55 protein-coding genes are annotated in these 57,671 nt (G+C 40.0%); 35 read left to right on the forward strand and 20 right to left on the reverse strand.

Going from position 1 to position 57,671, the window contains the following annotated elements; translation table 11 throughout:
- The first annotated feature begins 201 nt into the window (after positions 1-201).
- Positions 202-864 (forward strand): hypothetical protein, encoded by a 663-nt coding sequence (locus tag ACDX78_RS03210; protein WP_486025314.1) that lies wholly within the window; start codon positions 202-204, stop codon positions 862-864.
- 171 nt (positions 865-1,035) lie between these two features.
- On the forward strand, positions 1,036-2,388 hold the full coding sequence (locus tag ACDX78_RS03215; protein WP_486025315.1) for a DNA cytosine methyltransferase: 1,353 nt from the start codon (positions 1,036-1,038) through the stop codon (positions 2,386-2,388).
- A gap of 33 nt (positions 2,389-2,421) precedes the next feature.
- Here ACDX78_RS03215 and ACDX78_RS03220 read toward each other — a convergent pair whose 3' ends face one another.
- Positions 2,422-3,180 carry a PmeII family type II restriction endonuclease gene (locus ACDX78_RS03220; protein WP_486025317.1) on the reverse strand — a complete coding sequence of 253 codons (759 nt, stop codon included), beginning with the start codon at positions 3,178-3,180 and terminating at the stop codon, positions 2,422-2,424.
- Positions 3,181-3,495: 315 nt separating this feature from the next.
- Here ACDX78_RS03220 and ACDX78_RS03225 point away from each other — a divergent pair, with 315 nt between their 5' ends.
- Positions 3,496-3,831 carry a TetR/AcrR family transcriptional regulator gene (locus ACDX78_RS03225; RefSeq protein WP_486025319.1) on the forward strand — a complete coding sequence of 112 codons (336 nt, stop codon included), beginning with the start codon at positions 3,496-3,498 and terminating at the stop codon, positions 3,829-3,831.
- 130 nt (positions 3,832-3,961) lie between these two features.
- Positions 3,962-4,315: a DUF3784 domain-containing protein gene (locus ACDX78_RS03230; RefSeq protein WP_486025320.1), complete on the forward strand. Its 354-nt coding sequence runs from the start codon at positions 3,962-3,964 to the stop codon at positions 4,313-4,315.
- A gap of 171 nt (positions 4,316-4,486) precedes the next feature.
- Here the strand turns inward: ACDX78_RS03230 and ACDX78_RS03235 are convergent, their stop codons facing one another.
- On the reverse strand, positions 4,487-6,718 hold the full coding sequence (locus tag ACDX78_RS03235; RefSeq protein WP_486025322.1) for a M6 family metalloprotease domain-containing protein: 2,232 nt from the start codon (positions 6,716-6,718) through the stop codon (positions 4,487-4,489).
- Positions 6,719-7,530: 812 nt separating this feature from the next.
- Between ACDX78_RS03235 and ACDX78_RS03240 the strand changes: the two genes are divergently transcribed.
- The 8 genes from ACDX78_RS03240 to ACDX78_RS03275 all read left to right on the forward strand — a co-directional run bounded on the left by ACDX78_RS03240 (position 7,531) and on the right by ACDX78_RS03275 (position 15,494).
- The gene (locus tag ACDX78_RS03240; RefSeq protein ID WP_486025324.1) at positions 7,531-8,424 is read left to right on the forward strand and encodes a hypothetical protein; all 894 of its coding nucleotides are present in this window, start codon (positions 7,531-7,533) and stop codon (positions 8,422-8,424) included.
- 14 nt (positions 8,425-8,438) lie between these two features.
- Positions 8,439-9,086 (forward strand): DUF4129 domain-containing protein, encoded by a 648-nt coding sequence (locus ACDX78_RS03245; RefSeq protein ID WP_486025325.1) that lies wholly within the window; start codon positions 8,439-8,441, stop codon positions 9,084-9,086.
- Positions 9,087-9,104: 18 nt separating this feature from the next.
- Complete coding sequence (locus ACDX78_RS03250; protein ID WP_486025327.1) at positions 9,105-10,232, forward strand: DUF4350 domain-containing protein; 1,128 nt, start codon at positions 9,105-9,107, stop codon at positions 10,230-10,232.
- Positions 10,229-11,158 carry an AAA family ATPase gene (locus ACDX78_RS03255; RefSeq protein WP_486025328.1) on the forward strand — a complete coding sequence of 310 codons (930 nt, stop codon included), beginning with the start codon at positions 10,229-10,231 and terminating at the stop codon, positions 11,156-11,158. The genes ACDX78_RS03250 and ACDX78_RS03255 overlap by 4 nt, the downstream gene beginning before the upstream one ends.
- An 88-nt stretch (positions 11,159-11,246) precedes the next feature.
- Positions 11,247-12,467, forward strand: coding sequence for a DUF58 domain-containing protein (locus ACDX78_RS03260; RefSeq protein WP_486025330.1), 1,221 nt, complete (start codon positions 11,247-11,249; stop codon positions 12,465-12,467).
- A 148-nt stretch (positions 12,468-12,615) separates the two neighbouring features.
- Complete coding sequence (locus tag ACDX78_RS03265; RefSeq protein WP_486025616.1) at positions 12,616-13,587, forward strand: stage II sporulation protein M; 972 nt, start codon at positions 12,616-12,618, stop codon at positions 13,585-13,587.
- A 10-nt stretch (positions 13,588-13,597) separates the two neighbouring features.
- The gene (locus tag ACDX78_RS03270) at positions 13,598-14,389 is read left to right on the forward strand and encodes an RDD family protein (protein WP_486025332.1); all 792 of its coding nucleotides are present in this window, start codon (positions 13,598-13,600) and stop codon (positions 14,387-14,389) included.
- Between the two features lie 172 nt (positions 14,390-14,561).
- On the forward strand, positions 14,562-15,494 hold the full coding sequence (locus tag ACDX78_RS03275) for an aldo/keto reductase (RefSeq protein ID WP_486025334.1): 933 nt from the start codon (positions 14,562-14,564) through the stop codon (positions 15,492-15,494).
- Positions 15,495-15,552: 58 nt separating this feature from the next.
- Here the strand turns inward: ACDX78_RS03275 and ACDX78_RS03280 are convergent, their stop codons facing one another.
- Positions 15,553-16,437, reverse strand: a complete 885-nt coding sequence (locus ACDX78_RS03280) for a fructose bisphosphate aldolase (RefSeq protein ID WP_486025336.1) — start codon at positions 16,435-16,437, stop codon at positions 15,553-15,555.
- Between the two features lie 373 nt (positions 16,438-16,810).
- Here ACDX78_RS03280 and ACDX78_RS03285 point away from each other — a divergent pair, with 373 nt between their 5' ends.
- Together ACDX78_RS03285 and ACDX78_RS03290 are read left to right on the forward strand one after the other, a co-directional pair.
- Entirely contained in the window at positions 16,811-17,527 is a 717-nt protein-coding gene (locus tag ACDX78_RS03285) for a dihydropteridine reductase (protein WP_486025337.1), read from the forward strand.
- 270 nt (positions 17,528-17,797) lie between these two features.
- Positions 17,798-18,811, forward strand: a complete 1,014-nt coding sequence (locus tag ACDX78_RS03290) for a DUF3231 family protein (protein ID WP_486025338.1) — start codon at positions 17,798-17,800, stop codon at positions 18,809-18,811.
- Between the two features lie 84 nt (positions 18,812-18,895).
- Here ACDX78_RS03290 and ACDX78_RS03295 read toward each other — a convergent pair whose 3' ends face one another.
- Positions 18,896-19,315: a hypothetical protein gene (locus ACDX78_RS03295; protein ID WP_486025339.1), complete on the reverse strand. Its 420-nt coding sequence runs from the start codon at positions 19,313-19,315 to the stop codon at positions 18,896-18,898.
- Positions 19,316-19,537: 222 nt separating this feature from the next.
- The gene (locus tag ACDX78_RS03300; RefSeq protein WP_486025341.1) at positions 19,538-20,302 is read right to left on the reverse strand and encodes an SDR family NAD(P)-dependent oxidoreductase; all 765 of its coding nucleotides are present in this window, start codon (positions 20,300-20,302) and stop codon (positions 19,538-19,540) included.
- Positions 20,303-20,756: 454 nt separating this feature from the next.
- Between ACDX78_RS03300 and ACDX78_RS03305 the strand changes: the two genes are divergently transcribed.
- The 4 genes from ACDX78_RS03305 (at position 20,757) to ACDX78_RS03320 (ending at position 25,965) form a co-directional block, all read left to right on the forward strand.
- The gene (locus tag ACDX78_RS03305) at positions 20,757-21,416 is read left to right on the forward strand and encodes a hypothetical protein (protein WP_486025343.1); all 660 of its coding nucleotides are present in this window, start codon (positions 20,757-20,759) and stop codon (positions 21,414-21,416) included.
- Between the two features lie 212 nt (positions 21,417-21,628).
- Complete coding sequence (locus ACDX78_RS03310) at positions 21,629-23,254, forward strand: glutathione ABC transporter substrate-binding protein (RefSeq protein WP_486025345.1); 1,626 nt, start codon at positions 21,629-21,631, stop codon at positions 23,252-23,254.
- 193 nt (positions 23,255-23,447) lie between these two features.
- The gene (locus ACDX78_RS03315; protein ID WP_486025346.1) at positions 23,448-25,280 is read left to right on the forward strand and encodes a MotA/TolQ/ExbB proton channel family protein; all 1,833 of its coding nucleotides are present in this window, start codon (positions 23,448-23,450) and stop codon (positions 25,278-25,280) included.
- Complete coding sequence (locus ACDX78_RS03320) at positions 25,270-25,965, forward strand: OmpA family protein (RefSeq protein WP_486025347.1); 696 nt, start codon at positions 25,270-25,272, stop codon at positions 25,963-25,965. The genes ACDX78_RS03315 and ACDX78_RS03320 overlap by 11 nt, the downstream gene beginning before the upstream one ends.
- Positions 25,966-26,198: 233 nt before the next feature.
- Here the strand turns inward: ACDX78_RS03320 and ACDX78_RS03325 are convergent, their stop codons facing one another.
- The gene (locus ACDX78_RS03325; protein WP_486025348.1) at positions 26,199-26,339 is read right to left on the reverse strand and encodes a hypothetical protein; all 141 of its coding nucleotides are present in this window, start codon (positions 26,337-26,339) and stop codon (positions 26,199-26,201) included.
- A 250-nt stretch (positions 26,340-26,589) separates the two neighbouring features.
- Here ACDX78_RS03325 and ACDX78_RS03330 point away from each other — a divergent pair, with 250 nt between their 5' ends.
- Positions 26,590-26,982, forward strand: coding sequence for a hypothetical protein (locus tag ACDX78_RS03330; protein WP_486025349.1), 393 nt, complete (start codon positions 26,590-26,592; stop codon positions 26,980-26,982).
- Positions 26,983-27,337: 355 nt separating this feature from the next.
- Here the strand turns inward: ACDX78_RS03330 and ACDX78_RS03335 are convergent, their stop codons facing one another.
- Positions 27,338-28,114 (reverse strand): 2-keto-4-pentenoate hydratase, encoded by a 777-nt coding sequence (locus ACDX78_RS03335; protein ID WP_486025350.1) that lies wholly within the window; start codon positions 28,112-28,114, stop codon positions 27,338-27,340.
- 594 nt (positions 28,115-28,708) lie between these two features.
- Between ACDX78_RS03335 and hprK the strand changes: the two genes are divergently transcribed.
- Together hprK and ACDX78_RS03345 are read left to right on the forward strand one after the other, a co-directional pair.
- Positions 28,709-29,623 carry an HPr(Ser) kinase/phosphatase gene (gene hprK / locus ACDX78_RS03340; protein ID WP_486025618.1) on the forward strand — a complete coding sequence of 305 codons (915 nt, stop codon included), beginning with the start codon at positions 28,709-28,711 and terminating at the stop codon, positions 29,621-29,623.
- A 46-nt stretch (positions 29,624-29,669) separates the two neighbouring features.
- Positions 29,670-29,978: a TIGR04104 family putative zinc finger protein gene (locus ACDX78_RS03345; protein WP_486025351.1), complete on the forward strand. Its 309-nt coding sequence runs from the start codon at positions 29,670-29,672 to the stop codon at positions 29,976-29,978.
- A 237-nt stretch (positions 29,979-30,215) separates the two neighbouring features.
- Here ACDX78_RS03345 and putP read toward each other — a convergent pair whose 3' ends face one another.
- The 3 genes from putP to pruA form a co-directional block, all read right to left on the reverse strand.
- The gene (putP, locus tag ACDX78_RS03350; RefSeq protein WP_486025353.1) at positions 30,216-31,697 is read right to left on the reverse strand and encodes a sodium/proline symporter PutP; all 1,482 of its coding nucleotides are present in this window, start codon (positions 31,695-31,697) and stop codon (positions 30,216-30,218) included.
- Positions 31,698-31,870: 173 nt separating this feature from the next.
- Positions 31,871-32,872, reverse strand: a complete 1,002-nt coding sequence (locus ACDX78_RS03355) for a proline dehydrogenase family protein (RefSeq protein WP_486025355.1) — start codon at positions 32,870-32,872, stop codon at positions 31,871-31,873.
- Positions 32,873-32,930: 58 nt separating this feature from the next.
- A complete protein-coding gene (pruA, locus tag ACDX78_RS03360; RefSeq protein ID WP_486025356.1) occupies positions 32,931-34,478 on the reverse strand; it encodes an L-glutamate gamma-semialdehyde dehydrogenase in 1,548 nt (515 codons plus the stop codon).
- 242 nt (positions 34,479-34,720) lie between these two features.
- Between pruA and ACDX78_RS03365 the strand changes: the two genes are divergently transcribed.
- A complete protein-coding gene (locus ACDX78_RS03365; protein ID WP_486025358.1) occupies positions 34,721-36,100 on the forward strand; it encodes a sigma-54 interaction domain-containing protein in 1,380 nt (459 codons plus the stop codon).
- A 383-nt stretch (positions 36,101-36,483) separates the two neighbouring features.
- Here the strand turns inward: ACDX78_RS03365 and ACDX78_RS03370 are convergent, their stop codons facing one another.
- Positions 36,484-37,035 (reverse strand): DUF3231 family protein, encoded by a 552-nt coding sequence (locus ACDX78_RS03370; RefSeq protein WP_486025360.1) that lies wholly within the window; start codon positions 37,033-37,035, stop codon positions 36,484-36,486.
- A 195-nt stretch (positions 37,036-37,230) separates the two neighbouring features.
- On the opposite strand from ACDX78_RS03370, the gene ACDX78_RS03375 reads away from it, so the two are divergent.
- The gene (locus ACDX78_RS03375; protein WP_486025362.1) at positions 37,231-38,397 is read left to right on the forward strand and encodes a TraB/GumN family protein; all 1,167 of its coding nucleotides are present in this window, start codon (positions 37,231-37,233) and stop codon (positions 38,395-38,397) included.
- Positions 38,398-38,794: 397 nt separating this feature from the next.
- Positions 38,795-40,690 carry a PrkA family serine protein kinase gene (locus tag ACDX78_RS03380; protein ID WP_486025364.1) on the forward strand — a complete coding sequence of 632 codons (1,896 nt, stop codon included), beginning with the start codon at positions 38,795-38,797 and terminating at the stop codon, positions 40,688-40,690.
- A gap of 436 nt (positions 40,691-41,126) precedes the next feature.
- Here the strand turns inward: ACDX78_RS03380 and ACDX78_RS03385 are convergent, their stop codons facing one another.
- The 3 genes from ACDX78_RS03385 to ACDX78_RS03395 form a co-directional block, all read right to left on the reverse strand.
- The gene (locus ACDX78_RS03385; protein ID WP_486025366.1) at positions 41,127-42,740 is read right to left on the reverse strand and encodes an ABC transporter permease; all 1,614 of its coding nucleotides are present in this window, start codon (positions 42,738-42,740) and stop codon (positions 41,127-41,129) included.
- 23 nt (positions 42,741-42,763) lie between these two features.
- Positions 42,764-43,645, reverse strand: coding sequence for an ABC transporter ATP-binding protein (locus ACDX78_RS03390; RefSeq protein ID WP_486025368.1), 882 nt, complete (start codon positions 43,643-43,645; stop codon positions 42,764-42,766).
- A gap of 129 nt (positions 43,646-43,774) precedes the next feature.
- Positions 43,775-44,404: a TetR/AcrR family transcriptional regulator gene (locus ACDX78_RS03395; RefSeq protein WP_486025370.1), complete on the reverse strand. Its 630-nt coding sequence runs from the start codon at positions 44,402-44,404 to the stop codon at positions 43,775-43,777.
- A gap of 406 nt (positions 44,405-44,810) precedes the next feature.
- Between ACDX78_RS03395 and yhbH the strand changes: the two genes are divergently transcribed.
- Complete coding sequence (gene yhbH / locus ACDX78_RS03400; protein ID WP_486025372.1) at positions 44,811-45,971, forward strand: sporulation protein YhbH; 1,161 nt, start codon at positions 44,811-44,813, stop codon at positions 45,969-45,971.
- Between the two features lie 29 nt (positions 45,972-46,000).
- Positions 46,001-46,306, forward strand: a complete 306-nt coding sequence (locus ACDX78_RS03405) for a GNAT family N-acetyltransferase (protein ID WP_486025374.1) — start codon at positions 46,001-46,003, stop codon at positions 46,304-46,306.
- Between the two features lie 19 nt (positions 46,307-46,325).
- Here ACDX78_RS03405 and ymzB read toward each other — a convergent pair whose 3' ends face one another.
- Both ymzB and ACDX78_RS03415 read right to left on the reverse strand, forming a co-directional pair.
- Positions 46,326-46,676 carry a protein YmzB gene (gene ymzB / locus ACDX78_RS03410; protein WP_486025375.1) on the reverse strand — a complete coding sequence of 117 codons (351 nt, stop codon included), beginning with the start codon at positions 46,674-46,676 and terminating at the stop codon, positions 46,326-46,328.
- Positions 46,677-46,850: 174 nt separating this feature from the next.
- Complete coding sequence (locus ACDX78_RS03415; RefSeq protein WP_486025377.1) at positions 46,851-47,285, reverse strand: GNAT family N-acetyltransferase; 435 nt, start codon at positions 47,283-47,285, stop codon at positions 46,851-46,853.
- Positions 47,286-47,397: 112 nt separating this feature from the next.
- On the opposite strand from ACDX78_RS03415, the gene pdxR reads away from it, so the two are divergent.
- The 5 genes from pdxR to ACDX78_RS03440 all read left to right on the forward strand — a co-directional run bounded on the left by pdxR (position 47,398) and on the right by ACDX78_RS03440 (position 52,567).
- Positions 47,398-48,804: a MocR-like pyridoxine biosynthesis transcription factor PdxR gene (gene pdxR, locus ACDX78_RS03420; RefSeq protein ID WP_486025378.1), complete on the forward strand. Its 1,407-nt coding sequence runs from the start codon at positions 47,398-47,400 to the stop codon at positions 48,802-48,804.
- 171 nt (positions 48,805-48,975) lie between these two features.
- Positions 48,976-50,379 (forward strand): SpoVR family protein, encoded by a 1,404-nt coding sequence (locus tag ACDX78_RS03425; RefSeq protein WP_486025380.1) that lies wholly within the window; start codon positions 48,976-48,978, stop codon positions 50,377-50,379.
- Between the two features lie 275 nt (positions 50,380-50,654).
- Positions 50,655-51,122, forward strand: a complete 468-nt coding sequence (locus tag ACDX78_RS03430) for a nucleoside deaminase (RefSeq protein WP_486025382.1) — start codon at positions 50,655-50,657, stop codon at positions 51,120-51,122.
- Positions 51,123-51,304: 182 nt separating this feature from the next.
- Positions 51,305-51,853: a DUF6944 family repetitive protein gene (locus ACDX78_RS03435; RefSeq protein WP_486025383.1), complete on the forward strand. Its 549-nt coding sequence runs from the start codon at positions 51,305-51,307 to the stop codon at positions 51,851-51,853.
- 123 nt (positions 51,854-51,976) lie between these two features.
- Positions 51,977-52,567, forward strand: a complete 591-nt coding sequence (locus ACDX78_RS03440) for a YpjP family protein (protein WP_486025385.1) — start codon at positions 51,977-51,979, stop codon at positions 52,565-52,567.
- Positions 52,568-52,662: 95 nt separating this feature from the next.
- Here ACDX78_RS03440 and ACDX78_RS03445 read toward each other — a convergent pair whose 3' ends face one another.
- Positions 52,663-53,379, reverse strand: a complete 717-nt coding sequence (locus ACDX78_RS03445; protein ID WP_486025386.1) for an NAD-dependent protein deacylase — start codon at positions 53,377-53,379, stop codon at positions 52,663-52,665.
- 97 nt (positions 53,380-53,476) lie between these two features.
- Here ACDX78_RS03445 and ACDX78_RS03450 point away from each other — a divergent pair, with 97 nt between their 5' ends.
- The gene (locus ACDX78_RS03450; RefSeq protein WP_486025388.1) at positions 53,477-54,187 is read left to right on the forward strand and encodes a hypothetical protein; all 711 of its coding nucleotides are present in this window, start codon (positions 53,477-53,479) and stop codon (positions 54,185-54,187) included.
- Positions 54,188-54,265: 78 nt separating this feature from the next.
- Here the strand turns inward: ACDX78_RS03450 and ACDX78_RS03455 are convergent, their stop codons facing one another.
- Genes ACDX78_RS03455 through ACDX78_RS03465 form a run of 3 tightly spaced genes read right to left on the reverse strand, consistent with a single transcriptional unit; the run spans position 54,266 to position 54,784 of the window.
- Complete coding sequence (locus ACDX78_RS03455; protein WP_486025389.1) at positions 54,266-54,451, reverse strand: H-type small acid-soluble spore protein; 186 nt, start codon at positions 54,449-54,451, stop codon at positions 54,266-54,268.
- 2 nt (positions 54,452-54,453) lie between these two features.
- Positions 54,454-54,645 carry an H-type small acid-soluble spore protein gene (locus ACDX78_RS03460; RefSeq protein ID WP_486025390.1) on the reverse strand — a complete coding sequence of 64 codons (192 nt, stop codon included), beginning with the start codon at positions 54,643-54,645 and terminating at the stop codon, positions 54,454-54,456.
- A gap of 19 nt (positions 54,646-54,664) precedes the next feature.
- The gene (locus tag ACDX78_RS03465; protein ID WP_486025391.1) at positions 54,665-54,784 is read right to left on the reverse strand and encodes a DUF4023 family protein; all 120 of its coding nucleotides are present in this window, start codon (positions 54,782-54,784) and stop codon (positions 54,665-54,667) included.
- A gap of 585 nt (positions 54,785-55,369) precedes the next feature.
- Between ACDX78_RS03465 and ACDX78_RS03470 the strand changes: the two genes are divergently transcribed.
- The 3 genes from ACDX78_RS03470 to ACDX78_RS03480 all read left to right on the forward strand — a co-directional run bounded on the left by ACDX78_RS03470 (position 55,370) and on the right by ACDX78_RS03480 (position 57,664).
- The gene (locus ACDX78_RS03470; RefSeq protein WP_486025393.1) at positions 55,370-56,629 is read left to right on the forward strand and encodes a hemolysin family protein; all 1,260 of its coding nucleotides are present in this window, start codon (positions 55,370-55,372) and stop codon (positions 56,627-56,629) included.
- Between the two features lie 12 nt (positions 56,630-56,641).
- Positions 56,642-56,941: a hypothetical protein gene (locus ACDX78_RS03475; protein ID WP_486025395.1), complete on the forward strand. Its 300-nt coding sequence runs from the start codon at positions 56,642-56,644 to the stop codon at positions 56,939-56,941.
- Positions 56,942-57,040: 99 nt separating this feature from the next.
- A complete protein-coding gene (locus ACDX78_RS03480) occupies positions 57,041-57,664 on the forward strand; it encodes a TetR/AcrR family transcriptional regulator (RefSeq protein ID WP_486025396.1) in 624 nt (207 codons plus the stop codon).
- Positions 57,665-57,671: the final 7 nt, after the last annotated feature.

Consider the following 57,671-nt stretch of genomic DNA (forward strand, 5'->3'; position numbering starts at 1 on the left):
ACGATTTTTGAATATCTTTTTTGCCTGGTCTGAACATGGGATAACCTCCAACAAGTTATTCTATACCTATTATAACGAATTGTTCAGTCTAGTTGGTGGGATTTTTGACCTTTTTGGGTGAGAACCTCTTTAAAAGGTGGGAGGAAATATTCTGACGGCAGAATTGACATTTTAGTCCAATATGGACAAGATACTTTTGGTGTGGTTGAACTAAAAATAGGCATATTAACTCCATTACATTTAGAACAATTGGAAGATTATATGAAAGAGAAGAAACAGCTTTTTGATACATACGTACAAACTAATCCTAATATTGAAGTGGATTATAAGGATGTTAAGTGGGTTGGAGTAATAGTTGGTTCCTCAATATCGGCAGAGCTTGAGGAAAAATTATCAAGCGGTTACCAAGTAGAAAACAATATTCCAGTAGCAGCGTTAACTATTTCCAGGTACAGAGGGGAGGACAACCAAGTATATGTAATAACCGATACAATTTTTAATAATAAGAGCAGAAATTTTGATAGAAGCAAATTTATTTATGAAGGTAAAAAATACAACAAGGGAAGATTAGTATTAGAAGTAATGAAAGATTATGTGGCAACTCATAAAACAAAAAGCTATGCTGAACTAAAACAAGATTTTCCTGATGATATACAGGGTCCGACTGGTGTGTTTGCAACAAATGAAAAAGCATTTGAAATATATGATCGAACAGGTTATAAAAGATACTACATCAAAGAAGACGAATTGATCAAGTTAGGAGACGAAAGTGTAATTGCTGTTACAACCCAGTGGGGGAAAGGAAATATATATAAGTTCATTGATCGGGCAAGGGAATTAGGTTATGAGATTAAAAATGAATAAATATTAGTTAGGTATAGAGAGTTTCGTTGTTAGGTAAAAAGGATCCAATAGAATAGAATTAATAGGGAAAATTTTATCGACATGTAGGTATATGTGTTGACTTGTCATCACAAAAGAATTATAATGCCCTTATAAAAGTTAAAATAATATTTAACTATGCGAGGGGTATATATGTATACTATAGATAAGGAAAAAGTAAGATCACATATGAAAGAACTTGGTATATCAACTCAAAAAGAATTAGCTGAGCAAATAGGTTTAAGTAAAAATCAACTATCTATGCTACTCTCACCTAGGTATAATCCTATCAAATCTAATGCTTTAAAGCTATGTGAAACTCTTGATGTAAAGTTGGATGACATAGTGGGTAACAACGGACAATTAAAATTTGATTTTGAAGTAGAGGAGAAAGAAAAAAAAGTTATTTATCCCCAAAATAACAAAAATCAAAAAAAACAAGAAGATAGTAATGATTTTGTTGAGGTAAGAAATATTAAAGCAAGTAGGGATTTTAAGGTATTAGAACTATTTGCAGGAGCGGGGGGCTTAGCACTAGGATTGGAGCAGGCAGGCTTTGATACTATTGGCAACGTTGAAGTAGACAAACATGCCTGTAATACCCTAAGAAAAAATAGACCTGATTGGAATGTAATTCAGGAAGATATTGAAGAGGTTACTGAATATGGAATTGAAAATTATATTGATTCTCCTACTGTTGGAGAATTAGATCTATTGTCGGGTGGTTATCCTTGTCAAGCATTTAGTTACGCAGGTAAAAAGGGTGGTTTACAGGATGCTAGAGGCACAATGTTTTACCATTATGCAAAAGTACTTAAAGAATTAAAGCCAAAAATGTTTTTAGCTGAAAATGTAAAAGGACTTGTTAATCATGATGGAAGGAACACCTTGAAAACCATGCTTGATGTATTTTCTGAAATTGGCTATACAGTAAAATGGAAAGTACTCAAGGCATTAGATTATGATGTAGCTCAGAAAAGAGAAAGAATAGTTATTGTAGGAATCAGAAATGATTTAGCAGAACATGAAAATTTAGAATATCTATTCCCTAAACCTTATGGCTATGAACTAACACTAAAGGATATTCTTAAAGATGTGCCTGAATCAGAAGGTGCAAGATACCCCGAGTCTAAAAGAAAAGTTCTTGAACTAGTCCCAGCTGGTGGCTATTGGAGAGACCTCCCTGATGAGACAGCTAAAGGTTATATGGGTAAAAGCTATTACTCAGGAGGAGGTAGGACAGGAATGGCTAGAAGAATATCATGGGATGAACCATCTTTAACATTAACCTGTTCACCTTCGCAAAAACAAACAGAAAGGTGCCATCCTGATGAAACAAGACCTTTTACAGTCAGAGAGTATGCAAGAATACAGAGTTTTCCCGATAGTTGGGAATTTGCCTGCTCCGTGGGTAATGCTTATAAACAAATCGGTAATGCAGTACCAGTAAATATGGCGAAGGCTATTGGCTTATCTATTATTAATGTTCTTAACAAGCTTAACTAAAAAGGGGCGGGTGTAGTTAATCTTCACTCGCTCTTAATTCTTATTATACTTTTCCTTGTTCTCAGCAACTTCTCTTATCTCTAAATTCTTAGGTTCTAAACTTTGCTCTATTTCTGTTGCTAGTGATTTGATTACTTTTTCAATCAGTTCAGAACTATCATATTCTGAAGCAACTTCTCCTATAGCATCAGTAATTCTTTGATAAAAGTCTGTTTCACCTGTGAGCCTATACCAAAATTCAGCACCAATTATTACAGGATATTCATCATTTATGTTTTTATAATGCCCACTTAAATCTTCAGGAGTACCATACAATACTCCTACTACCAGATCATTTAACCCAATATTTAGGTTGTTAGTTCTTGCAAGATGTATAACTCCTGCAAAATGTCCTTTTATTGTATCGACATCGTCTTTATTAATAGTATTTGGCCCTGCTTTAATTTGGCAATATTTCCTTTTGCCATCTAACTTATCAATATATTCAATATCAATACCGGATGTTGTTGATGCAAACCCCTCTAAGACTTCACTACAAAACTTTTGAAGCTTGTTCCCGAAAGTAGTATTAATAGAAGTGCCTAAAACTCTAGGATAAATTAAAGCTTTAGCTATGCTCTCGGGATCATCATTGCCAGTAAGAAAACTAGCTTTATATTTATCTAAAAAAGGATTTAGGGTAAATTCTTTTAGCTTTGTTAGTTTTTCAGTATTAGAGATATGACTTGGAGCAATTTCTTTTCTAAAAAAATCTTTTGCCTTATCAATAATTAAATCGTATTTATTACCCATGTTCTTCCTCCTCATAATAGGTAATTATATCCTCTCCACTTATCATATCATTTCTTCTTCATATTTTTTAGCTTTAATTTAAAATTATTAGATTTACTGTTGATTCATTTGCCATTCCATCCAAATAAAAAGAAGGCTTTTGTTATAATAGTAAATAAATTACACAAGACTAACTACCTTAATACCAATTACTATAATTGTGAGTATGGTTCAAGTGTCAAAGCTTCCATTTTTCTGTTCTCACCTATCAAACATCACCATACAATTATGCTATACTAAAACCAACAATTTAACTCTAACAATAAGGTGAAAACAATGGACAATAAAAAAACCCTTGCTGAATTAAAAAAAGAAGAGAAACAAGCGAGAAGAAACATTATTTTAGACGCGGCAATTACTTTATTCAGTACCCATAAAATTTCATATGTAGGGATAAGAGATATTGCTAAAGAAGCCGGTATTTCCCCAGCTTTCATTTACAGGTATTTTGACGACCGTGATTCATTGTTTGTGGCAGTTTTTCATAAAAAGAGGGAGGAAATGATTTTAACAATTACTGAGTCATTGGAGGAAAGTTCCTATACAAGCCCGGAAACGGTAGGCAGAAAGTTTGTTACGTATTTGCTGGATAATGATCTCTTTTTCAAATGATGACTTATTTTATGTTGGACAGAGATTATAATGATAATGTGGCTGTTACAATAAAGTTGTTTCTTAAGCAATATTGCCTTATTCAGGCCATATTGCTTAATTATCATCGATTTTGAGGGGAGAAAGTATGATGGAAGATAAAATTGCTGCAATGATAATAGCTTTTTGTATTTTATTTTTTGTTATTTTGGGAATTGTTTTAATCAATGGCAATGGTTCTTCTCTAATAGCAGGATATAATACTATGTCACCAGAAAAAAAGAAAAAATATGACTCAGTGGCTCTCTCCAAGTTTATGGGGAAAATGATGTTTGCCTTATCATTTAGTATGTTTTTTTGGATACCCAGTGTAGCATATGAAATTAATTGGCTATTCGTCTTAGGACTTGTCTTATTCATTGGCATAGTCGTATTTACACTCATTTATGTTAATACAGGAAACAGATTCAAAAAACAGGATTATCCTAATTTATCTAACGAATAATTGTTACTATTACAAAGCAAAACATTGAAAATCTAATTGGTGCCTTAACAAATCCTAATTTTAATAGACCGAATTTGCGTGACTTTCCTTGCGACACAAACTAATTAAAAATAGAACCCCTATGACAAGTTGATAACCTATCATAGGGGTTTTAAAATTTAAATAAACTTACTAACTACCCAACTGCCCACTTATAAATTCCACATAGTCCAAGAGAATACCAGCAGCAATCTCAGAAATATCTCCTTCTTGCTCATAATGATCAACCAACACGGTTAGCGAATTCAAATGGTTAGCAACCTTTTCACTATCACCTTGCTGTTCAAAAGTGACGAGCGCTGTCAAATGTAACTCCAATTGATGTAGTGCAGTACCACCTGTAATCTCCCCTTCTTCATTCAGCTGATCAACAAGTATTTGAAGACTTTCCATTGTACTATCCAAAGCTACTACTCCACGAACACTTGAAGAAGATTGTTCAGCGTCAGTTTCTGATGTTGCTGTAAAAGTAAGCTCAGTTGATTTCATGTCAGACTCAGGAATTTCAACATAAACCGGGACATCCACTGTTTCCCCAGGTTCTACTTCAACAAAGTTATTTAATATATTTACTTCTGCCTCTGCTTCAGTGGATGCATTAACACGGAAAATATCTGTTTCTTCTCCAGTATTTGTCACGCTAAAGTTATATGTTCCTACATTCCCTGGTACAGCATGTTCTAATGAACCAGTGTCAACAGACAGACCACGTTCATATGGGCCAGCTCCATCCAGGTGGCGGACAGCTACACGATAAGAAAGTGCCCCGTCCTCGGCTACAATTTTATCCAGAATATAGAAGTGAAGTCGGTTATGCTCGTCCACATATTCATTGACAACGCCTTCATCTGTACCTGCCTTGAATGTTGCATCGACTAATTGTTCCAACGATCCTTTGGAAAAATTAGCTTCTGACCCGTCAGGACGGGTGAAGTCGACAATATCTATATCTTCCGGTTGAGCATCAATAACCCAGATGTTTGGTGCTGCCTCATTATTTCTCGTTTTAGCCATCAGTACCCCGTTATCGTGCGTGAAGGAGTCATAGCCAACTTGATCAACAACTTCTATCGTATAGTTGTTATACCATTCTGCACCACGGAACATATCTGCACGCCAGTCATCTTCAATAGAGTTAGGCGGTGTATGGTCGACCATTTCAATGTTGATTCCGTATAGTCCTTCACGTCCGAATTCTTCGCCTGTTGGAACAGAGCGGCTTAATACGTCAGCAAAAATTGGTCCGGTTTCTTCAAGGTCATCACGATTCACATTTATATATTGATCCTCATCCAAGAAACCTTGCTTGATTTTATTTCGCAGCATATGGTGAGGTGGCACAGATCCTCCTTGTGTTGCCGGAATCATCCAACGAGTGTGTCCCCCGCCCGGTCCGTTAAAACTGCCGCTGCTCATTAATTCCCAAGAGCCAGCGTAAGTCCGAATCGGCGGGTCAGCTTGCGGGTTATTATAGTTGTCCCCTAGCCCCATAAGATGACCGAATTCATGTGCATACGTAGCCATTCCGTTACTTGATCCCTGGATGGAAGTGTTGCCTCTGGCACTGGACCAGATAGATTTTGCTGCATACCAGGAAGTCCATGGCACATAGCGGGTAGTCACCCAATTTTCTTCTAATCCATATTCTGCCGGTGGGCCAAATTCGTCTGTGATATCTTCAGGACCCATAAACATCATTTCGCCAAACTCCTGCCATACACCTGTTTCAGCATACCCGGAATGCAGGATGAAAATGAAGTCATAATCTACGCCAGAAGCATCCAAATCCGGTTGTGCTTTAGCAACCGCTTCAGGACGTAGACTTTTTGGATCGTATCCCTCAGGTAAGAATGACTGCTGGCCAAATTCATTCATGCCATACTGGAATTCATTATGATCCATACGGTAAACGCCGTACCCATCAAGTTCTACTTCCCATTTACCATAAGAATTTTCTCTCCAAAAATCGCTAATCGTACGATAATTATTTAGTTCTTGTGGTGTATTCAGGTAGTCCAGCCAAAAATCGACGAGATCTTCTTCAGGAACATTGCCTATTTGCGGGTTTCCTGCTGGATCTGTCCCAGGCTCATTTAGTACCTGAAACTGCAGGTCAGGAAAATCAACAAGAACTAATGCCCCCTTAAGTTCTCTCTCTGGCTCTACCTCTACATCATTCCAGTTTATCCCTGGAAGTTCATTAAAGTCATCCCAAGTCTGATCACGCGGAAGCATCCAAGACTCCTCGTCTATCGCTTCAGGAAAATCAGATAATCCAGGTCCATCGGCAGCAAATACTGCTACAGGTGAGAAAAGGATAAGCGAACTAAGTAATATAATTATTATTCTTTTTCCAAGTTTCATAGATTTAGCCTCCAATTAAATTGATTAATTTGCAAGTCTAAAACTTCTATGGTGTTAAATAAACGGTATTATTGGTAACTTTCGTTTGTATCACTTACTTATGGAATACAGCCGGGTTTGTTGGGGTAGTAATAGATAAGAAATGAGTTACATACATAAAACAATCCCAATGCTATTTCTCTCTTAAGCTACAGCATGACATTAAGTTGATCGGCCCCCTTGAATTACCATTAGATAAATAAAACAACCTTATAACCGCCACCTCCCAGTTGATTTTTTTGTAGTAATTTACACATAAACAGTAGCATAAAAGGATCTAAAAATGTTCAAAAAAATGGAAATTGAATATATAGTAATACTTTTTGGCGAATTATTAATGGAAAGTAGAATTTATAAAGATAACTAGTGCCTTAGCACTTAAACCAGGGTGATTTATAGAGCATATGTCACAAAAAATATAGATAAATCTCATGTATCCAGCAAAAATTAACAACACTTGTCATTTGATTTGGTGTGCTAACTATAAAAAATAAGGTAAAAGTCCCGAGGCGACATTATGCAATTCATTATCACCCGTCATGTATGAAAAGAGCATCTTCAATTTAATGGAATACATGTCCATGGTCTAGAGGGTTAAAGCTTTCTACTTCTTATCCTGGTATTTCTAGTAATTAATTTATGATAGTTTTAAGTAGCATAAAAATGAAAAGATAAATCACTTTCCACCTCCAAGAAAGCCCGCACTAAAAAAACACTCCATCTAATGTTACAATAACAATTAGATTGTTTTTACATATGAGGGGGATGGAAAGATGAAGGATCAGTTTAGCAGGCAGAAGCGGTTCAGTGAAATATTGGACCATACCTTCCAGCTGCTGAAGAGCAATTTTTCAACGTTTTTTCTTGTGTTTCTAATTTTGCTTGGACCAATTTATTTGATTGAGGCACTCTTATTATTAAATTCAGGTTCCAGTTTTTTTAGAGAGGCAGGGGCGGGCGGTAGTTGGTTTGATGAGGTGATGTCAGGCTTTGATGAAGGCATTGGGATGAGTGTCGGCATGAGTAATGTGCTGAGTTTACTGATCGCTATTTTTGGCCCGCTTGCTGCTGCTTCGATTATATTTGGGGTAGATCGTATTCGGAAGCAGGAATCATTTACGGCGGGAAGCTTAATAAAGCAGGCTTTTTCCAGGTTTTTACCCTTGGTAGGAAGCACTTTTCTGATGGGGATCATCTTTGGTGTCATTGCGCTTATCGCTTTTATTGTTATTGTACTACCAGCTAGTTCCTTTGTGTTTTTTGAGCCAATCATGGCTATTATCATGATACTCGCTATGTTGTTTGGGATTTTTCTTGGGCTTCTTTTGCTGTTTACCCGCTGGGGTTTCTTTTTGGCGGCTGTTGCATTTAAAGAAGGTTTTCCGGGTATCCCGCAAAGCTGGAGTTTAACGAGGAAAAATACGTGGAGAGTATTTGGATTATTTCTCGTCATATTTCTGATTACCATGATCCTTGCTGCAGCGATAGATGGGATCTTTGCCCTTATACTTGGGAATAGTGTCCTGTATATGATCATTGTTAACTTGGTAGTCATCCTGGTTTCAATGATTAATGCGGTTGCTTATTCTGTAATTTATTTTGATTTGAAGCTGAGACAGGATGGGGACGATTTGAAAGAAATGATTGATGAGTACCAAAATGACTGATCGGGTGATAGGCTATGGAAAATCCGGATAGAGCCACGGAAAGGTTTGAGGAGATTTTAAGTCAGAGAGAATACCAGATTTATTACGAGGAAAATAGAAATTTTCTCCAAATCCTGTGGGATAATATCACAGAATGGTTCTGGGAATTGTTGAACGAATTGTTTTCAGGGCTTGATCCGTCGAATGCTTTTGCAGATACTTTGCTTGTTATTCTGATCGGTGTCGTTATTTTACTGGCGATCGTTGTGGCGTTTTTCATTGTGCGTTCCACAAGAAGAAAGCGGGCACTGAGAGAACAGCAGCCATTTCAGTCTGTGAACGAGCTGGAATGGTCGGTGGAGCGGCATTTGAAGGAAGCGGAAAAAAAGGCGGGTAACGAAGATTATTCGCTCGCTGTAAGGCATCAGTTTTTGGCATTGCTGCTTTATTTTCATGACCGTGAATTGCTTCAAGCGCATGTTTGGAAAACGAACTGGGATTATTTTGCGGAGCTTGAGCAAAAGGATAGGCGGCGGGCGACAGCCTTCTTTGAGCTTGCCCGTACATTTGATGAAGCTGTTTATGGTGAACATGAAATAAAACAAGCAGTATATGCGCGTTACAGGGAAAGTGTGCGTAGGTGGATGGACGATTCGAGTGAAAAAGAAGCTCAAGGCGTGTAGAAGGAGGCTTGGGAGCGAGTGCAATCATCAAATAAAAAAACTTGGATTTGGCTGGGCGTTTTGGTGGTGCTGTTTGTAGTTGCCGGTTATTTTTTATCATCAGAACAGCCCAAGGAATATCCGGGGTATGTTTCCGAGTCTCCTTCCCCAACAGGGACGAAGGCATTTTATACATATTTAGAGGAAAATGCTGAGGTGGAAAGGTGGGAACATGAACCGGAGCTTTTGCCGGCAGAAGACAATGGTGATTTACTGTTTATGATTGAGCCGTATTTCGTACCTGATCAGGCAGAGATGGCTGAATATATTCGTTATATGGAAGCCGGAAATACGATTTTGCTTTTTAAAAATAATCCGGAAGCAATGTTTGACCTGGCTGTAAGACCTGGGTTGGAAATGTCAGATGAAGCGATAACGGTAAGAGGACAGCAGGATGAGGAATACGGCGCATTGGTTCATTCACAAATGCGGATAGAGGATGAAAATACAGATGAAGTACTGCTGCAAGATGATGCTGGCGTTATTGCGCTAGAGCGTTCCTATGGAGATGGCAGTTTAATTGCGGTGAATTCACCGGTGTGGCTGGCAAATGAATACATAACCGAGGAAGAACATGTAGAGATTATTTCTCTCCTTATGCAGCAGGAGGAATATAGCAGTATCTTCATTGATGAATATGTTCACGGTGGAGGAAGTGGTCCAACTGCAGTGAGCATGTATCCGCAATGGATGCTTGTCCTCGTGTTGCAGCTTGGTGTATTGACATTGCTATGGCTCCTGTCTAAAGGGAAGCGCTTTGGACCGGTACGAACGCCGAGGGAAGAGATGGTACGCTTTAGCAATGAACAAACGACAGCGCTTGCTGCATGGTACCAGCGAGGCAGGCGATATCAGGATTCACTGCGGCTGCAGGCTGATTATGTAAAGCTTTTGCTGCAGGAAGAGTGGGGCATCCCTTACCGGAGAAGCTGGCAGGAATCGACGGAGCTGCTGAAACATAAGGTTGAGGAAATACCGGCTGAAGAGGTAGGTATGTTTACACTGGAGCTTACGAAACTATTAAACAAGGAATCTGTCAACAAACAGGAATATTTAGCCTGGTCTAAAAAACTCGACCGGCTAGTGCGAGAGGTGGAAGAGGAATGAACAGTCAGCTAAGGACCCTAATTAATGCATATGAAGAACGAATTCTTGGTCAGAAAACGAATCTAAGATTGTTACTCACTGCTATATTATCAGGCGGGCACGTGTTAATCGAAGGTGTCCCTGGGACGGGAAAAACGCAGATGGTACGAACGTTATCCAATTTAATCGGCGGAGATTTTAACCGGATTCAGTTTACCCCGGATTTGCTGCCGTCCGATATTACAGGCAGCACGATATTTAACATGAAGGAAAATACGTTTCAGACGGTGAAGGGGCCGATTTTTGCCAATATTATTTTGGCGGATGAAATTAACCGGACACCTGCCAAAACACAGGCTGCACTCTTGGAGGCAATGGAAGAAAAACAGGTAACGATTCAGGGAGAGACGTATCCATTGCCGAAAGTGTTTTTCGTAGTGGCAACACAGAATCCAATTGAATTTGAAGGAACATATCCGCTTCCAGAGGCACAGCAGGATCGGTTTTTATTTAAACTGACGATTGATTTTCCGGAGTTGGAGGAAGAAACGAATGTGCTGAGGCAAGTGCTCGGCCGCCGGAATACGGATGAATCGACGGAACCGGTGCTTGATTTGGCGGCATTTCGGACGATTCAGGAAGAGATGGAGGCTGTCACGATTAGTGATGATATTTTAAGCTATATTATGCAGATGGTGAGGAGAACCCGAGAAAGTGAGTCAATCCGGTTCGGGGCAAGTACGCGGGCGGCGATTTCCATTGCAAAAGCGGCTAAGGCTTGGGCTTATTTGCTGGAAAGGGATTACGTTACACCGGATGATGTAAAAGTTGTCGCTAAGCCGGCATTAAGGCATCGGATTCAAATTTCTCCGCAAATGGAACTGGAGGGTGTGAGCCTTGACCAAATCATCGAGGAGCTTGTGGGCCAAGTTACTGTTCCTAGATAAGGGGATTTTGCCTTCCAGAAGGCTATTAATTGTTTATTTGCTGTTGTCTTTAGCATTGTTGCTCTTGTCTATAACAGGGGTTTCCTGGGTGTTTCTTATTTCGGTGAATGTGCTGTTTATCCTGGCATCTTTTCTTGATTTGTTTTTTGTGCCGAGGCGAAAGGATATACAGACGGTCCGACATGTTCCAGGTGAACTGGAGCGTGGGCTTGGCTACCAGGTGGAAGTAGAGTTTAAAAACAAGTCCGAGTATCCATGCAGATTTCGTTTCATTGATGACTTGCCGCAATCTTTTGAGCAGCATTTCCCTGTGCTGGGAGTGGCAGATGCTGGTACAGTTAACCGGGTTATCTATGAAACACTTGCAACGGTGAGGGGGAAATACGAGCTTAAAAAACTGTATATCCGCTATGCCAGCAGGTTTGGTCTTTGGGAAAAGCAGACGGCTGTGCCGCAGCGTGATACGGTAAAAGTGATCCCGGATTTAACGGAGACGAGAAAATTTCTGGAAAATGCCCAACAGTTTTTGCTGCACGAAGGCATGAAAATCCGCAGGCATAAGAGTGGTGCGGGAGAATTTTCCCGAGTGAGAAATTATGTCGTTGGTGATGATCCAAGGATGATTAACTGGCGGCAGACGGCAAAATTGCAGGAAGTTATGACGAATGAGTATGAGCCTGAGCACGGGAAATATATAACCATTTTAATTGACTGTGGGCGCATGATGGGTGCGGAGCTGAAAAAGGGAAACCGGCTGGAAAAGGCGCTGGAAGCTTCCATCACGGTGGCTGCGGCTGGACTTAAAAATGGTGATTATGTTGGGGTGCTGGCATTTTCCAATGACATCAAAGTATATGTGCCTCCGGAAAAAGGCATGGATCAGTTGCAGAAAATCCTGCAGTCTATATATCATATCCAGGCGGATGCAAAGGAATCCAACTATGCCGGGGTGCTGGGTTATTTGCAGACTGTGCAGAAAAAACGCAGCTTAATTTTATTGTTTAGCGATATTCATACATTTTTACATGAAGAAAGTACGTTGCATTATGTATGGCGATTACGGCAAAAGCATTTGTTTCTTATGATCGGGGTTGAAGATGCAGAACTGGAAAAAGAGACAAAACAGTCTCCTGAAAATGTGCGGCTTGCAATGCGGAAGTCGATTGCCCAGCAGCAGGTGCAGCTGAAGAAACGGGAAAAAGTAAAATGGGAAGCGCAAGGACTTGTGATGATCGAAGCAAAGGAAGAAAGGCTGGCAACAGAAGCAGTATCCCAGTATATTCACTGGATGAATCAGGGATTGCTGTGATGGGAAGTGCTTGTCACCACCCGAATTTTGTAACGGTGATGGGTACTGAGCTAAATGCTCGTCCCACCGTAAAGATATGTCATTTCCCGGGAAATGTTGAGTTTTGTCGAGGGGTTGTAGGGTGTCTGAAGAGGAAGTGGGTGATGAAATGAACATGAGGCAGTTTGTGAAACGGCACCGAGAGGATTGGAAACGACTCGAGGAGTATGCCGAACTTTTGCGGAAAAAAGGAAGAAAGGTGACAGGGGAGGATATTTCTGCATTTCAGCGGCTTTATCAAAAGGCCGCGCAGCACTTATCTTATAGTCAGACTTATTTTCCCGATGAAGCGGTTACGAGATATTTAAACGGGCTTGTTTCCAAATCGCATAATCTGTTGTATAAAGATCAGGTGACCAGCTTTCAGCAAATACGGTATTTTTTCAGTACAAAGTTTGTTGGACTGTTGCTGGAACAATGGAAATTTATTGTGGTTGCCATGCTGTTGTTTATGTTTGGTTTGATGGCGGCTTTTCTTGCGGTCGTGGAGGATCCGCTCCACTTTTATGCTGTGATGCCGGATGAGATGGCTGGTGGGGTTGACCCTGAGCAAATTGGTGAGGGGTTTGATGCGATTGATTCTTCATTAATGTCCGCTCAAATTATGACGAATAATATTCAGGTTGCGATTTTGGCATTTGCTAGTGGAATTACTTTAGGACTTGGTACCATTTATATTCTTGTTTATAATGGATTAATTGTTGGCGGTCTGGCCGCTGTATACTGGCATGCAGGCATGACCTATGATTTCTGGGCCTTCATTGTACCGCATGGCATGGTGGAACTGGCAGCGATTTTCATTGCCGGTGGAGCAGGACTTTTAATGGGCTACAAGCTGTTCGTGCCAGGCGAGTATACCAGGGGCTATCAATTGAAGGAAAATGCCAAGCGGTCGGTGCAACTTTTCCTCGGTACGATTCCTTTGTTCATTATAGCCGGTATGATTGAAGGATTTATTACCCCGGCTGACCTTTCACTGGAAATAAAATATATTGTAGCATTAGTGACTGTCATCGGGTTATTACTCTATATTATTTGGGGTAAGCTGTTATTGGATAAGAGAAGATGGAAGGAAAGTTGAGGAGAAGTGCATGAAACAAGAACAGATAGATATTAACACACCGGAATTTGTTTCCCTTCAATTCAGCCTAGCCGGCCTGGGATCGAGAGCAGCGGCAATGATTATTGACCAAGTAATCGTAACACTTGCTAATATAGCACTTGTTTTAATGCTTGTGTTTTCAACGAGTAATAATATATGGGTTATGATGGATTCGGGCTGGTTGATAGCTACTTTTATCATAGCCATATTCGTCATAAATTGGGGTTATTTTTTTGCGGCTGAATATTTCTTTAATGGGAAAACGGTTGGAAAGCATATGGTCGGGATTCGTGTTATTCAGGAAAATGGGCACAGTATTACATGGATATCAGCACTGATCCGAAATCTGCTGCGTATCATTGACATGCTGCCGACGAGTTATTTCTTGGGAATTATTCTTGTGTTTTTTCATTCGAAACACAAGCGGCTGGGTGATATGGCTGCAGGAACGGTTGTCGTGCTTGAGGATAGTAGGAAACGGAAGAAAAAATCAGCGATGGATAAGGAAATGGAACATCGCGGCCTTAATAAGGATAGTATTTATATAGATAACCTAGCCTATAATACACTTGGATCAAAGGAATATAATTTGCTGCGGACATACAGTTCCAAACTTATCGAGCTGCGTGATGTCCAGCGGAGCCAGCTCACGATAGAGATGGCGGAAATTTTGCTGCCGAAAATCGGTTTAGAAACAAAAGGAAAATCAGTTTACGAGTTGGAAAACGTGCTGCTTGTGTTATATTTAAAAATGAAAGAAGACTGGGAGTTTGAGTTGTAGAGGGATGGCTGGGACTGCACTAAAAGCCCTACCGCAAAGCAATTGTCACACCTGGAAAATCGTCAATTTTTTTGTCGAATGGTCTGGTAGTCTTCTTCATTTACGCCCATTAAGGCCATCATCATAAAGTGACAATGTAAATAGAATAACTTCTATAAGGAGCGGAACACCAATGGTAACTCAAATTAATTTAGGGAAATCTGATGTCTCTGTAACCCCTGTAGGTCTTGGCACAAATGCTGTCGGAGGCCATAATATTTATCCGAATATCCTGGATGAAGAGGAAGGAAAAAATACGGTTCGAGCTGCACTCGATCATGGGATCAATCACCTTGATACTGCATCCATGTATGGTTTGGGTCGTTCAGAAGAGCTCATCGGTGAGGTAGCAAAGGAATATCAGCGAGAGTATATCGTGATTGCTACAAAAGGCGGTATTAAATTTGAGGGAGACAACAGCGTAACGGACAACACTCCTTCTTTTCTAAAGCAGGACGTAGAGAAAAGCCTGCGACGCCTGAAAACTGATTACATCGATTTATATTATATTCATTATCCAGATGAGGATACGCCGAAAGATGAAGCAGTTGGTGCGTTAAAAGCATTACAGGACGAGGGGAAAATCCGTTCCATCGGTGTCTCCAATTTCTCAATAGATCAGTTGAAGGAAGCGAATAAAGATGGGTATGTGGACGTTTTGCAGGGCGAATATAATCTGCTGAAACGAGAAGCTGAAGAAATCTATTTTCCATATACTGCACAAGAAAATATCACATTTATCCCTTTCTTTCCGCTTGAATCCGGCCTATTGGCAGGAAAATATGATGAGAATATGACTTTTACGGATCTCCGTGCAAACAAACCGAGCTTTCAGGGGGAGAACTTCAAACTCAACTTGGAAAAAGTCGGACAGCTTCGTGGAATAGCTGAAGCAAAAGGAGCAGATATTGCACATGTCGTGCTTGCCTGGTATTTCTCACGCCCTTCTCTTGACGCCATCATTCCCGGTGCAAAACGTCCGGAACAGGTGAGGAACAATTTGAAAGTGAGTGACGTGCATTTAACAGAGGAAGAAATCGAACAGATTAATAAGATTTTTTCATAACAAAAAAGGGAGCGGTCATTAAAACCGCTCCCGTAGTCAAAACCCTCCATGCAAAATGTTACTCAGACGCTTCGTAAATGGATTCTACTGCTTTCTCCAACGCTGCATTAAATTCTTCGTCTGACTGGTTAAAATTCAGATCCTGGCTTAAGGCTCTGGAGAAGCTGGCAATCAGTCCATCATTTTCTTTTAGTTTGTCGTTGGCGTCTTCTGTGGAATATCCACCGGAAAGGGCTACAACACGTATCACTCTTGGATGGTCAATGAGCTCTTTGTACAAGTTTGCTTGTGATGGAATTGTTAATTTCAGCATCACATTTTCATCATCATTTAGGCTGTTTAGGTGACCGAGAAGTTCTGTTTTTAGTGCTTCCTCGATCTTTTCTTTTTCCGGACTGTTAATATCCACTTCCGGTTCAATGATTGGAACGAGGTCTGCAGCTAAAATCTTTCTTCCAATTTCAAATTGCTGCTCCACCACTTCTTTAATGCCTTCCGGGTTGGCCTTTTTAATAACAGAGCGCATTTTTGTACCAAAAATATGTCGTTCATTGGCACGTTTCAGTATTTCGTCCAAATCGTTGATCGGTTTCATCAGCTGCACGCCGCCGGACTCTTCAGCAAGGCCTTTATCCACTTTTAGAAAAGGGGCAATGCCTTTCTTTTCAGCCAGGTAATCACCTGTATACATTCCTTCTATTTTGCTATCCATTGTTTGTTCAAACAGGATAGCGCCTAAAATTTTATCTGAATCAAAAGCTGGGGATGTGATAATTCTTTTCCGCATTTCGTGTACTAAGTCGAACATTTCATCCTCGTTGGCATACGCATCTTCTTCAACACCGTATAAAGCCAGTGCTTTCGGTGTGCTTCCCCCACTCTGGTCCAGTGCTGCAATAAAACCTTTTCCATTTTTGACTTTTTCGAATTGGGTTTGATTCATTATTTCCACTCCTTTTACCGTAATGTTGCCGACTTTATCAGCATAAAAAGTATTGAAGTTACATTTATATCTACATTGTAGCATTTTTGGAGCAAAGGTAATAGTCAAGTGTAGATAGAACTGCTGACAAGGTGGGTTGTGTTTTTTTCTGTCTTCATAATTTCAACCACTTCGCTAGCTGACCGTGAGTATAATAGCTTGAACAAAATATTAGGAACAATGAACTATTAAGGTTCAAGATTTTCTCTAAACCGTCAGTAAATTCAAGTTGCAAAAATTATCTAAAGTAATCAATCTGTTTAATTGAGAATTATTATCATTTAGTGTATATTAGACAGTAACGATATAAACAATGGAGTAAGGAGAATATAAAATGCAAATATATTGGACTAAAATAAATAAGATTATTGAAGAAACGCCTGAGGTTAAAACGTACTTGCTTGACTGTCCGGAAGGCTATACTTGGGAAGAAGGTTCTCACATCCATTTTGCACTGGAAGGTTTTAATGTCGGAGATAAACCAAACCGAAGCCTGATTCGCCATATGTCCATCTCCACTTTACCGCAAGAAAATTCAATCGGCATCACAACACGTATCAGAGAGCAGTGCTCTGAATTTAAAACGATTTTAAGAAATTTTGAAGTCGGCAATGAAGTTGCAGTATTTAAAACGCATTCGAATGTACCGCTTAAAAGAGAAAACAAAAATGTTTACCTGCTCTCTTCAGGTGTCGGTTTGGCAACTTTCAGACCGCTTGTGCTTGATTATTTTGAACGTGCTAACAGTGTCAATCACATGCATTCCTTGAATATCGATTCATCAAAGGATTTCTTATTCACTAATATTTTTGAACCCACACCTGACAAGAAGTTCACATCACAGTTTGTCGATAACCGTAAGAACTACTATGAAGAAGTGAAAAATCTTGCTGCAGACAAGCATGGACTCTTCTATGTTGTCGGCAGTGATGAGTTCCTTGTACAGAACATTGAAGTATTACGTGAGCAAGGCATCAAGCCGGAACAGATTATGCTCGACAAACATGAACAAGAACTGCCTGAATTTTTATCATTTGATTTGTCAATTTAAGCGAGGCAAAATATTGGTAAATACGAAATAGGTGTTCCATGAAAGGTTGCGATTATGGAGCAAACAGGATAGCACTTTCTGTAATGATTTTTACGTGCTATCTTGTTTTTGTTTTATTATTTGGAGAATCGGTTGTTTGTTATTTTTCACCCTATTATCCTTCTGAATAACCATATATAAACTATAAGTTACTTTGGTTCGTTTTCGCAATGAATAAAGTTCCTTTTCCGGATCAAACTAAAAGAAAATTCGTTGAAGGGATTTTTCCTTATGAAGCTAAACAAAACCGATCAAAATAATAAACTGAATGCTGCCGAAATGGGTAAACTCTGGGCGGTATATATGGGAAATACGATGGCAGTTTGTATCTTGCGTTATTTTCACCAACATACAGAGGATGAGCATATTAAAAAAGTCGTGGAGAGTGCCCTCCATTTAAGTGAAAAAATCGTTAAAGATGTAAAAAATATAATTAATCGCGAAAACATTCCAGTGCCAGCAGGGTATACAAAGGAAGATGTGAACCTTGATGCACCAAGGCTATTTTCCGATGAGTTTTATCTTCACTACCTTAAATATACAAGTAAAGCGGGAATGAGTGTTTATTCCATCGCGATACCTATTATGAATAGAAAAGATGTAAAAGATTTCTTTATAAATACACTCCAATCTACAGTGAAACTGGTTTTGGATATTAATGAAGTGTTAGAAGCAAAAGGTTTTCTGGCCAAACCGCCAAATATTTCAACACCGGAAAAAGTTGATTTTGTAAAGCAACAAAACTTTCTGAATGGATTTTTTGGGGATATCAGGCCGCTTCATGCCCTTGAAGTAACACACCTATATGACAATATAGAAAATAATGTTACCAGTAAGGCGTTATTAGTTGGTTTTAGTCAAGTGGCGCAAAAAGAAAAAGTAAAGGAGTACTTTCTAAGAGGAAAGAAAATCACGATGAAGCATATAAAAGCCAGTTCACAGGAGCTCAATAAAAACGGTTTGCCCTCGCCTCCATTATTGGATAATTTGGTGACTACTTCCACACAGCCACCGTTTTCAGATAAATTAATGCTGTGGCATAAAATTGACATGTTCTCCATGAAAATCAGGTCGTACGCAAATGGTCTCTCTCTTAATGGAAGACGTGATATTGGCGGAATGTATGCTAAGTTTCTCATGGATGTTGGTTTATATGTGGAGGACGGGGCTAATATAATGATTGATCAAGGGTGGATGGAACAACCGCCAAAAGCAGCTGACCGTGAGGATTTGGCTAAAGAATAAAATAAATTATGAAATGCAAATTTAGAAAAAAGCAAGGGATTCCAAGGGTTCCTTGCTTTATCTGCCAAAGGGAGAATAAGCACCTCACACCCATAACCTCACCAACACACCCACAATTATGCCAAAGATGCCATGTCCGACTGTCCAGTGCAGCCATGCATATCCATCCGTATGTTTAGGCGGTGTTTTGGTCAGCGCACTGAGGAAAAATAATAAGGCACTGCCGGCGGTATAGGTGAATACATAAGGAAAAATATAATACTCCCATGAAATGAGCCGGAGCAGGTAAAACAACACAACCACACTTGCAATACAGGTGGTAAAGTGAAATGCCCAGCCTGTTCCTCGTTTGTGGTTCCATTTCTTCAAAACAGGCATATAATCCAGGTTGTACAGTAATATGGAGGCAGGGTTTCCAGTCAGTATCCGGACTAACTCCATGAAGAGGGATAAAACAGATCCGCTTATGATTCCAATGATCACTAGTCGTAAAAATTCCATCATGTATTTTCCTCCTGGATTTCTTCTGTTTTTTACTTTCCCTAAGCAGACTTCTGGTAAACAAGGAATTGTGGAGGGGCGCAAGATGTAGTGTAGTGCTTGCGGAACCTGTAAATTATTCGGTGAACTGCATTTTCTGTTTCCTTTAAGACCTCCATTGATGTAAAAAAGGCCGGCAGCCCATCAAAGAGCAAACCAGCCTTTATATTAATCGATCAATTATCATTAGTCCGCCTGCATACCGCCATCCACATTATAAAGTGACCCTGTTACAAAAGAAGAATGATCGGAGGCTAGGAAATAGACAACCTGAGCTACTTCATCCGGTGCACCGAAGCGGCCGAGAGGAATTCCTTGTCTAATTGCATCTGCGGATGTCTCCGGATCACCTGGTGATATGTTATTTTGGATGTCCTCAAGCATTTGTGTATCAATAGCTGCCGGTGCAACCGCGTTAACTCTTACGCCATTTTCCGCAGTTTCCAGTGCAGCTGTTTTTGTTAAACCTGCTACAGCATGTTTTGATGCAATGTATCCAGGCATTCCTGCTGACCCAATATAAGCTGCATTGGATGCTGCGTTGATAATGCTGCCCTGTCCTTGTTCTTCCATTTGTTTAATCACATGCTTCAGACCAAGAAATACACCAGTAACATTAATACCCATTACCTGCTCGAATTTTTCTTTTTCCAGATCTTTAATATTCGCAAATGGTCCGTTAATACCAGCGTTGTTAAAGAAGACATCAATTTTTCCAAACGCGTCTACAGTTTCTTTTACATAATTTTTCACATCTTCTTCGTCGGTCACATTTGCTTGAACGACTTTAATATTATTCTGATCTGCATTTAAGTTTCTTTTGGCATTGTCCAAAGCTTCCTGATTAATATCTACCAAAACAACTTTAGCTCCATTGTCTAAAAATAACTGGGCAGTGGCTTGTCCTATTCCGCCTGCACCACCTGTAATTAATACAATTTTGTTGTCCATGCTTCATTTCCTCCTTTTAATAATTTAGTTGTCTAAAGTAACTATAATGCTATTTTAATGTAGAAATAGTCTTATTTCAAAGTATCTGCTCCATGTGATCATTTATACGTGCAGAATTTAAGAAAATAAGAAGGCAGAACATTAGGGTGACGGAGAAGAGGAAGCTTATGAGGATATACGCTTCCTTTTCTTTCCCCGTCGTGAAATCATTCAAACGAGGCAAACACATACTTTTTCCCTTACATTTATTATGAGGCAAGTTTGCAAAAAAGATTTGATGCAGGGTTTTTTCAGGGAAGGCCGTGAATTCATTCCCTGAACCATTTGAAGTGTATGTTACAATCGGGCCATGATGAACAAAATGATCTTGTAATCATTATTTGTTATAAAAAGGAACCTTACTGGTATGTTAAAATTTCATGGAAGAAGAAATTTTAATAGATAGAAGAGGGAGGTGTTACTATTATTAGAAATAAAAAGTTGTTCTCCATTTCTATTATTCTTTTTGTTTTATTACATAATAATGAGCTTTCCTTTTCTTCATGAAAGTTATCCAGAGGCAAATACGTTTGTATTAGGTATTCCATTAAGTTCCCACAGCGGAAGGAATTATCTCGGTATTACCGCGCTGATGCTATTGGCGGTCAGCCTTGTCCTGATGGCATTATCACTTGAAAAATACCAGGGTCGATTCGTGCTTGCTGCAATAGTAATTGCTGGAATTGCACCTCAATTTCTCGCTAATACATATCAAAAAACCTTCGCCTCAGCCATTTATGCCATTTCTTATGAACAGGAGTCCAGTGAATGCGATATTACGAGGGCGGAAAGCCAAACAGTGGCTGAATGTGAATTAATCCTGATGAATCACAGTGATAATGATGTGGCATTATCTGTGGAATTCGCTAATAATTTTAGTGAGGAAGCTGAACCAATGATTGACATCGTTAATCATGATGCACCGTATGATGTTAGATTGTTAGGAAAGGAACGTAAAACTGTAACGATACATACAAAAATAGATACTTCGGAATCAGAAAACAAAATTGGTGGCGGGCACATGCAAATGATGAATATTATTATACGTTCGGAGGGAGAAGAGAGAGGGTTATAGAGGTTTCTAACAGATATGTATAGATTTTTTTATTTGAATAAGTGTAATTAAGGCATTTTAATTAAGCCTAAAGTCACGCTGACTCATCTATTTGTAACTTAATCCCTGCTACAATAGTAGTTTACTTTAATAGAATAGTAGTGTATAATCCAGTTGATTTATATATTATTATTTTATTATAAATTAACTTAATTTTTTTAGGGGGGAAAATTTTGAGAAAAAATAAGCTACTGCAACTATTGGCACTGAGCATCCTTGTTTTTATTCTCGTAGCTTGTGCAGATGAGCCTGAGGAGGCTGAATCAGAAGCGGACGACACTGGAACAGAAGAAAATGGAGATGCTGAAACAGAAGCCTCAGAAGGTACAGAAGGCGGAGATTTAGTGATCGCGGCATTATCAGATGCGACTATTTTAGACCCACATATATCCAGTGATGTGCCGTCTGGTAATGTGCAAATTAATATTTATGAAACATTGACCAAATTTGATGAGGATTTGGAATTACAGCCACTGCTTGCTGAAAGCTGGGAGGCAATTGACGAAACTGTCTGGGAGTTTGAATTACGGGAAGATGTAACGTTTACAGATGGTACTGCGTTTAATGCTGAAGCTGTAAAGACAAATCTGGACAGACTGCTTGATGAGGAACTTGGGTCTCCAAGAGCTATTTTATTTAATGTCATCGACGAAGTAATTGTGGTGGATGATTATACTGTACAAATGGTGACGGAACATCCATTTGCCCCGTTACCTTCACACTTTGCTCACTATGCATCCAGTATGATAAGCCCGGAAGTAATCCAGGCAGATTATGATGCAGTGGAAGATGGGGAAAACTTTGGCACATATGTGAATGAGAACCCGGTAGGAACGGGAATATTTACTTATAACTCCTGGGAACCTGGTGTAGAAATTGTGCTTGACCGTAATGATGATTATTGGGGCGAGCCAGCAAAAGTAGATTCGGTTACCTTTAGAGTAGTAGCAGAGGATTTAACTCGTATTGCAGATCTGGAAACAGGCGGGGCACATATTATTGATCCGGTAATGGCACCGCATGTAGAACAATTGGAGAATTCTGAAGGGGTTAACCCTTATATAACAGATGGAGCAACGATTACGTATATGGGATTCAACGTGGAAAAAGAACCATTTACCGACCCTCGGGTTCGTCGTGCAGTAGCAATGGCACTGAATAAGCAGGAAATGGTAGATGGAATACTGGAAGGAACCGGGGAAGTTGCTGTAGGACCGATCAATAGTACACAATTTGGTTTCCATGATGACATTGACGGTTTGGAATATGATCTTGATGCAGCAAGAGAATTACTTGCAGAAGCAGGATATGAAGATGGTTTTGAATCAACTATCTGGACCAATGACAGTCAGGAACGCATTGACATAGCAACCTATACACAAGAAGGGCTGCGGGAAATTGGTATTGATGTGGAAATTGAGGTAGTAGAATGGGGCGCTTATCTTGAAGCCACTGGGAATGGCGAGCATGAGATGTTCATTCTAGGCCTGTCGCTTGGAACGATGGACGCGGATTATCCTATGCATATGATGTTCCACTCTCAAAACGTAGGTCCACCAGGAAACCGTTCATTTATGCAAAGTGATGAATTCGACGAAATGCTTTATGAAGCAAGAATTGAACAAGATGAAGACACCCGCGAACAAATGTATATTGAAGCAACAGAATGGTTGAATGAAGAATCACCGATGGCATTCCTTTATCACCCAGCACAAATTATGGGGTATGCAGATGGTGTGAATAACTTCTGGGCTGATGGTTCAGGACTGTACCAGCTGAAGGATGTAACACTTGATTAATATAATTTGATTTAAAAAAGACCCAACTCAAACTTTGAGGGTGGGTCTTTTTTTTGGGCTGCATTAAAATTAATATTAATCCATGATCTTGCTTGCTGCAGCAGACCCCGTTCCACTTGTTTAACTTGTACACATGATTTGTACCCCGCTTGAATATCTATAGTAAGAGAAGCCTTTGGTAGGGGGAAATAGCATGGTCGAGTTTATTCTTGGGATGTTTGCGAGCGAGGAAAAAATACAGGCTATACTGGCAAATCCAATGATTGAGGTAATTTTCATTGTATTATTTCTTTCTTTTTTTCTTGCGGTTTTTGCACATTTATTTCTATTTACGCGATTACGTAAGATAAGAAGTTATTTGCGAGATACAAAACGCATGGATATAGAACCGCTTTCTTCCATAAAAAATGAATTTGAGCGAAATCAGGAAACAGAGGGAATGAAGGTGGAAACCTTTGTTCAGGAAAAGTTTTCGAACTGGCGTGTTTTGCAGATCCCCGCCGTTAGTTTGATTAAAATGATCCAGATGACAGTTTCTGTATTTATTTTACTTGGTGTATTAGGTACATTTATTGGCCTTACTATGTCGTTAAGCAATATAAACATGGCGGGTGGCGATCAGCTGGTGGAAGATGTGGCAGCTGTTCTGGCCGGCATTGATGTTGCATTTTACACGAGTATTGTCGGTATGGGATTTTCTTTGATAATGACGGTGCTTGTCAGGCTGTTAAATACGGAATTTATGCTCACGGATATTATGCTGAAAACTGAATCAAACCTGGAAGGAGCGGAGGAAAACGGGATCAGCCGGCTAATTGATGTATCCGAAACGATAAATCAGTCTATCCTCGGACTGCAGGAAACGAACCAGGAATCACTGCAAAGCATTGAAAAAGCATTTCACGGTTTTCAGGAATACACTACCGGTCTGCAGCAATCTGCGAAGGATCTCGCATTGTTTAATGAAGGACTTTCCGAGAATCTGCAGGAGTTTCAGGAGTTGTTTCAGCAGATGAAAACTGTGACAGATGGATTCGGGGAAGGTACGGCAAAATTGAACAAGAATTTTGACAGCCTGTTTTCCTATTTTAAAAAGATGGATAGCCGTAATGAGCGGATGACTAAAGCGTTTGAAAATACGTACGAGAAAGTGAATGCGGCTTCTGATGCGCAGTTGAAAACACTGAACCATTTTGAGGAATCAGTGGAAGATGTAAAAGACTTCACATCTTCTCTTTTGGAAGATCAGCAGTCCATCAAGGACGCATTCAGTAAAATTGAACAAAAAACAACGGATTTAGTGGGTCAGATGGAATCCCATAATAAGGAGTTTAAACAGATATTTGGCGGAGATCTGTCAGGGAAATTGACAGGCATCATCACCTACATGCGTGAGCTTTCTGGGGACTTCGATAAAATGGGATCCTCATTGACGAAATTGCCGGATGCTCTAGATGTGATAAATCAAACACAGGCAGAGTATAAGCACTTGCTGTCTGACCGTTTTCAGGAGCTGAAGGAGTTTAACCGGTCGTTTAATGATCATTTGCAGGCTCATTCACAGGAATCCCGGAATTTTGAAAGGAATATGCAGGAAGCAACGCGGAGCTATGAGCAAGTTGGCATGAAGAATAATGAGCTGATTCAGGAGATTAATGCTGCCATTTCGCAAATGGGCCACACATTTAACCAGCGGGAAAATCAGATGGAAGCGAGTGTTGGTGTTTTAAAGGACACACTTTCCAATTATGTGTCTAGTATGGAAGGAAATGTCGGAAATAAATTGGATCAGTTTGGTAGAACGATGACGGATTATATGCAGCAAATGAATGAGGGCTTACGGAGTGAGTTTATGGAATTAAACAGAATGACAGAAACGAACCAGCAGTCTAATGCCAGGTTTATCCAGCAGACATTGCAGGATTTAAACCGGGAAATCCAAATGCTGAATCAACAGCGGAACGGAATCATTCAGCAGCCACCTTCAAGGAATAACCGCATAGGGATGAATCAAAATGAATACTAAATATCAGCGTCTATTTCGTCAACAAGGGGGAGGAGGACATTTCTGGCCATCATTCACAGATCTGTTAACGACTATTTTATTATGTTTCATCTTGATTTTTATTAGTTTGATGGTAATAAAATCCCTGCAAATTGAGGAAATGGAACGTACACTTGACCAAATTATGGGAGTGCGCGCCATGCTTGTCAGTGATCTGGAGGAGGAATTCAGTAACTCGAATTTGGGTGTGGAAGTGGATAGTCAAACCGGCGCGATTATTTTCAATACCGATATTTTATTTGCGTATGATGATGATGAATTAAATCCCGATTCATTTGAGTTTTTGGATGAATTCGTTCCGGTTTATCTCGATATTTTGCTGCAGGAAGGGTATGAGGAGTATATTGCGGAGATTACTATAGAAGGACATACAGATCAGGATGGCAGCTATTTATATAATTTGCAGCTTGCTCAGGATAGAGCTTACAGTGTTGCTTCCTATATTTTGGGGGAAGATTTTCCGTACAAAAATATTCAGGATCATTTGGAGGAGAAACTGACCGTAAACAGTAAATCCTACACGGATTTCCGTACGGACGATGAAGGAAACTACAGTGCTGAAAATTCACGAAGAGTGGAGTTTAAATTTCGACTGAAGGATGAGGAGATCTTGGATAGAACGAGAGAAATTCTGGATGGGGCGTAGGGTTGACTCCCTGAGACCGTTCCTCATCCTAGCGAGGAACCTTAGCAGCAGGGTTATCTGTATGGGCAAACAGTCATTTAGGCTCCACGAGCGGGGACTTCATCTCTTCTAGTTTCAGTGTTGTCTGATTTTCCGCGATGTTTGAAGTTTAAAGAATCCATATTATGCGACTGGCTTTACGGTCTTGTCATGCTGACTTTACATTCTTTTATCTATTCATCATATGCCTCACATTATTTTCGGTCAAAGTTATCTTGCACATCATAGGAGGTATTTTCATCCAGAGAATAGGGTTTCCGAATGAAATCAATCGAGGTGCTTGTTTTATAGAGAGTCATCAGATTTTCGGTAATTTCCTCAATCTCTTTTGCCATTATTCCTCCCTTCGTTATTATCGACACAGCGCGGAAATAAAATTACCTGTAAAACCGAACTTCTACATCGTGAATCCTTGTACTTTTTCCAGTATAGATTATAATAAGAAAAAACCTATAAATCAATGTATTTGAGAGTGTCTGTTGGCTGTGCAAATTATCACAGGTTTTATTTACCCTAAATAAAAAAAGCAGAAGTATATCTACCAATAAACAGCCAACCATTTAACTTTTACAGGGAGTTGAGGTTATGGCAAAAATAATGATGCATGGCTGCAGGTGGTTTTTAGGAGTAGTTTTTTTGGTGGCAGGGGTAAATGGTTATGTAGTCATATTTGGCTTGGACCCGTTTATTGCTACCAGTGAAGAAGCGATGGCATTGTTTGAATTTGAATATTTACTCATTATCGAAAAATCGTTGGAGATTGTATGTGGTTTGCTTCTATTAACAAATCAATTTATGCCCCTGGCACTTGCGGTTCTGGCACCGATTGTCGCAAATATTTTATTGCTTCATTTGTTTCTGGATCCATCATTGCTTCTTCTGGCTATTGCACTCATGATTGCGCATATTTATTTAATCTTTTTCTACAGGGAAAATTTTATGGCTTTATTGGAGAGAAAACCTGATATCTCTAAGTAGCTTCAAAAACACGATGCAAGACAAGTTCAGTCTTTCACTATTTCATGCTTTAGCGTATAATTGATGTATATAAAATTGGGCAAATGGGGGGGCACAGGGACAGGAACAGGAACCGTGTCCCAACTTAGAACCCATGGATCACTGATAGATAGGGGCTTAACGCTGATACTTTCAAAATTCGCTGATAAATAGAACAAATCGCTGTTAAATGGGGAAAATCGCTGATAAAATAAATCAACGCTGATAGCCTCCTGTGGTTTGATCCTTCCGGGCCAACGTTTAACTCAAACCCGAGTGTCTGTGAGTCCGGATCAGGTTGGACTGGGAAACGGGAATGAGCCGCTTCCAATTAACCCTACTCAAAACTTACTTCTGCTTCACCTATCCCAGTAAATACCGCCTTATAAATCCCTTCCTTTACTCGAATCGGTGAAATAAATGTGCCTGAAGATATAATCATCCCTTTCTTCAGGGTTTTGTGACGCTGAGCAAGTTTTTTTACGAGCCAGGCAACAGATGATGTCGGGTTTTCAAGTACGGTGGAACCGACGCCTTCCTCGATCTTTTCTCCGTTATGAAACAGTTCCATCCTTACTTTCGGCAATGCATGAAGATCCGGAAAATCTACAGGTTCTCCAACGACAACTTTTCCGGTGACCCCGTTATCACAGATGAGATCCATCAGTTCGAAATTTGGAAACCAATCCTTATAGCGGGAATCGGGTACTTCCAGTCCTGGAGCGATTTTGCTATTTGTTAATATTTCTTCTTCTGTTGCTTCTGCACTCAGGTCATCAGTAAGGACAAACATTAATTCCGGCTCCACGATCGGGGAATTCATTTTTATTAGGGAAAGATGTGCCTGATTTTGCATTATGCTTGAAGTTGTCAGTGTTCCGTATGCCGGTTCGTTTGTATTGGCAAGTGCTTGTGTCTCCGGGCTCGTCATACTAATCTTGTAGCCTTTGACCCCTTCTCCATACGTATCACATTTTTTCCGGACAAATGCCTCCTGCACATCATACGATGCGGTCTCATCCAGGGTGTAGGAATTGCGGATAAAATCAATCGGGGTGTTGTTATTATAGGAATTCATCAATTTTTCGGTGATTTCTTCAACCTCTTTTGTCACACGAATCACGCTCCAAACCCTTTTAGTAAAAGCATAATGGATATGCTGATTGCTGTAAAATGATACGGGTATGACCTCGTAAGTTCGTTATTTCACAAAAAATAGCTGGCTGAAGCTTAGAGAAGGAAGTTGGGACTGCGCTAAATGCTCGTCCCAATATAAAAAGCTATACCTCTGCCCCGATTATTCAACAGATTTTTGAATGATTAACAGCATTTCTAATAAATTAATATACTTTTCTTCCCCTATACTATTTTCCACTTTTGTAGTCGTAACCAAATAGGTGTTGCTTTTTCTAATTTGGGCAGCCCGCTGCCGGTTATCGAAGTTAATTTTGTTCTTGAATCATTTCTATCTTTTGTCATACTAACATATTCGCTTGTTTATGTTGCGGGTAATCGTAGGTTGGTCAAGTAACATCATCTCACTCAACTCGATGACTGAAACCTCTTTTTCACTGGATTTCCTGATTCAAATAAACAAAAAATAGGCAAGTTCAGTCTTTCACTATTTCTTGCTTTATCGTATAATTGATTTATAGAATACAAAATGGGGCAAGAAATCTATCTTTGTCCCACAGGAGTGTACAACATGATGAAATCGGTTACGGTAGATCAATTGGTGAAGGAATTTAAATTGGAAGTACTGGCAGGGGAGAAGAAGCTGGATCAGGTCATTACAAAGGCACATACACATCGGCCCGGGCTGGAGTTTATTGGATACTTTGATTTTTTTCCGATGGAGCGGGTGCAAATCCTTGGAAAAAAAGAGATCACCTATTTGCAGCAGTTGGATGATGCGGAAAGAAGAAATCGAATCGGGAATATTGTGAATTATCATCCTCCTTGTTTTATTGTAACGGGTGGACAGAACGGTCTAACATACTTAAAGCATTTTTGTGCCGAGGAAAATATCCCGCTTTTACGTACAACAGAGGATACGAGTGATTTTATTGCAAAAGCAGATGCTTATTTGACCCGTGTGATGGCACCGGAAATTGCGGTTCATGGGGTTTGTATTAATGTTTTTGGGATTGGTATTCTGCTTCGCGGAGAGTCCGGTGTCGGGAAAAGTGAAATTGCTCATACCTTAATCGGGAGAGGGCACAGGCTTGTTGCCGATGATATTGTGGTACTCAAAAAATTAAGCCATCGAACGATTCTGGGCACCCATAATGAAAAAAACAAGGAATTTCTGGCACTTAGGAGCATCGGCTTGTTGAATGTCGTTCGTGTTTATGGGAGAAAAGCATTCCAGGAGGAAACTAGGATCACACTAGATATAAAAATGACAAAATGGGAGAAGGATTCTCTGAACAATGAACTGGAATTAGAAGAGGAGACAACGGATTATTTGGATGTACCGATCCCTACTATCGAAATTCAGCTGCAGCCTGGAAGGGATGTTGCAGGGCTGATTGAAGCTGCGGCAAATAACTGGTACTTGCAGCAGCAGGGCTATAGTGCTGCTGAGGATTTCTTAAGCCGGTTTGAGGAAAATGATTCGTAAATTTCAATTGGGGAATAATATTATAAACAAAGAGAGGAGGCGCTTGATGCCAAGATGTAAAAACTGCGGGGGAAAGTGGAAATGGAGCGATGCAATAAAGCGGATATTTTCGTTAGGTACCGCTATTATTTGTCCGTATTGTGATGAGAAGCAATACCTTACAAATCAATCCAGACGAAAAATGGGAATCGTGCATATGCTTTTGCCGCTATTGATTTTACTTCCAATTTTCATAGATATATCTTTTCCAATAGCATTTGGCATGTTCGCTGCAGCTACTATCATTGTGTTTTCCATCTGTCCTTTCATCATGGAACTGACAGACAAGGAAGAATTGCCATTTGGGGAAAAATAAATTCCGTATCATCTAGAGACGATACGGAATTTATTTTTTTAAACTACTATAAAAATACCTGATCCCCAAGCGATGCTTTTTCAATGCCTGTTTTGCTCCATTCCTACAGGTGGTTTCTATGGCCCGTTATTTTTCCATTTTAGCTAAATGAGGTACCATAGAGCCGTGCAACGGTAGGTCATTTCTGCATTTCGACTGAATGAAGAACCATTGAAACGCTTAAGGCATGCTATTTTTTTATTTCTTCACGTTATTCACAATTTCAATTGCTTCATCAAACTCATGCTCTACCTCTGCATTTGGTTTATATGTCATTAAACTGACAACAACTGCCACAATTAAACAGAGCAGGAATCCCGGAACAATTTCATACAGGTATCCGGAAAGGTCGGAAGTACCCCATACAAATACGGTAACTGCACCAACAATCATGCCCCAAAGTGCACCCTGGCCGGTGAATTTTTTCCAATAGAGAGCCAGCAGGATAACCGGTCCGAACGCGGCACCAAATCCTGCCCATGCAAAAGATACAAGACCGAGAATCGTATCGTTTTGCTGCCATGCAAAGATCATGGCTATCGCAGCCACAGCCAGTACAGCAATACGGCTCAAGTTTACAAGCTGTTTTTGCGAGGCATCTGTACGGAAAACTGCTTTATAAATATCTTCCACGAGTGCGGAAGCTGTAACAAGCAATTGAGATGAAACGGTACTCATAATTGCCGCAAGCACAGCTGCGAGCATTAATCCTGCAATAAATGGATGGAAAATGATTTGCCCCAAAGCAATAAAAATGGCTTCCGGGTCAGCTAATGTGGCATCCGGGTTTTGTGTAAAGTATGCTAAACCGACCATTGCCGTTGCTATTGCACCAATTAAAGACAAGAGCATCCAGCCGATCCCGATTCTTCTTGCTTTTGTTGTTTCTTTGACGGATGAAATCGCCATGAAACGGATAATAATATGCGGCTGGCCGAAGTAACCAAGCCCCCATGCCAGGGATGAAATGACCCCGGTTGCCGAAGCAGTGGCAAAGAAGCTTAAGCGTGTTGGATCCACTTCTCTTACCGTGCTAATGATGTCGCCGAGCCCGCCTGTTAGAGATACCCCGAGGATCGGTACTAAAAGCAGTGCCAAAAACATCATGGTACCTTGGATCACGTCAGTTAAACTAACGGCAAGAAATCCGCCGATAAATGTATAAGCGATGGTAACAGCTGCGACAATTAAAAGCCCGGTGTGATAGTTATACGCAAATGATTGTTGAAAAAATATACCTCCAGCAACCATGCCTGAAGATACATAGAATGTAAAATAGACTAAAATAATAACACCTGAAGCTATCCTCAATAATTTTGAGCTGTTTTTAAAACGGTTATCAAAGAAACTCGGAATAGTAATGGAGTTGTTTGCCACCTCGGTATACGCCCGAAGCCTTGGTGCGACAATAAGCCAATTTAACCATGCACCAATGAGCAAACCAATCGGCATCCATGCTTCCACAAGTCCGGATACGTAAATAGCACCCGGAAGTCCCATCAATAACCATTGGGACATGTCTGAAGCTCCAGCACTGAGTGCAGATGTTGTGGCATTTAGTTTTCGCCCGCCAAGCATGTAATCGTCCAGGTTGCTTGTTTTCTTATATCCATAAACTCCAATGCCGATCATACCAAGCAAATAAAGGATGATTGCGATAAGCTGAAACGTTGAATCCATTTTCTTTCCCCCTATTTTGTTTTATCTATATTCTCGTGTTATACAACACGTTATTTTAAACCCTCCAGTTACGGCAATATCTATTTACGCATAAGAAGTGATTGAAAGATGTAAATAATATAAGCGAGGATAGGGCAGGGAAAATTATATGTGTCTTCGTTATATAGCAGTATCTAATCCTTTTTCTTTTTCACTCTCCACAGGGCAAATAATCCGATCAAGGCGCCTCCTGCAATTAGTGGTGATTTTTTTAATTTATTGTCTTTCGTATAAAATGTATCCTTCATGACCAATTGCAAGTTCTGTGGTCTTTCTGCCAGTCGGCGCATGAAATAGCCAAACCAGTCACTGCCAAACGGTATATATGTACAGAAGTTATAGCCATCTTCAGCTAGCCCGTGCTGCATTTCTGTCCGGAAGCCATAGAGCATTTGAAATTCAAACTTATCTTTTGGCACATTATTGTCTTTGACGAATTGCTTTAACTGATTGATAATCTGGTGGTCATGTGTCGCGATGGATGTGAAGGTGTCTCCAAGCAACCTGATTTCGCAAGCCTTGATAAAATTCGCATCAATTTCCTCCTGGTTCTGGAAAGCAACTTCCTCACTTTCCTTATACGCTCCTTTAACGAGGCGAAGACGTACACCTTTTAGATTTTCAAGATCATCCACTGTTCGATATAAATACGATTGCAGCACTGTGCCTATATTGCTGAAGTCTTTTCGCAAAATTTCCAGTACATCCAGCGTTTTTTGATAGTGCTCGTATTTTTCCATATCAATATTTACGAAAATATCATATTTTGTTGCAGCGGTTAAAATTTCGGACATGTTACTGATGCAAAATTCCTGATCTATATCCAGACCGAGCTGCGTCATTTTTACGGAAACATGGCAATCAAGCTGTTCTTCATGTATTTTTTCAATCATTTCTAGAATATCTTCTTTTGCCTGGGTTGCTTCCGACTTGTCGAAAATGAATTCCCCCAGGTTATCCAGTGTGCAGCTGATTCCTTTCCTATTGAGCTCTTTGACCACGCTTACAACGCTATTAATATCTGTTCCGGCAACAAACTTATCTGCTCCAAGCTGAAATCCCCATTTTTTGGCGTTTGCATTTAAAAATTTATTATTAGATAATCCGATGAAAAAGTCCCTCGTTAAATTTGCCATCATTGTTACTCCTTTGTTATGTGTAGGGGGCAGTCAGTCATCACTGCCCCCCATAGAATTAAAATGCCTCTGTTACAGTTTTTGCGTTTAAGAAGTGTTGCAGATAATCCGGGCCGCCTGCTTTGGAATCGGTTCCGGACATTTTAAATCCGCCAAATGGCTGATAACCAACAATGGCAGCCGTACAGCCGCGGTTAAAGTAAAGGTTACCTACCTGAAATTCCGTACGTGCGCGGTTCAAGTGTTCGCGATTATCTGAAATCACAGCACCTGTCAGGCCGTATTCTGTATTGTTTGCAATCTCCAGTAATTCATCAAAATTATTAGCTTTTGCAAATCCAACGACAGGACCGAAAATCTCTTCTTGCATAATTCTTCCTTTAGGATCCATGTCTTTGAAAATCGTCGGATGAACGAAGAAGCCTTTGGAATCATCCGTTTCTCCGCCGTAAGCCAGTTCGCCTTCGTGTTTGCCAACTTCGATATAATCTTTAATTTTGTTAAACTGCTTCTGGTTTACAACCGCACCCATGTACACATTTTCTTCGGATGGGGCGCCGACAGTCAGTTCTTTTGCCAGTTCAATGGATTTTTCAAGCACTTCGTCATAGACATCTTTATGCACGATTGCTCTGGAACAAGCAGAACATTTCTGTCCAGAAAATCCGAATGCAGAGTCCACAATGGATTGTGCTGCCAGATCAAGGTCAGCTTCATTGTCGACGATAATGGTGTCTTTTCCACCCATTTCAGCTACAACTGTTTTCAAATGCTGCTGTCCTTCCTGCACTTTGGCAGCCCGTTCGAAAATTCGCGTTCCTGTAGCGCGGGATCCGGTAAAGTTAATGAAGTTAGTATCTTTGTGATCCACAAGATAGTCACCAATTTCAGCCGGGTCTCCAGGAACAAAGTTCAATACGCCTTTAGGCAGACCTGATTCTTCAAGTACTTCCACAAGTTTATAAGCAATCACCGGCGTGTTTTCTGATGGTTTCATAAGCACCGTATTTCCTGCAACGATTGGAGCAACAGTGGTGCCTGCTACGATGGCAAAAGCGAAGTTCCATGGCGGGATAACTACGCCGGGTCCCATTGCCTGATACGAATATGCGTTATGCTCATTTACGCGGTGGTTAAGTTCTTTTCCCTCACCAAGTTCGACCATTTCGCGGGCGTAGTACTCAAGGAAATCAATTCCTTCCGCTGTGTCTCCATCTGCCTGGTTCCAAGGTTTACCGGCATCATACGCAAGCCATGCAGAGAATTCATGCTTGCGGCGGCGAATTTTTGCAGCTGCTCGGAGTAAAACGTCCGCGCGCTCTTTGGCTGACCAAGTGCTCCAAGTTTTAAAAGCTTCCTTCGCTCCTGCCATTGCTTGTTCAATGTGTTCTTTAGTTGCTTTGGAAACTTTTCCTACTACTTCTTCTTTGTTTCCTGGATTATAGGAAGTGAGTTTATCGTCAGTATAAATTTTTTCTCCGTTAATCACAATCGGATATTCTTGCCCGAGTTCACCCTTCACTTTGTTTAATGCGGCTTCGAACTCCTTCTGGTTCTTTTCATCGTTAAAATCCGTGAATGGTTCGTGTTTAAATGGTAATACCACAAGAAAACCTCCTTAAAAAATTAGTAATATCGTTATCGGTAAAGGATAACCATCTATCATTCTATCAAACATGCAAAATTCGTGCCAAGTTTTGAGGTTTAGCACTGTAAGCCCGCTAAATCGTTTTCAAAATGATATTTCTACATACAGATGTAAGCATATTTTTTACAAACCAGTGTACAGAGTGTGTACAAAATTGTATAATTTATTTACAATATATTTTACAGTTAGCGGGTGTGAATATGTCTAATGTACTATCTTACTTAAAAGCGGTTTTGGCGATGGAAGATGACGCTGTCACGATTATCGATAAAGAAAAGCAGGTGCTTTTTTGGAATGAGACGGCAGTCAAAACATACAGTGTAAAGCAGGAAGAGATACTCCATAAGCCGATCATGAATTTTTTCCACAGTGAGGATTTAGTTGTGCTGCAAGTGCTGGAATCCAAAGAGGAAGTGCGGAATGAATACCACCGCCCAAGGCAGGATAAACATGTGGTGATCAATGCGGCTCCTGTTTTCAATAAAGATAATGAACTAATGGGAGCTGTCTCGGTTGAACGGGATATTACACAAATTGTAAAGCTAAATGCCAATTTGGAGAGTACTTCTGCAGAACTGAATGAATTACGGCAAAAAGTGCATATGACGAATGAGGAGAATCCTTTTGTTCATTTGAAGGGCAAAAGCAGTGCACTCCAGCAAACCATTCAGATGGCGAGAAAAGCTGCAAAGACGGATGCCACCACATTAGTTCTTGGTGAAAGTGGTACTGGGAAGGAAATTTGCGCGCGTGCCATTCATGAAGCGAGTGACCGCAGTGATGGGCCATTTATACCGGTTAACTGCGGAGCGATTCCTCAAGCTTTATTTGAGAGTGAACTATTTGGGTATGAAGGCGGTACATTCACTGGTGCCGAGAAAAATGGGAAGGCGGGGAAGCTGGAGCTGGCTGATGGCGGCACGCTGTTTCTCGATGAGGTCGGCGAGCTTCCGCTGGAAATGCAGGTGAAGCTGCTGCGTGTTTTGCAGGAAGAAACGCTCTACCGAATTGGTGATTCAAAGGGGCGAAAAATTGATGTCCGGTTCGTCGCTGCAACAAATCAGAACTTAAAACGATTAATGGAAGAAAAACAGTTTCGCTCGGATTTATATTATCGTTTAAATGTGATTCAATTAACGATGCCGCCGCTCCGAAATCGTATAGAGGATATTCCGGAACTGGCTCAGGACTTTTTAAAACAGTTTGCCTTAAGGTATCAGGTTCCTGCCCCGGAGATAGAAGGGGAGGCGTTAAAGTTTTTGCTTGAATACGGTTGGCCAGGGAATGTACGCGAGTTGCGAAACTTTATGGAGCGGATTATTATTTTATCGGAAAAACCATTTATTACAAAAACGGACATGCTCACTTTTTTTCCAAATGCCGGCTGGAAAGAGGAAAAGACGGTGGACAACCTGGGAGATCACCGTACACCCCCCTTGCCAGAGGAAAAAGAAAATCTGGAAAAACAGCAAATTGAAGATATGCTCCTGAGAACAAACGGAAACAAATCATTGGCCGCTAAAAAACTCGGTATCTCAAGAATGACGCTTTATAATAAACTGCGGAAATATGAAGGGTAAACACGGGGATGGTTCTTAAGTGAACAACCGGAAGTTTTGCGAAAAAAAGGCACTATGAGCATCTTTTATCGCTCATTGTGCCTTTTTCTTTTTCTACGCAATTACTCATCCGCAAAATTTTTGGTTGCCCAAGAATAATGAAATCGCTTCCTGGGTATAAATTTTAATTTTTAGCTATTTGTCATAAAATAAATTGAGCAGGATTTTTATGCTATTTCTGGATTTTGCCGCGAGCAATTTCTTTTTTCATTTGTTTCATTGGATGATATCAAAGAAAGCGTGCAGATGAAAAATGCACAGTGCTGGCTTCCTGAGTGGGAACCGGGACGAAGATGTTATATTGTTATTATGCCAAAAATCATTTCACACGAGCTCAAATATAATTAATCTTTGCGACTTACACCGTTCGGCGAATAGGATGGTGGTGTTATCAGCCAGCCGCGTTTGCGCATAACAGTTTTTACTTTAAAGCCGAATTGTGCCTTCTCTCCAAGAAATTTTAACCACAAAACTCCCATATCACTACGAGTTGATTGGCTCATGTTTGTGGATGCCAAAACGATATTGGAGGCAATTTTTATGGAAATAAAGTTTGCTATCTCAAAGTCGGTCATTTTAGTGCCGGGTGGTATTGAGTTGGAATCGGCTTTCGGTTTGTGCTCAGAAGTATTGCCGAGAGGCACCCCTTCATCTATCATGTATTTCTCCAGTTGTTTTAATTGGGATTCACCCAGTTTTTTTGATTCCTGCAGAAGTTCTGTTAAATCTTTATCAAAAGTCGTATTTAATCCGATTTCTAATGCGGGAATTTCTTCATGTAATGCAGCTATGTATAACCAGCACCCATAAGCCTCACCAATATGCAGCGGGGGTTTCGGTTCTTTATCTACCGTTGTTTTTACAAAATCGGCAATGTTTTCAAAGATATTTGTCATTCATTACACCTCGGAAAAATATATTTGCGTTTAATTTCCCCATTTTGCTTATTATTTATGCTGGCTAACGAGAAAAAATATGAATTTACCTATTAAAAGAAAAAATCCTATTCAACCAGGGGATAGTAGTTTATGATGTATATAGGAAGAATTTTTACTTAAACTAAGATAGGAAATATAAAGGGAATGGAATACATGACAGAAGAAAACGTTTCACGATTGTATATAGATGGCAAAAAAATTATATTGATCGGAACAGCGCATGTCTCCAAGCATAGTGCTGAAGAAGTGAAGCAAGTGATTGATGAGGAAAAGCCGGATGCGGTCTGTGTGGAGCTGGATGAGCAGCGGTACCAGTCGATTAAGGATGATAATCGCTGGAGAAACATGGATATATTTAAGGTGATTAAGGAAAAGAAGTCGACGTTATTATTAATGAACCTGGCTATTTCTTCCTTTCAGAAACGGATGGCCAAGCAATTCGGCATCAGCCCGGGCCAGGAAATGATTCAGGGAATTGAATCTGCAGAAGAACATGGTGCTGAACTGGTGCTGGCGGACAGAAATATACAAATTACCTTTTCCCGGATTTGGCACAGTATTGGTGTAAAAGGGAAAGCAATTTTGCTGACACAGGTGATCGCCAGTATTTTCAGCAAGGAAACCATTTCCGAGGAAGAACTTGAAAAAATGAAGAAGCAGGATACGATCAATTCAGTGCTCAATGAGTTTACGGAGCATTTTCCGAAATTAAAGAAACCGCTGATTGATGAGCGGGATCAGTATTTAGCGCAGAAAATTAAAAAAGCTCCCGGGGATAAGATTGTTGCGGTACTCGGGGCAGCGCATGTTCCGGGAATAAAAGAGGAGATTAGAAAGGAAAATGATTTAACCCGGTTAAATCAAACGCCACCTAAATCAAAGTGGCCAAAAGTCATTGGCTGGTCAATTCCTATCCTTATTTTAGCGATTATCGCTTATACGTTTTATGCCAACCCGTCTGCGGGCTTATACCAGGTAATCAGCTGGCTTTTATGGAATGGATCTTTATCTGCATTAGGGGCGGCTATTGCATGGGCACACCCGCTTGCGATTATTACCGCCTTTCTTATGGCTCCTTTTACTTCACTGAATCCCTTGCTGGCAGCTGGCTGGTTTGCAGGAATTGTACAAGCGTACTTGAAAAAACCGTATGTTAGTGATTTCGAAAGTTTATCGGATGATGTGCAGAGTGTGAAGGGGTTTTGGCATAACAAAGTAACGAGGGTGTTGCTTGTCGTTATATTGGCAAACCTGGGAAGTTCGCTCGGAACGCTGATTGGAGGCGGAGACGTTATCCGGATTTTTATACAAAATTTATAAGCTTCATATGAAGACTGTCAGGAGATACTGCTCCGGCAGTTTTTTAATTGCTAACGAAATAATAAAATAGAGATAATTCCTCGTCATTCGGCAATTTATAAGCTGTATAAGTGACCGAGTGAGTTAATTTCTCCTTGTTCGGTAGTTTATAGGCCTAATGAGTAGAAGAAAGAAGAATTTTCTTCCTCGATCTGTTAATGCTGATTTGGCGTGTTTCCCGACTTATTAAGCGATACGCTACCAGCTGCAAGTTATTGCCAAAAATGGGTCTGAAACAGAAGAACCGCCCCTCTGTTTCAGCGGGATAGAGGGTCAGGCTCTCTGTCTCGCTTTATGCATTTGTATTTCATGTCCTGCATATGATGGATAGAAACCGCGATCAGATGGAGGGTATGAAATGGATATTTTAGAAAAGGTAAAGAGTCACCGTGAAGAGGAAGAGCGACTGCAGTGGGAAGGATCGTTCGCGGCGTATTTAGAGATTGTAAAAGAAAGACCGGAAGTTGCCCAGACTGCGCATTCCCGGGTTTACAATATGATCAAAAGCTCAGGACTGACCGAGCGGGACGGGAAAAAGATGTATGAATTTTTTGGTGAAGAGATTTTTGGACTGGAAGAAGCAATTGAAAAATTGGTGGAGGAATATTTTCATCCGGCCGCGAAACGGCTGGATGTCAGGAAACGAATTTTATTATTAATGGGGCCGGTGAGCGGCGGCAAATCCACGATTGTGACGATGCTGAAGCGCGGCCTTGAACAGTATTCCAGGACTGATGAAGGCGCGGTATATGCAATTAAAGGCTGTCCGATGCATGAGGACCCGCTCCATCTCATTCCGACTCATTTACGAGAAGATTTTTTTGGACATTATGGCATTCGAATTGAAGGAAATCTGTCTCCGCTAAATACGATGCGGCTGGAGAAGGAATATGGTGGAAAAATTGAAGATGTGCAAGTAGAACGCATTTTTTTCAATGAGGATAAACGGGTTGGAATCGGCACGTTCAGTCCGTCGGATCCAAAATCACAGGATATTGCCGATTTGACAGGAAGCATTGATTTTTCCACGATCAGTGAATTTGGTTCTGAATCTGATCCGCGTGCTTACCGGTTTGATGGGGAATTGAATAAAGCTAACCGCGGGATGATGGAGTTTCAAGAGATGCTGAAATGTGATGAGAAATTCCTCTGGCATTTGTTGTCGCTGACACAGGAAGGGAATTTTAAAGCGGGCAGGTTTGCGCTCATCAGCGCGGATGAGCTTATTGTAGCCCATTCAAACGAAGCTGAGTACCGTTCCTTTATTGCCAATAAAAAAAATGAAGCACTTCATTCCCGAATTATCGTCATGCCTATTCCATATAATTTGAAGGTCAGTGAGGAAGAACGAATCTATCAGAAGATGATTAATGAAAGTGATATGGCTGATGTGCATATTGCGCCGCATGCCCTGCGGGTGGCAGCGATTTTTTCCGTTTTAACGAGGCTGAAGGATTCCAAGAAGCAGGGCGTCGACCTTGTCAAAAAGATGCGCTTGTATGACGGGGAAAATGTGGAAGAGTTTAACCAGCTGGATATCGATGAACTGCGGAAAGAGTTTCCTGTAGAAGGGATGGAAGGGATCGACCCGAGATATGTGATCAACCGAATATCGTCTGCAATTATTCGTAAGGAAGTAAAGTCGATTAACGCGCTGGATGTGCTGCGTTCACTGAAGGATGGGCTTGATCAGCATCCTTCTATCTCTGAAGAGGATAAGGAAAATTATACAAACTATATTTCCGTTGCCCGAAAAGAATACGACGAAATTGCGAAAAAAGAAGTGCAAAAAGCATTCGTCTATTCCTATGAAGAATCTGCGAGAACTTTAATGGATAACTATCTGGATAATGTGGAGGCATTTTGCAATAAAAATAAATTGAAAGACCCGCTGACCGGGGAAGAAATGAACCCGGATGAAAAGCTGATGCGCTCGATCGAGGAACAAATCGGAATTTCGGAAAATGCTAAGCGTGCTTTCAGAGAGGAAATTCTCATCCGTATTTCTGCCTATGCAAGGAAAGGCAAGCGATTTGAATATAATTCCCACGAACGGCTAAGAGAAGCAATCCAGAAAAAACTGTTTGCCGATCTCAAAGATGTGGTCAAAATTACCACCACATCGAAGACACCCGACGAATCCCAATTGAAGAAAATTAATGAAGTGATTGCGAGATTAATAGACGAACACGGGTATAATTCGGTATCGGCCAATGAATTACTACGGTATGTGGGAAGTTTATTGAACAGGTAACATAAACATGGGACAGAGGGGCTCCTCGTCCCGTTTTTTCATGGGAAGATCTACTTTGTGAAAGAAGTATCAACGATATACGAACTATTTGTGAAAATAATCACAAAAAGGTTTAAGTCATCAATGATCTGGTATATACTTTAGCTGACAGTAAAAATAATCTTCCAGGGAAGGTGCTAAATATTGAAAGGAACAGCATTAGTAATAAAAAAGGATCATTCTGTAAAAATATTAGAGAATGTGGAGCATGGGGTATATAAAGAGCTGGTCAGCCAGAAACATGAGAAAACCCAACATTATACCATCGATAATAAAAAAGTGGAATTAGGCCCGTTTACCAAAGTGGTTTGGTGTGAAGATAACATAGATGGAATTACGGCTACTAAAAGGAGAGCTGGGACGGACGGGTCCCAGCTCTTGTTTTTTTCAGTCGATATTAAGCACCTTCCATCATGTCCCGCCTGCGATAACCGAGGTAACCTATTACCATGAAAGCAATGCTAATCAAAGTTATTGTAATAAAAACCGGGGCATCGAAATTCTCCATTGGCATTCGTGGAACCCAGCTTTGAATCGCTGTTTTGGAGAACCATTCCGGCAGATTCAAAATACCTTCAAAGTAGTTTAACATAAAGGAATAGCCAAGATAAACATAAACTATTTTACCCAGTTTCGGCGACCAGCCGAGGGCTAAAGCTGCCAGCCCGGTAAAGAATAATACTGCTGGCAGGAAATTGTAGCCGGCAGCAAAGAAATCAGCCATCCCCATCGCAGCATCATCCCCCATGAAGGAAATTGCAGCCCCGCCAAGCCCGCTTACAGCTAATAAAATTCCCATGAAACCTGCAAAAACCGCTAAGCCAATACTGGTCCAATAAAGTTTGCCGCGCGTCACTTTTGTGGCCTGAATCTGACTTAGGTGCAAACGGCTTTCTGCAGAAAAAAGTTTATTTACAATGGCAATCGGTAAAATGGAAACCAAACTAATCATGACCATCATAATGGTGCCAGTGAATGACGCTTCAATGGAAACACCTGATTGCGAAAACATCTGCTTCATCATTTCGTTACTTTCAAGGAAGGTCTGCATATCTCCATAAATCGACCCATAGGCAGCTCCCATAATAACAAAGCCAATAAACCAGCTTATCATCACACCTTTGTTAATCCTGGTAAATAAACCATGAACAGACAATAAGGATTTTTTAGCGTTCTCCCTGCCTTCTCTTTCAGGGACATAACCTGCTCCCATATCCCGTCTGCCTTCAAGGATAAAAGCAATGACCATGACGACTGCACTGAATATTAGGGCGAAAATAAGTGGAAACCAGTTATTTTCCGTAAAAGGATACGTTAAATAAGTCCACCCCATTGGATTAAACATGGATAAATCAACATGGGAGACATCTGTTCCGGCACGAATAATATATAATAACCCGACAATGCCAAGTGATGAGCCTGTTGCAGCTGATGAACTCGGCATGATTTGAGCCATGAAGAGACCAAGCACCGCACCAGTCATTCCAGCAAATCCAATGGATGCCCCAAATAAAAATGATCCTTCCATCGTAATCGTTTCAGCGCCAAAACTCATCATCACGCCGCTGATAAAAATGGCTAAGACGACATTAATGAGAACCGTTTCCATCACCGTAGCAAGAGAATTTGCCTGACGACCTATCTGAAACGAACGCACAAGTTCTGTTAGACCCAGATCCTCTTCTTTTCGCGTATGGCCGACTACATGCAGGATAGAAATAATCATTGCGAACAACCCGCAGAATAACAACATTTCATGGGCATACATTGCGCCTAATGTATAATCTGCTGCAGATTCGACTGGTGTGGGGCCAACCATGGATATCATCGCAGGATTTTGTAAGGTTTCATACATCCCCACCAAACCTTGCCCTTTGGCAATCTCTTTAAAAGCCGGAATAAAAGCAGCTGAAAACAAACCAATTCCTAAAACCCAAACAATTATTTTTTTCCAATCACGTTTTAAATATTGTAAAAACAACAGATCCCAACGTGCAAACTTTTCCTTCATCCTCATTCAACCCCTTTCAGTGCTTAGCCTTCATAATGACGCATGAATAAATCTTCTAGTGTTGGTGGTGAAGATTCAAACTTTTTAACACCTAGTTTGCTTGCCTCCATTAAAATCTCATTAAGGTATTGATTATCCGCGGAAAACGTCGCTTGTGCCCCTTTTTGCTGGAAATCAAATACGCCATTTACATCGGCCATTTCCGCCACATTATTTTCTGTTTCCAATGTTACAGTAGAACGGGTTAAATAACGCAATTCATCAAGGGTACCAGTCTCCACAATTTCACCTTGGCGAATGATGACAACCTTATCAGCAAGGCGTTCCACTTCGCTTAATATATGAGAGGAAAGCAGAATAGACTTACCTGATTCTTTGATTTTCTCTACTTCTTCCTGGAAAATCGCTTCCATTAAAGGGTCAAGACCTGAGGTTGGTTCATCAAAAATATATAAATCCGAGTCAACAGATAAAGCTGCGATCAATCCGACTTTTTGACGATTTCCCTTCGAATATGTTTTCGCTTTTTTCTTGGGATCCAATTCAAACCGCTTCATCAAATAATCGCGTTTTTGCTTGTCACCGCCACCATGCAATTTAAGAAACAAATCAATGATTTCCCCGCCTGTCAAACCCCCCCATAAATTAACATCACCAGGAACATAAGAAATGCGTTTATGAATTTCAAGGCTATCATCCCAGACGTCCTTGCCGAATATTTCCGCACTGCCGGCATTCCGTCTGATAATCCCCAATAAAATGCGAATCGTTGTAGATTTACCAGATCCATTCGGGCCAATAAAGCCGACAACTTCTCCAGGTTCTACAGTAAATGTCACATTACTTAAGGCTTGGAACTTACCGAATTTCTTTTGTACACCTTGCACCTTCACCATTTCTGTCATAACACTACACTCCCTTTTTAAAATTTGACATCATGTTCTAACCGACGTTTAAATTCCCCGATACTTTCATTTATAGATGAATCAATTCCAATTATTCTATAATTTCTTTCATACTAAACTGCTTTAGCATTATTTGTAAAAACTGTACTTCAGTATTTCAGCATAACGCTCCCATTCTTTGAGATATTGCTCTCCAAACTCACCAATATCTTCAAAGGTCTCAATTTGCTGGATCGCCTTTTCCCTGAACCCGAACATGGTCCAACTCAAGATTTCAATTGCTTTTTCAATGTCGATCCCTTCACGAAATTTGGTGTAATCAATATTTTTATATAATTTCTCCATACTCTCCTCTTGGATATAATCCACTTTTTGCTTAATTACATCTTTTACTTCAACGGATTCCTCTTTACCGGAGGCAGCGAGGAAATCAAATACATACGGAAATTCTTTCTGTATATGCAATTTTTGTAAACCGATCATTTTGATTCTTTTAAACAAATCAGTTTCACTAAAATCAATTTGATCGATAAGCTTCTCGATTACTTGAATACTGTATTCGATTAAATATACATAAAGGTCTTTTTTGCTATTAAAATAATTAAATAAAGAACCTTTAGAAATATTGGCGTTTATTACAATTTCGTTTGTTGATGCTTTATCAAATCCGTTCTCAACAAATTCCTTTACTGCCATGTTGATAATAAGCTTTTGTTTCTCTGGTTTTAAGCTATTAAACTTTGAATAAATGACAATCATCTCCTTCCAGTGGAACTGACCAAGTCGGTCATTCTGAATATAACATTAATGACCAAAGTGGTCAATAGATTAAAAAAAGATGAGAAGGAATGAAAAAGCCAGCAAACAATTGCTGGAAGGCAGTGGAGATAAATTTAGATTTATCGGTAGAATGATTGTTTTATATAAATGTTAAATTTGTATTGAGTCATAAATAATTTGCAGTGGTATTTTTTCTGTTACGCCTGTCAAAATAGGCTGTAATTTCCTTTGATTCTTTCAGAAAAATGCAATAGTGCCTCCTGTATTGCATAGGATAGAGAAAGGTTGGCTAAGCAATATATGGCAGCCGGGGTGTCAGTTTTACCTGCTGTCGCATTTCACCATAACGCCTTTGTGCGTTCTTGTATTTTAGAGGAGGAAGAGTATGAAGGAGAAAAAGGAAAATTTTGTTGTCTCCCAGGAAGACTGGACCCTCCATCGTAAAGGCTATCAGGATCAGAAAAGGCATATGGATAAAGTGAAAGATGCTATTCATAAAAATTTGCCTGACTTGGTAAGTGAAGAAAATATTATTATGTCAAATGGCCAAGATGTGATTAAAATCCCTATCCGTTCTCTGGATGAATATAAAATCCGCTATAATTACGACAAATCTAAGCATATAGGCCAGGGGGACGGGGACAGTCAAATTGGTGATGTCATCGCCCAGGCACCTGCAGAAGGAAAACCGGGAGATGGTCAAGGGAAAAAGGCTGGTGATCAACCTGGTAAGGACTACTATGAAGCAGAAGTGTCACTTGAAGAACTCGAGGATGCACTTTTTGCAGAGATGGAACTGCCCAATCTGGAGCAGAAAGAACAGGATGAAATAACAATAGAAGATGTGGAATTTAATGATGTACGTAAAAAAGGCCTCATGGGTAATATTGATAAAAAAAGAACGATTTTAACGGCAATCAAGCGTAATGCCAGAGAGGGCAGGCCAGGTATTAACCCGATATATAATGATGATCTTCGGTTTAAAACATGGAATGAGGTGGTTAAGCCGGAGTCAAAGGCAGTCGTGCTCGCAATGATGGACACAAGTGCATCGATGGGTATGTTCGAAAAGTATGTCGCGAGAAGTTTCTTTTTCTGGATGACCCGCTTCCTCCGTTCCAAATATGAATCCGTGGAAATTGAATTTATTGCCCATCATACAGAAGCAAAAGTAGTGTCAGAGGAAGCATTTTTTTCCAGAGAGGAAAGCGGTGGAACAATTTGTTCTTCCGCATATAACAAAGCATTAGAACTGATTGATGAAAAATATCATCCGTCCCGCTATAATATTTATCCATTTCATTTTTCAGATGGGGAAAACATCACTTCCGACAATCCGAAGTGTATTGATCTTGTGAATGAAATTATGGGTGTATCGAATATGTTTGGCTACGGTGAAGTAAATGGGTTCAGCAGGAAATCCACGTTAATGCGGGCGTTTGAAACAATTGATGTTCCGAAATTTCGTCATTATATCATTAAGGAAAAAAGCGATGTGTATCATGCATTGAAAAGTTTTTTCAGGAAGGAACCTGCAACGGTTTAATAATTGGAAAGCATCTATGATTAATCTGATTGGCTGAAGACAAGAATAAGAAGGTGCAAATCGTTTGGAGGTTTGCATCTTCTCATGCTCTGGCTACTCTGAGTTTTCGCCCAGCTACAAATAAAAGCGGGAAGAAAGCTTATATCACCAATATGTACATGAAAGAAGCATATCGGGGGCAAGGCCTCGGCACGAATATGCTTGATATGGCAGTGGGTGAAGCGAAAGCTGCCGGTATTACGAAAATATGGCTGGGGGCTTCTGAATTAGAGAGACCGGTATATAAACAGTATGGTTTTAAAGAGACTGTTGAATGGCTGGAATTAAATTTCTAATTGCCTCAGGCAAATGGTTTTATTCGTTTACTTCAATCGTATAAATTGCCCTATCTGTAATTAGCGCAAACCTTGCACCGTCAAATTGATACAACGACGAATCTTCCAGCGGAATCTCGTATAAAGAGGACGGCAGGGGATGCGTTTCACTCATTTCATTTTCAATTAACCCGGTTCCGTTTAACTGCAGTGCGTGTTTTGGTACATAATCGTCTATTCTTCTCTTATTGGTTTCATAGGAAACGTCTGCTAATTCCATCACCGTTTCATCATAATCATCGAGTTCCTGCTTCGCTATTTTTACCGTCTTTCCACTCCATTTTTGAATTAAATCATTAAACTCCTCGATTGATAAATATTGGTCACTCATTAGTTATCCCTCCTGGAAATAATCTTCCCTGAAAAAGAGGAAAACATACCGATTGGATATGGTACTGACGACAGTAAAGAGAGTTTAGTGTTTTTGATGGAAACGGAATTCCAAAATACTTCAAAAAAAGGTGCCATCTGCGCACCTCTTTTGAAGTAAATCTTACAATTGACTTCATCCATTCAATGTTTTTTTAAAAACATAACTTGCTTTTTCATACGCCATTTTCTCTTCATAAAAACGGTGCGCCTCATGACGCTGTAAACCTGATGAAAGAGCAACACTGTCATAATTATGCGCTACTGCCCATTCATGAACGAACGAAAGAAGCTTTTCTCCATACCCATTTGAACGTTTTTGCGTATCCGTAACTAAATCACAAACCCAAACAAATCGTCCATAATATAGCGTGATCATTGGTTTAAATCCAGTAACAGCAACGATATCTCCTTGATCATACAAAGCAAATAATTTGTACATGTCTTTTTCTTTAGCCTCAGTCACCAATGCTATGTACTCTTTTTGGCTAAGATGCGTACGTAATTGATTCATGATCGGGAAAGCCTCGGTCCATTCCCTTTCGGTGGTTAATTCTTTAATGTTAAACATATATATCCCCTTTCTTACAATATATTTTCCATTATATTCTTAGTCTGGCATCATCAAAAGTGTCAGATTTGGTATAATTGAAGGGGTCAGATTACAAAGGAGAGTATACTTTATGATAGAACTAACACCTATATTGGATGATACAAAAGCAGAACCATTGTATATACAACTTTACAGATACATTAAAGAAGAGATCGAAGGAGGCAGGATAAGGGCTGATATAAAGTTACCTTCGAAAAGGAAATTATCCAGCCATCTTGGAATTAGTGAAAACACCATTGAAACTGCCTATCAGCAATTACATGCAGAAGGATATGTTAGATCCGAACCAAGAAAAGGGATGTTTGTTAAAGAATTAGAAGAGGATTTATACCCGTATTCAAGAAGTGTGCTGCCTCTAAACATAATAGAACGTGAAAATACAGCGGGAAATTATAAAATAGATTTTAATCATGGAAAAGTAGATTTATACCAATTTCCATATGCAGCATGGAGAAAATTAACTATTCAATCAATTTACGAGGATAATAACCAGGTTTTTTTAAATGGTGATCCAAAAGGTGAGTTCTCTTTACGTGAAGAAATAGCAAACTATCTTTTTCAATCAAGAGGGGTAAGTAGTGCACCAGAGCAAATTATTATAGGTGCTGGTACCCAATTCTTAATCGGACTACTATGTATGCTTATTGGTAAAGAATCCATATACGCTATGGAAGATCCGGGTTTTCACCGAACGAGAACGGTGTTTAAAGATCAAAGTGTTGAAACAATGTCAATCCCGCTCGATGCAGATGGTGTGAGTATGAAGCATTTAGAAAAGAGTAATGCAAATGTCGTTTATGTAACTCCCTCTCATCAATTTCCAACGGGAAAAATAATGCCTATTACACGCCGAACGGAGTTATTGAATTGGGCTAAAGAAAACGGATGCTATATTATTGAGGATGATTATGATGGCGAATTCAGATATAAAGGAAAACCTATTCCATCCTTACAAGGGTTAGATTCGCAAGGCAGTGTTATTTACTTAGGTACATTTTCTAAGTCATTAATCCCGTCTATACGGCTAAGTTATATCGTGTTGCCTGCAACCTTGTTAAAAAAATACGATAACCATTTTTCTATTTATAAACAAACGGTTTCCCGGCTCCATCAGGAAACACTCATTCAATTTATGAAAAAAGGTTATTGGAAAAGTCATCTGAACAAAATGAGGGTCACATACAGGAGGAAACAAAAAGCACTGGTATCAGCAATTAAACAATACATGGGTAATAAAACAACAATCATTGGAGAAGAATCGGGTTTGCACATTTTGTTACATGTTCAAACTAATATGACCGAAGCTGAGCTGGTAAAGACTGCTGAAAAAGAAAAGGTGAAAGTTTATCCGCCCTCCATTTATTATGAAAAGTACGATGCGGATCGGCCAGCTATGGTATTGTTAGGCTTTGGAGGGTTAACGGAAACAGAAATAGAAGAAGGCATTAAATTATTATCTAAAGCATGGTTCAATTAATGGGTGATTCAGCCCCCCGTTGTTTCAAAAATAGCAGAACTCCCTTCCGTTAATAGGTGTTTTTAATGAATTAAATAGGAACGTAATCTTGAAAAGTACGTTCACTTTATCTGGTAATAATTTTACGTATGATTCATAGGTTATAGAAAGTGTTTATTAGGGGGGTATTCATTGACTGAGACGAAGGAGCTTAACCGTGCCATTGATGAAATAACAGAAATTGGCTCAAGCTACGGGCTTGATTTTTATCCGATGCGGTATGAAGTTTGTCCTGCCGATATTATTTATACATTCGGTGCATACGGAATGCCGACAAGATTTTCCCATTGGAGTTTTGGAAAGCAGTTTCATAAGATGAAGCTGCAGTACGATCTGGGGTTAAGTCAGATATATGAGCTGGTAATTAATTCGGACCCCTGTTATGCTTTTTTGCTGGATACAAATAGCCTGATTCAAAATAAGCTGATTGTGGCACACGTGCTGGCTCACTGTGATTTTTTCAAAAATAATGTTCGTTTTTCCAACACGAGACGGGATATGGTGGAAAGCATGACAGCTACTGCGGAGCGTATTTGCCATTATGAAATGATTCATGGGAAGGAAGAAGTAGAAAGTTTCCTTAATGCTGTGCTTGCCATACAGGAACATATTGACCCGTCCATTATCAGACCGAAATTGCCGTCCTATGATATGGAAGAGGAGGAAGAGCCGACACCCAAATCCAAAGGACCGTATGATGACTTATGGGATTTGGACGAAAAACCTCCGGAGCGAAGACGGACAAAGAAACGGAAGAAAATCCCGCCAAAGCCTGAGAAGGATCTGCTCCTGTTTATTGAGGAGTACAGCAGAGATTTGGAGGATTGGCAGCGGGATATTATCACGATGATGCGCGAGGAAATGCAATATTTTTGGCCGCAGCTGGAAACGAAAATTATGAATGAAGGCTGGGCAACATATTGGCATCAACGAATTTTAAGGGAAATGGATTTGACGCCTGAAGAAACAATCGAGTTTGCGACATTAAACGCAGGGGTGATTCAGCCGTCAAAACAGCAGATGAATCCGTATTATTTGGGTCTGAAGATGTTTGAGGATATTGAAGAGCGATACAATAACCCCACGGAAAAAATGCGGGAGCTTGGTGTGAAGCCTGGCTCAGGCAGGGTGAAAATGTTTGAGGTAAGAGAAATAGAGTCAGATATTTCCTTTCTGCGTAACTATATGACCAAGGAATTTGTGCAGCAAGAGGATATGTATTTATTTGAAAAAAAAGGCCGCACGTATCAGATTACGAACAAAGCATTTGAGAATGTGCGTGATGAACTTGTTTCTATGAGGGTTAATGGTGGATTTCCGTATATTACGGTGGAAAATGGAGATTACCTGCGCAACGGCGAGCTTTATTTAGTGCACAGCTATGAAGGCACAGAGCTGGATATTAATTACTTGGAGAACGTACTTCCCTATATTTATCAGCTGTGGGGGAAGAATGTCTATATGGAAACGTATGTGGAGGAAAAGAAGGTTGTTTATTCATATGATGGGAAGAAGGTGTATCGGAGACAGATGTAAACTAATAGTTAAGATTTTAAATAGAATTTATATCTTTTTTACCCTTTTGGATTGTCTGAAAGGGTTTTTCTTACGATAATATGGTACAAAAAAAGAAATGAATAAAGAATATTTTAACATTATTAAAACAGTTTATACTATCGACATTTGGAAAAATTATTGTATGATCGAACTAATATAAATAAGGTGATTGTTACCAGTATCCAGCGCACCTGCATATGAAACGCACACTTCATACACAAATTTAGGGAAAACATGTAAATGGAGGGACCATGATGAGAAAAGATAAACTGATGGAAAGGGCTGTGGAAATTGCACAAGAAAGTGCAATGGGCGATGGTGGGCCATTTGGAGCCATTGTTGTAAAAGATGGGAAGATTATAAGTACCGGAAGAAATGAAGTCACCGCGGTGAACGACCCTACTGCCCATGCAGAAATGCAGGCAATTCGTGCGGCGTGCAGATCATTACAAAGTTTTCAATTATCAGGTTGTGAAATTTATACCAGCTGTGAACCATGCCCTATGTGCCTCAGTGCAATTTATTGGGCTAGACCTAAAGCAGTATACTATGCATCCACAAAAAAAGAGGCAGCACAAATTGGGTTTGATGATCAATTTATATATGATCAAATTGCGCTACCCTTTGAAAAGCGCAGTATTCAAATGATGCAAATTTGCCCTGATAACCATAAACTGCCATTTCAAACCTGGAAAAATTCAAGCCATAAAACTGTTTATTAAGTTTGGATTATCAATAATGATGATAAGATGATTTCTCATAAATATATCGCTTGTTTGGATGCGTGTTTATATGGAATGAAGAAAGAAGTAAATGATTTATATCGTAAAGTTGGATGGATAACTACACAAAGCGTTTCTACCTTGCGTAAAATAAACAAATTGTGTGCGCGGGGGATTAGCAGATGACCGATAATTATAAAGCATTCATTGGTTCATGGCTTGATGCACTAGGGACAATTATTTCTGCTCTGGCGGAAGTGCGGGCGCTGTCCGGTCTTAATGATATAAATAATCAGCTGATTTCGATAGGTGAAGCACTTCAAGCTCTTGGTTCGGCTATTATCGGAACTGTGTCATCGACGGAGTCACTGGGTTTTGCAGGGAATTGGATTAACGGTGCTGGAGCAGCTGCCAGTTCTTTGGCAGCGTATTTACAGGACATCGAAAATGGTGAGGAAAATGAGCAGTTGGAAATTTTAGGTGATACCATGCAATCTTTGGGCAGTTCCATAAGTGCAGTTTCCGATTACCAGCAAGGAGAGGAGGAAATGGCTATTGGTAATGCATTGCAGGGACTGGGTGCCGGATTGGAAAGTATTGGTGGCATAATGGTGCTAAGAGGAGAAGGTGCCGGGCAAATTATTTCAACGATTGGGGCAATATCTCAAATGATCGGTTCGAACTATAATGCACTAATAATTACAGAAGAACTATATCAACAAAACAATTAAATTTGCAGAAAGATTTTAGAAAATGTAACAATTTGATTAAAAGTTTAAAAAACTCATAGACATACGCAGAAAACATGATAAAATTTAAATAAGGGGACGAGGTGACAGAGGATGAAGCTTTGGATGCGAAAAATTGCTGTAGTAATGGTTGCAATAATGACCCTTGGTTTTTATGTGCCGCCTGGTTTAACTGCGGATATGGAAGCTGAGGATAATAAAAAGGCGCTTTCCAATCCCGATGTAAATGATGAAGCGGTTACTTCTGTTTTAGTAGTTCCGCAAGAACATGAACCGGAACGCACGCAAAGTACAGCTGATCATCTGCATATCCTCACAGATCAGGCGAAAGAGCAAACACTTATGAAGCTGGGACCGAGAATCACCAGTCAGCTTGATGAAAATTTTATGGATACCATTTTACTTAACATAGAAGAGACGCTGGACAGCATTCTTTCCGAATTTCCAGCTGAAAAATATGCATACTTAAACATAACTGAAACCCCTGCAAATGGATTTGGAGAGAAAATCTTTCATATATATGACGTTGAAACAAATGAGGATGTCGCTCGTTTTCATGTACGCCGGGACCATCGGCCATGGGAAGGCTACTGGTTTAATTTTCATTACCATGTATTTGAAGATGGTTTTGAAGATCACCATGAAATAGGAGAAATTTTTTGGGATAAAAATATGCCGCCGAAATGGATGGCTTAAAGCAAAATGCCGTGCAGCACGATTGCTTTGCATGGCATTTTTAATATGATAGTATGATGCTTTTTTGATAGGATAGGATGTCCCGGATAACCCTTTTATTTACTGATAACTTGGTCTACCTCTTCTAGCACTTCCCCAATTTGCCGCTCATTAATAATTTGGTCGGCATACGCATCGAGTTGTGTTTTCTCTTGGTTAATAATCACCAGCCTGGCACCATTTTCCTTGGCGATTAAAGGGAATTGATTGGCTGGAGTCACTGTTAATGAAGAACCGAGCACGATAAACAAATCACAATTTTTTGCTTCCTCCAAAGCAAGATGAAATGCATCCTCAGGCAGGGATTCCCCGAATAATACGATGGATGGCCGTAATATACCGCCGCAGGTACATTCATATCTATCCTCCATATACGCTTCCTTGCCATATACCTTTCCGCAGCTTTGACAATGCAGTTTTTGTAATGTCCCGTGGAGTTCGGCAACCTGCTCAGAGCCAGCTTCCTGATGAAAACCATCCACATTTTGTGTAATGATGGATTTGACTTTACCCGCTTTTTCCCATTTAGCTAAAATATCATGGCCTTTATGCGGCTTATATTCTGTGATTGCAGCTACTCTGGTGCGGTAAAAGTTAATAAAGTCATCCACATGCTTATTTAAAGCTTCCGTAGATGCAAGCCTAGATGGGTCCAGGTTGTTCCACAGTCCTTTATTTTGAGAGCGGAAGTCCGGCAATCCGCTTTCGGTAGACATTCCCGCCCCGGTGAAAACCACTGTATAATGAGAAGATTGTAGCCATTCACGCAGCATTTTTTTACCTCCATAAAATCATTTTTTCTGTGTCCGTGTCCCTATTCTCATTTATGTTGCATAGAATAATACAGCTATTGCAATGAGGAGTGTCACTATGGGGTTATATATTAATCATAACAATAATGAAGGCATTTTTGGAAATAAAGAGGATCTTTCTGCACCGAATCAAGGCTTTTTCATGCGAAATCATGTGGAGGAAATGATTCAAGCGCAGCAAAGAGTGAATGTGTCCATGGAGAAAGCGATTGGTAATTTGAGTGTGTATCAAAAGCAGCAGGACGGGAAACAACAGGCGCACTGGCTGGAAATGCAGCATTATTTGCAAGAACTCGTGAAGGTGAACAGAAGGCAGGAACAAGTGGAAGGGCGCGTCATGAAGCAACTGCAGAACCTGGAAGAGAAAAATGAGAAGCTGACTATGGCCGTGAATGAAAGTGGCGCTTATGAGAAAGAAAAAGTAGATCAAATGTATGCTTCCCAACAGGCGTTATTAAGTCAATTGAAGGGGTATGAATCAGAAGTAAAGAAGTTGATTGGTAAAATAGATGAACAGGCAGCAATGCATCAGCAGTTGGCTGAAAAAGTGAATGGCCAGGAAAGAAGTCAGGAGGAAGTATTAGGGCGTCTGGAGAACCAGGAAGCGTTGACAGCAAAGATGCTTCGCCAATTCGACCATTTCCGGTCGGCATTATTTGAGAGAACTACCTTTCTTGCAGAAAAAATCGAGGACAGCGCAGAAATCACATCCGCTTACATGACCAAATTAATGTCGAGAAAAGAACAGCCAACTACGTTATACAAATAAACAGAGAGACGGTTCTTCAGTTTCATTAGATAGAAAATTAGGTTTATGAAACAAAAGAACCGTCCTTGTGTTTCAGTTCTAAGGGTTTACTTCATATAGTCCGTTTAATTCAACGGTTTGTTCATCATCCATTTGATTTAAGGGAAATACGGCTGCTGTATCCTTTCCGTCATGTACTTCCCGGATGTAAACAGGGATACCGCGATAGGTTACCTGAATCATTTCGATTGAATCAACAATTTCCTGTGCTCGTTGTTTTTCCATCGTCAATTCCCTCTTTTCGATTCCATCAGACTTTCCAGCTGTACATCAAATTCACGCTCAGGCTGTTCCAGCGAGAAAATGCGTGCTGAATTCGATTGCTCATGTACGTGCTGGATATAAATTTGCTGACCATTATACGTTACATGCTTCATATCGGGTGATTGGGCGATTTCTTCTGCACGATGTCTGTCCACTCCGGACGCCTCCTTTTAATTAGTGCCGTTTATTCGGCAGTTTTTTTGCAGGGTCATTATGTCCCTGGTGTTCCTTATTCTCTTTATCTTTTCGCTTATTTTCTTGAAACTTTTCTACAAATTCACGTGTATCATCCATGATAATTACCTCCTTTTATATGGAGTATCACTTTTAATTTAACCAAAAGAACATGGAACATACTTATAAAGGAGTAAGCTAATCCCTTTCGCCTGCAAATTACTTTTATGATTCCGCCGAGAAAACCCTTGACTTCAGTCAAGAGATGAATCGGCTTCGGATAAGGCGTCTTATCGCACCTTAATTATCTGACATATTTAGATGAGGTATGGTATCATAACCTTGTATAGATTGCTCTTTGAAAATGAAGATATAAGGTTGTTGCAGGAAAAACGCTGCAATGTAAAATCTTCAACTTTCTTTCGCTCCACGCTCATCGAAGTTGCAAAAAACAAGCGAAGTAGGAAGCGTGGCGAGTCAACGTACAAAAAATTATGCTTTCACCGTAGGGACTATGCTTAGCCTGATAAATAACTAGCGGTTACGCTGGTGTTCGCAGGAATCTCGTGATTTTAACCACGAGTGGTTCAAAACGTTTCAACTCCTATATGATAAAGTTAGAAAAATACAAGTAATTCCTATAAAAAGAGAAGGCAGCTGGGATCGTGAACAAGTCCCTCTGTCCCATTAGGAGGCAGCAAGGCCGTGATTATTGCAATCATCGCGTTACTTTTTGTATCATTATTTTTTTCCGGCAGTGAGACTGCATTAACAGCAACAAATAAAATGAAGCTGCAAACACAGGCAAGGAAGGGGGACGAAAAATCCGAAAAACTTTCAAACCTTGTGTCCAAACCCGAACAATTTATTACGTCTATTTTAATCGGAAATAATATTTCAAACATTATACTTCCAACATTGGTAACCATGGTGGCTATTGACTATGGGTTAAATGTTGCCATTGCTTCGGCTGTTTTAACGGTAACGATCATCGTATTTGCGGAAGTGATACCAAAGTCGATTGCAGCAGCGTTTCCAGAGCGTATTGCTTATGTCGTTTATCCGGTGGTCCGGTTTGTTATCATCATTTTAAAACCGGTGACATTACTGCTGAATGCATTAACGGGTTTTATCATCCGGGTACTTTCCAAGGGAGAACAGCAGAATGACTCCGTCTCCAGGGATGAAATCAGGGCGATGGTGGATATTGCAAGAACCGAGGGGATTTTTAAAAAAGAAGAATCCCACCGAATTAAAGGGGTATTGGAATTTCAGAATTTAAATGTAAAGGATGCCTTGAAAACACCACGCGTGGATATTATGGCGCTGCCGCAAACTGCGGATTTTGAAGAAGTAAGAAATATTGCAGTGGAAAACCCTTTTACGAGATATCCTATATATGATGAAAATATCGATAACATTGTGGGAGTATTCCATACAAAATATTTACTTTCCTGGTCCATGGAATCGGAAAAAACCTTGGAGTCTTATAGTGATATGGATCCGCTGATTGTTTTTGAATTCCATTCCATCGAGTGGGTATTCCGCAAAATGACACAGGAGAAAAAGCATATGGCTATTGTGCTGGATGAATACGGGGGAACAGAAGGGATTATTAGCCATGAGGATATTATTGAAACATTAATAGGGCAGGAAATTGAAGATGAAATGGATAAAGAAAGTGAGGCACTCGTGGAAAAAATGACGGAAACGGAGATCATATGTCACGGAAAAATACCGCTGCACCGATTAAATGTTATTTTTCATACAGAGATCCCGGAAGAGGAGGATGTGCTTAGCGGTTATCTGCTGAAAGAATTTCATTACTTTCCCGTGGAAGGGGAAAAACTGATAAGAGATGGTCTCACTTTTAACATATTAAGCACGGAAGAAAGAACCTTGAATCGTGTGCAGATTAAGAAAGGAGCGGAAACGCCGCAAACGAATAATGGAGAACACAAATAAAGGAGGAAACAAATGCACTTGATTGCCAAGCAGCCTTATGTAAAGGTGGAACGGAAGGTTAGCAGTATTGAGCAATGGGATGAGGAAGAGCAGCGGATGATCTACCTTTATGATGAAAAGGTGGTTACGAAACGCAGGGAGTTTCCGATCACGGATGTGCTTGATGTGTCGTATAAAGAGGTCGCAGGTACTGGCGGAATTCTTTATTTACATACATTAAAAGGTGTATTTCCCTATACGGTGAAAGATTCCCCAAAGCAGTTTATACTTGCATTTAACAATGAAATTAAAGAGAAAGGGAAAAATCTTTAAATAAAATGACATAGTGTCACAAAAACTATTGACAAATGACACTGTATTATTTATCATTAAATCATGACATCATGTCACCTGCAGTGATGGAGGTTAGTAATGCCAAAACAAACGTTTTTTAACTTGCCCGAGGACAAAAAGGAAATTTTAATTCAGGCAGTAGAGAAGGAATTTTCCAGAGTACCGCTCTTTGAAGCATCTATTGCAAATATGGTTCAGGATGCTGGCATTCCCAGGGGAAGTTTTTATCAATACTTCGAAAATAAAGAAGATGCCTTTTTTTATTTGTTGAAAGAGCATACAAAAGAGAGACAGGCAAACTTTATTTCGCTTTTAAAACAACATGATGGAGATTTGTTCAAAGCAATGGCGGGGATGTTTCATAATATTATTTCCGATTCACCCGACAATCTACCTTTTATACGAAATGCCCTTTTAAATATGACACACAAAGTAGAACACACCTTTGCCGGCATATTCAGCAGTAGTATGATGGATGATTCACTTGATGAATTCAGTCCGTTGATCAATAAAAAATACTTAAATATCTCCGAAGACAAAGAGTTATTTTATGTTATGCAAATCCTTACCTCCGTTACGATTCGTAATTTCATTGAAAAATTTTCCCGGAATTTAACAGATGAACAAGCGATCTGCAACTATACGACTGAACTGCAACTGTTGAAATACGGGCTTTACAGTAAAGAGGAAGAAGAATCTTAAGCTTTGT

Source organism: Virgibacillus oceani (genome assembly GCF_041521345.1).
Taxonomy (GTDB): Bacteria; Bacillota; Bacilli; order Bacillales; family Amphibacillaceae; genus Virgibacillus_N; species Virgibacillus_N oceani_A.

Coding starts and splice junctions, on each gene's coding strand:
- putP (WP_486025353.1), bottom strand. CDS start 31,697: ATGGATTCAACGTTTCAGCTTATCGCAATCATCCTTTATTTGCTTGGT.
- ACDX78_RS03355 (WP_486025355.1), bottom strand. CDS start 32,872: ATGGCAAATTTAACGAGGGACTTTTTCATCGGATTATCTAATAATAAA.
- ACDX78_RS03255 (WP_486025328.1), top strand. CDS start 10,229: ATGAACAGTCAGCTAAGGACCCTAATTAATGCATATGAAGAACGAATT.
- ACDX78_RS03235 (WP_486025322.1), bottom strand. CDS start 6,718: ATGAAACTTGGAAAAAGAATAATAATTATATTACTTAGTTCGCTTATC.
- ACDX78_RS03475 (WP_486025395.1), top strand. CDS start 56,642: ATGCACTTGATTGCCAAGCAGCCTTATGTAAAGGTGGAACGGAAGGTT.
- ACDX78_RS03375 (WP_486025362.1), top strand. CDS start 37,231: ATGACAGAAGAAAACGTTTCACGATTGTATATAGATGGCAAAAAAATT.
- ACDX78_RS03285 (WP_486025337.1), top strand. CDS start 16,811: ATGCAAATATATTGGACTAAAATAAATAAGATTATTGAAGAAACGCCT.
- ACDX78_RS03325 (WP_486025348.1), bottom strand. CDS start 26,339: ATGGCAAAAGAGATTGAGGAAATTACCGAAAATCTGATGACTCTCTAT.
- ACDX78_RS03275 (WP_486025334.1), top strand. CDS start 14,562: ATGGTAACTCAAATTAATTTAGGGAAATCTGATGTCTCTGTAACCCCT.
- ACDX78_RS03280 (WP_486025336.1), bottom strand. CDS start 16,437: ATGAATCAAACCCAATTCGAAAAAGTCAAAAATGGAAAAGGTTTTATT.
- ACDX78_RS03390 (WP_486025368.1), bottom strand. CDS start 43,645: ATGACAGAAATGGTGAAGGTGCAAGGTGTACAAAAGAAATTCGGTAAG.
- ACDX78_RS03225 (WP_486025319.1), top strand. CDS start 3,496: ATGGACAATAAAAAAACCCTTGCTGAATTAAAAAAAGAAGAGAAACAA.
- ACDX78_RS03295 (WP_486025339.1), bottom strand. CDS start 19,315: ATGATGGAATTTTTACGACTAGTGATCATTGGAATCATAAGCGGATCT.
- ACDX78_RS03290 (WP_486025338.1), top strand. CDS start 17,798: ATGAAGCTAAACAAAACCGATCAAAATAATAAACTGAATGCTGCCGAA.
- ACDX78_RS03220 (WP_486025317.1), bottom strand. CDS start 3,180: ATGGGTAATAAATACGATTTAATTATTGATAAGGCAAAAGATTTTTTT.
- ACDX78_RS03440 (WP_486025385.1), top strand. CDS start 51,977: ATGCGAAAAATTGCTGTAGTAATGGTTGCAATAATGACCCTTGGTTTT.
- ACDX78_RS03345 (WP_486025351.1), top strand. CDS start 29,670: ATGCCAAGATGTAAAAACTGCGGGGGAAAGTGGAAATGGAGCGATGCA.
- ymzB (WP_486025375.1), bottom strand. CDS start 46,676: ATGAGTGACCAATATTTATCAATCGAGGAGTTTAATGATTTAATTCAA.
- hprK (WP_486025618.1), top strand. CDS start 28,709: ATGAAATCGGTTACGGTAGATCAATTGGTGAAGGAATTTAAATTGGAA.
- ACDX78_RS03315 (WP_486025346.1), top strand. CDS start 23,448: ATGGTCGAGTTTATTCTTGGGATGTTTGCGAGCGAGGAAAAAATACAG.
- ACDX78_RS03395 (WP_486025370.1), bottom strand. CDS start 44,404: ATGATTGTCATTTATTCAAAGTTTAATAGCTTAAAACCAGAGAAACAA.
- ACDX78_RS03270 (WP_486025332.1), top strand. CDS start 13,598: ATGAAACAAGAACAGATAGATATTAACACACCGGAATTTGTTTCCCTT.
- ACDX78_RS03365 (WP_486025358.1), top strand. CDS start 34,721: ATGTCTAATGTACTATCTTACTTAAAAGCGGTTTTGGCGATGGAAGAT.
- ACDX78_RS03215 (WP_486025315.1), top strand. CDS start 1,036: ATGTATACTATAGATAAGGAAAAAGTAAGATCACATATGAAAGAACTT.
- ACDX78_RS03445 (WP_486025386.1), bottom strand. CDS start 53,379: ATGCTGCGTGAATGGCTACAATCTTCTCATTATACAGTGGTTTTCACC.
- ACDX78_RS03330 (WP_486025349.1), top strand. CDS start 26,590: ATGGCAAAAATAATGATGCATGGCTGCAGGTGGTTTTTAGGAGTAGTT.
- ACDX78_RS03430 (WP_486025382.1), top strand. CDS start 50,655: ATGAGAAAAGATAAACTGATGGAAAGGGCTGTGGAAATTGCACAAGAA.
- ACDX78_RS03415 (WP_486025377.1), bottom strand. CDS start 47,285: ATGTTTAACATTAAAGAATTAACCACCGAAAGGGAATGGACCGAGGCT.
- ACDX78_RS03230 (WP_486025320.1), top strand. CDS start 3,962: ATGGAAGATAAAATTGCTGCAATGATAATAGCTTTTTGTATTTTATTT.
- ACDX78_RS03450 (WP_486025388.1), top strand. CDS start 53,477: ATGGGGTTATATATTAATCATAACAATAATGAAGGCATTTTTGGAAAT.
- ACDX78_RS03465 (WP_486025391.1), bottom strand. CDS start 54,784: ATGGATGATACACGTGAATTTGTAGAAAAGTTTCAAGAAAATAAGCGA.
- ACDX78_RS03240 (WP_486025324.1), top strand. CDS start 7,531: ATGAAGGATCAGTTTAGCAGGCAGAAGCGGTTCAGTGAAATATTGGAC.
- ACDX78_RS03435 (WP_486025383.1), top strand. CDS start 51,305: ATGACCGATAATTATAAAGCATTCATTGGTTCATGGCTTGATGCACTA.
- ACDX78_RS03370 (WP_486025360.1), bottom strand. CDS start 37,035: ATGACAAATATCTTTGAAAACATTGCCGATTTTGTAAAAACAACGGTA.
- ACDX78_RS03385 (WP_486025366.1), bottom strand. CDS start 42,740: ATGAAGGAAAAGTTTGCACGTTGGGATCTGTTGTTTTTACAATATTTA.
- ACDX78_RS03320 (WP_486025347.1), top strand. CDS start 25,270: ATGAATACTAAATATCAGCGTCTATTTCGTCAACAAGGGGGAGGAGGA.
- ACDX78_RS03265 (WP_486025616.1), top strand. CDS start 12,616: ATGAACATGAGGCAGTTTGTGAAACGGCACCGAGAGGATTGGAAACGA.
- ACDX78_RS03480 (WP_486025396.1), top strand. CDS start 57,041: ATGCCAAAACAAACGTTTTTTAACTTGCCCGAGGACAAAAAGGAAATT.
- ACDX78_RS03380 (WP_486025364.1), top strand. CDS start 38,795: ATGGATATTTTAGAAAAGGTAAAGAGTCACCGTGAAGAGGAAGAGCGA.
- ACDX78_RS03455 (WP_486025389.1), bottom strand. CDS start 54,451: ATGGAAAAACAACGAGCACAGGAAATTGTTGATTCAATCGAAATGATT.
- pdxR (WP_486025378.1), top strand. CDS start 47,398: ATGATAGAACTAACACCTATATTGGATGATACAAAAGCAGAACCATTG.
- ACDX78_RS03300 (WP_486025341.1), bottom strand. CDS start 20,302: ATGGACAACAAAATTGTATTAATTACAGGTGGTGCAGGCGGAATAGGA.
- ACDX78_RS03245 (WP_486025325.1), top strand. CDS start 8,439: ATGGAAAATCCGGATAGAGCCACGGAAAGGTTTGAGGAGATTTTAAGT.
- yhbH (WP_486025372.1), top strand. CDS start 44,811: ATGAAGGAGAAAAAGGAAAATTTTGTTGTCTCCCAGGAAGACTGGACC.